General features: G+C 73.4%; 57 protein-coding genes and 1 pseudogene (2 of these 58 running past the window's edge). 39 read left to right on the top strand and 19 right to left on the bottom strand.

The window, feature by feature from the left end:
* The 15 genes from ACFWZ2_RS01975 to ACFWZ2_RS01905 form a co-directional block, all read left to right on the top strand.
* Positions 1-282, top strand: partial view of an agmatine/peptidylarginine deiminase gene (locus ACFWZ2_RS01975; protein ID WP_384540316.1) — the final stretch only. 732 nt of this gene lie to the left of the window's left edge; the window shows 282 of its 1,014 coding nt (coding positions 733-1,014); the start codon falls outside the window, past its left edge; the stop codon is at positions 280-282.
* 19 nt (positions 283-301) lie between these two features.
* Positions 302-1,954, top strand: a complete 1,653-nt coding sequence (locus ACFWZ2_RS01970) for an ABC transporter substrate-binding protein (protein ID WP_384540313.1) — start codon at positions 302-304, stop codon at positions 1,952-1,954.
* Positions 1,951-2,910, top strand: coding sequence for an ABC transporter permease (locus ACFWZ2_RS01965; RefSeq protein WP_384540310.1), 960 nt, complete (start codon positions 1,951-1,953; stop codon positions 2,908-2,910). The genes ACFWZ2_RS01970 and ACFWZ2_RS01965 overlap by 4 nt, the downstream gene beginning before the upstream one ends.
* Positions 2,907-3,761 (top strand): ABC transporter permease, encoded by an 855-nt coding sequence (locus tag ACFWZ2_RS01960; protein ID WP_384540308.1) that lies wholly within the window; start codon positions 2,907-2,909, stop codon positions 3,759-3,761. Before ACFWZ2_RS01965 ends, ACFWZ2_RS01960 begins: the two co-directional genes overlap by 4 nt.
* The gene (locus ACFWZ2_RS01955) at positions 3,758-4,756 is read left to right on the top strand and encodes an ABC transporter ATP-binding protein (protein ID WP_384540305.1); all 999 of its coding nucleotides are present in this window, start codon (positions 3,758-3,760) and stop codon (positions 4,754-4,756) included. Before ACFWZ2_RS01960 ends, ACFWZ2_RS01955 begins: the two co-directional genes overlap by 4 nt.
* Positions 4,749-5,564: an ABC transporter ATP-binding protein gene (locus ACFWZ2_RS01950; RefSeq protein ID WP_384540302.1), complete on the top strand. Its 816-nt coding sequence runs from the start codon at positions 4,749-4,751 to the stop codon at positions 5,562-5,564. Before ACFWZ2_RS01955 ends, ACFWZ2_RS01950 begins: the two co-directional genes overlap by 8 nt.
* Before the next feature lie 36 nt (positions 5,565-5,600).
* Complete coding sequence (locus ACFWZ2_RS01945; RefSeq protein WP_384540299.1) at positions 5,601-6,761, top strand: agmatine/peptidylarginine deiminase; 1,161 nt, start codon at positions 5,601-5,603, stop codon at positions 6,759-6,761.
* 66 nt (positions 6,762-6,827) lie between these two features.
* A complete protein-coding gene (locus ACFWZ2_RS01940) occupies positions 6,828-7,661 on the top strand; it encodes a M55 family metallopeptidase (protein WP_384540297.1) in 834 nt (277 codons plus the stop codon).
* Positions 7,654-9,024 (top strand): M20/M25/M40 family metallo-hydrolase, encoded by a 1,371-nt coding sequence (locus tag ACFWZ2_RS01935; RefSeq protein WP_384540294.1) that lies wholly within the window; start codon positions 7,654-7,656, stop codon positions 9,022-9,024. Before ACFWZ2_RS01940 ends, ACFWZ2_RS01935 begins: the two co-directional genes overlap by 8 nt.
* A 26-nt stretch (positions 9,025-9,050) precedes the next feature.
* Positions 9,051-11,036 carry a prolyl oligopeptidase family serine peptidase gene (locus ACFWZ2_RS01930; protein ID WP_384540372.1) on the top strand — a complete coding sequence of 662 codons (1,986 nt, stop codon included), beginning with the start codon at positions 9,051-9,053 and terminating at the stop codon, positions 11,034-11,036.
* Complete coding sequence (locus tag ACFWZ2_RS01925) at positions 11,033-11,977, top strand: LD-carboxypeptidase (RefSeq protein ID WP_384540291.1); 945 nt, start codon at positions 11,033-11,035, stop codon at positions 11,975-11,977. The genes ACFWZ2_RS01930 and ACFWZ2_RS01925 overlap by 4 nt, the downstream gene beginning before the upstream one ends.
* Positions 11,978-12,176: 199 nt before the next feature.
* Positions 12,177-13,940: a CocE/NonD family hydrolase gene (locus tag ACFWZ2_RS01920; protein WP_384540289.1), complete on the top strand. Its 1,764-nt coding sequence runs from the start codon at positions 12,177-12,179 to the stop codon at positions 13,938-13,940.
* A gap of 121 nt (positions 13,941-14,061) precedes the next feature.
* Complete coding sequence (locus tag ACFWZ2_RS01915) at positions 14,062-14,307, top strand: DUF1049 domain-containing protein (protein WP_384540286.1); 246 nt, start codon at positions 14,062-14,064, stop codon at positions 14,305-14,307.
* The gene (locus ACFWZ2_RS01910) at positions 14,304-14,630 is read left to right on the top strand and encodes a hypothetical protein (RefSeq protein WP_384540283.1); all 327 of its coding nucleotides are present in this window, start codon (positions 14,304-14,306) and stop codon (positions 14,628-14,630) included. Before ACFWZ2_RS01915 ends, ACFWZ2_RS01910 begins: the two co-directional genes overlap by 4 nt.
* 50 nt (positions 14,631-14,680) lie before the next feature.
* The gene (locus ACFWZ2_RS01905) at positions 14,681-15,247 is read left to right on the top strand and encodes a GNAT family N-acetyltransferase (protein WP_384540281.1); all 567 of its coding nucleotides are present in this window, start codon (positions 14,681-14,683) and stop codon (positions 15,245-15,247) included.
* Here ACFWZ2_RS01905 and ACFWZ2_RS01900 read toward each other — a convergent pair.
* Entirely contained in the window at positions 15,222-15,563 is a 342-nt protein-coding gene (locus ACFWZ2_RS01900; protein WP_384540279.1) for a DUF6204 family protein, read from the bottom strand. The two genes, ACFWZ2_RS01905 and ACFWZ2_RS01900, sit on opposite strands and share 26 nt — an antisense overlap.
* A gap of 157 nt (positions 15,564-15,720) precedes the next feature.
* Between ACFWZ2_RS01900 and ACFWZ2_RS01895 the strand changes: the two genes are divergently transcribed.
* Positions 15,721-17,703, top strand: coding sequence for a DUF5107 domain-containing protein (locus tag ACFWZ2_RS01895; protein ID WP_384540277.1), 1,983 nt, complete (start codon positions 15,721-15,723; stop codon positions 17,701-17,703).
* An 80-nt stretch (positions 17,704-17,783) separates the two neighbouring features.
* On the opposite strand, the gene ACFWZ2_RS01890 is transcribed toward ACFWZ2_RS01895, so the two are convergent.
* The 7 genes from ACFWZ2_RS01890 to ACFWZ2_RS01860 all read right to left on the bottom strand — a co-directional run bounded on the left by ACFWZ2_RS01890 (position 17,784) and on the right by ACFWZ2_RS01860 (position 24,052).
* Positions 17,784-19,085: an amidohydrolase family protein gene (locus tag ACFWZ2_RS01890; protein ID WP_384540275.1), complete on the bottom strand. Its 1,302-nt coding sequence runs from the start codon at positions 19,083-19,085 to the stop codon at positions 17,784-17,786.
* 56 nt (positions 19,086-19,141) lie between these two features.
* Positions 19,142-20,419 carry an amidohydrolase family protein gene (locus tag ACFWZ2_RS01885; protein ID WP_384540272.1) on the bottom strand — a complete coding sequence of 426 codons (1,278 nt, stop codon included), beginning with the start codon at positions 20,417-20,419 and terminating at the stop codon, positions 19,142-19,144.
* A gap of 445 nt (positions 20,420-20,864) precedes the next feature.
* Entirely contained in the window at positions 20,865-21,566 is a 702-nt protein-coding gene (locus ACFWZ2_RS01880; RefSeq protein WP_384540269.1) for a GntR family transcriptional regulator, read from the bottom strand.
* Between the two features lie 49 nt (positions 21,567-21,615).
* Positions 21,616-21,972, bottom strand: coding sequence for a VOC family protein (locus ACFWZ2_RS01875; protein WP_384540266.1), 357 nt, complete (start codon positions 21,970-21,972; stop codon positions 21,616-21,618).
* 173 nt (positions 21,973-22,145) lie between these two features.
* Entirely contained in the window at positions 22,146-22,223 is a 78-nt protein-coding gene (locus ACFWZ2_RS01870) for a 50S ribosomal protein bL37 (protein ID WP_370443954.1), read from the bottom strand.
* Between the two features lie 134 nt (positions 22,224-22,357).
* Positions 22,358-22,897, bottom strand: a complete 540-nt coding sequence (locus ACFWZ2_RS01865; RefSeq protein ID WP_384540263.1) for a hypothetical protein — start codon at positions 22,895-22,897, stop codon at positions 22,358-22,360.
* Positions 22,898-22,954: 57 nt separating this feature from the next.
* Complete coding sequence (locus ACFWZ2_RS01860) at positions 22,955-24,052, bottom strand: enolase C-terminal domain-like protein (RefSeq protein WP_384540260.1); 1,098 nt, start codon at positions 24,050-24,052, stop codon at positions 22,955-22,957.
* 240 nt (positions 24,053-24,292) lie between these two features.
* Here ACFWZ2_RS01860 and ACFWZ2_RS01855 point away from each other — a divergent pair, with 240 nt between their 5' ends.
* On the top strand, positions 24,293-25,675 hold the full coding sequence (locus ACFWZ2_RS01855; RefSeq protein ID WP_384540257.1) for an NAD(P)/FAD-dependent oxidoreductase: 1,383 nt from the start codon (positions 24,293-24,295) through the stop codon (positions 25,673-25,675).
* Positions 25,659-27,509 carry a transketolase gene (locus ACFWZ2_RS01850; RefSeq protein WP_384540254.1) on the top strand — a complete coding sequence of 617 codons (1,851 nt, stop codon included), beginning with the start codon at positions 25,659-25,661 and terminating at the stop codon, positions 27,507-27,509. Before ACFWZ2_RS01855 ends, ACFWZ2_RS01850 begins: the two co-directional genes overlap by 17 nt.
* 84 nt (positions 27,510-27,593) lie before the next feature.
* Here the strand turns inward: ACFWZ2_RS01850 and ACFWZ2_RS01845 are convergent, their stop codons facing one another.
* Positions 27,594-28,217 carry a hypothetical protein gene (locus ACFWZ2_RS01845; protein WP_384540251.1) on the bottom strand — a complete coding sequence of 208 codons (624 nt, stop codon included), beginning with the start codon at positions 28,215-28,217 and terminating at the stop codon, positions 27,594-27,596.
* 243 nt (positions 28,218-28,460) lie between these two features.
* On the opposite strand from ACFWZ2_RS01845, the gene ligD reads away from it, so the two are divergent.
* The 11 genes from ligD to ACFWZ2_RS01790 all read left to right on the top strand — a co-directional run bounded on the left by ligD (position 28,461) and on the right by ACFWZ2_RS01790 (position 34,696).
* Entirely contained in the window at positions 28,461-29,441 is a 981-nt protein-coding gene (gene ligD, locus ACFWZ2_RS01840) for a non-homologous end-joining DNA ligase (RefSeq protein WP_384540248.1), read from the top strand.
* 50 nt (positions 29,442-29,491) lie between these two features.
* A complete protein-coding gene (locus ACFWZ2_RS01835; protein WP_384540245.1) occupies positions 29,492-29,857 on the top strand; it encodes a gas vesicle protein in 366 nt (121 codons plus the stop codon).
* Positions 29,858-29,951: 94 nt separating this feature from the next.
* Positions 29,952-30,383 (top strand): gas vesicle structural protein GvpA, encoded by a 432-nt coding sequence (locus tag ACFWZ2_RS01830; protein WP_384540242.1) that lies wholly within the window; start codon positions 29,952-29,954, stop codon positions 30,381-30,383.
* Positions 30,380-31,120 (top strand): GvpL/GvpF family gas vesicle protein, encoded by a 741-nt coding sequence (locus ACFWZ2_RS01825; protein ID WP_384540239.1) that lies wholly within the window; start codon positions 30,380-30,382, stop codon positions 31,118-31,120. The genes ACFWZ2_RS01830 and ACFWZ2_RS01825 overlap by 4 nt, the downstream gene beginning before the upstream one ends.
* 4 nt (positions 31,121-31,124) lie before the next feature.
* Positions 31,125-31,364, top strand: a complete 240-nt coding sequence (locus ACFWZ2_RS01820) for a gas vesicle protein GvpG (RefSeq protein WP_384540236.1) — start codon at positions 31,125-31,127, stop codon at positions 31,362-31,364.
* A gap of 3 nt (positions 31,365-31,367) precedes the next feature.
* Positions 31,368-31,952: a DNA primase gene (locus ACFWZ2_RS01815; RefSeq protein WP_384540233.1), complete on the top strand. Its 585-nt coding sequence runs from the start codon at positions 31,368-31,370 to the stop codon at positions 31,950-31,952.
* Positions 31,945-33,018 (top strand): SRPBCC family protein, encoded by a 1,074-nt coding sequence (locus ACFWZ2_RS01810; RefSeq protein WP_384540230.1) that lies wholly within the window; start codon positions 31,945-31,947, stop codon positions 33,016-33,018. The genes ACFWZ2_RS01815 and ACFWZ2_RS01810 overlap by 8 nt, the downstream gene beginning before the upstream one ends.
* Entirely contained in the window at positions 33,015-33,371 is a 357-nt protein-coding gene (locus ACFWZ2_RS01805) for a gas vesicle protein (RefSeq protein ID WP_384540227.1), read from the top strand. Before ACFWZ2_RS01810 ends, ACFWZ2_RS01805 begins: the two co-directional genes overlap by 4 nt.
* The gene (locus ACFWZ2_RS01800) at positions 33,355-34,215 is read left to right on the top strand and encodes a GvpL/GvpF family gas vesicle protein (RefSeq protein WP_384540224.1); all 861 of its coding nucleotides are present in this window, start codon (positions 33,355-33,357) and stop codon (positions 34,213-34,215) included. Before ACFWZ2_RS01805 ends, ACFWZ2_RS01800 begins: the two co-directional genes overlap by 17 nt.
* Positions 34,212-34,400, top strand: coding sequence for a gas vesicle protein (locus ACFWZ2_RS01795; protein ID WP_384540221.1), 189 nt, complete (start codon positions 34,212-34,214; stop codon positions 34,398-34,400). Before ACFWZ2_RS01800 ends, ACFWZ2_RS01795 begins: the two co-directional genes overlap by 4 nt.
* An 8-nt stretch (positions 34,401-34,408) precedes the next feature.
* Positions 34,409-34,696, top strand: coding sequence for a gas vesicle protein K (locus ACFWZ2_RS01790; protein ID WP_384540370.1), 288 nt, complete (start codon positions 34,409-34,411; stop codon positions 34,694-34,696).
* A 27-nt stretch (positions 34,697-34,723) separates the two neighbouring features.
* On the opposite strand, the gene ACFWZ2_RS01785 is transcribed toward ACFWZ2_RS01790, so the two are convergent.
* The 3 genes from ACFWZ2_RS01785 to ACFWZ2_RS01775 form a co-directional block, all read right to left on the bottom strand.
* Positions 34,724-34,894: a hydrophobic protein gene (locus tag ACFWZ2_RS01785; RefSeq protein WP_384540218.1), complete on the bottom strand. Its 171-nt coding sequence runs from the start codon at positions 34,892-34,894 to the stop codon at positions 34,724-34,726.
* A gap of 70 nt (positions 34,895-34,964) precedes the next feature.
* Positions 34,965-35,774 (bottom strand): class I SAM-dependent methyltransferase, encoded by an 810-nt coding sequence (locus tag ACFWZ2_RS01780; RefSeq protein WP_384540215.1) that lies wholly within the window; start codon positions 35,772-35,774, stop codon positions 34,965-34,967.
* A 93-nt stretch (positions 35,775-35,867) separates the two neighbouring features.
* Positions 35,868-37,370: a bifunctional phosphatase PAP2/diacylglycerol kinase family protein gene (locus tag ACFWZ2_RS01775; RefSeq protein WP_384540212.1), complete on the bottom strand. Its 1,503-nt coding sequence runs from the start codon at positions 37,368-37,370 to the stop codon at positions 35,868-35,870.
* Between the two features lie 166 nt (positions 37,371-37,536).
* Between ACFWZ2_RS01775 and ACFWZ2_RS01770 the strand changes: the two genes are divergently transcribed.
* The 3 genes from ACFWZ2_RS01770 (at position 37,537) to ACFWZ2_RS01760 (ending at position 40,096) form a co-directional block, all read left to right on the top strand.
* Positions 37,537-39,165, top strand: a complete 1,629-nt coding sequence (locus ACFWZ2_RS01770; protein WP_384540209.1) for an ABC-F family ATP-binding cassette domain-containing protein — start codon at positions 37,537-37,539, stop codon at positions 39,163-39,165.
* A gap of 101 nt (positions 39,166-39,266) precedes the next feature.
* Entirely contained in the window at positions 39,267-39,500 is a 234-nt protein-coding gene (locus ACFWZ2_RS01765) for a DUF6158 family protein (protein ID WP_384540206.1), read from the top strand.
* Positions 39,497-40,096 (top strand): TIGR03086 family metal-binding protein, encoded by a 600-nt coding sequence (locus ACFWZ2_RS01760; RefSeq protein WP_384540203.1) that lies wholly within the window; start codon positions 39,497-39,499, stop codon positions 40,094-40,096. The genes ACFWZ2_RS01765 and ACFWZ2_RS01760 overlap by 4 nt, the downstream gene beginning before the upstream one ends.
* A gap of 9 nt (positions 40,097-40,105) precedes the next feature.
* Here the strand turns inward: ACFWZ2_RS01760 and ACFWZ2_RS01755 are convergent, their stop codons facing one another.
* Positions 40,106-41,392, bottom strand: a complete 1,287-nt coding sequence (locus ACFWZ2_RS01755; RefSeq protein WP_384540200.1) for a diacylglycerol/lipid kinase family protein — start codon at positions 41,390-41,392, stop codon at positions 40,106-40,108.
* Between the two features lie 119 nt (positions 41,393-41,511).
* Positions 41,512-41,952: a CBS domain-containing protein gene (locus ACFWZ2_RS01750; RefSeq protein WP_384540196.1), complete on the bottom strand. Its 441-nt coding sequence runs from the start codon at positions 41,950-41,952 to the stop codon at positions 41,512-41,514.
* 187 nt (positions 41,953-42,139) lie between these two features.
* On the opposite strand from ACFWZ2_RS01750, the gene ACFWZ2_RS01745 reads away from it, so the two are divergent.
* The gene (locus ACFWZ2_RS01745) at positions 42,140-42,271 is read left to right on the top strand and encodes a hypothetical protein (protein WP_384540193.1); all 132 of its coding nucleotides are present in this window, start codon (positions 42,140-42,142) and stop codon (positions 42,269-42,271) included.
* Between the two features lie 137 nt (positions 42,272-42,408).
* On the opposite strand, the pseudogene ACFWZ2_RS01740 reads toward ACFWZ2_RS01745, so the two are convergent.
* Positions 42,409-44,255: pseudogene (locus ACFWZ2_RS01740) on the bottom strand (thiamine pyrophosphate-requiring protein).
* Positions 44,256-44,505: 250 nt separating this feature from the next.
* Between ACFWZ2_RS01740 and ACFWZ2_RS01735 the strand changes: the two are divergent.
* Entirely contained in the window at positions 44,506-45,309 is an 804-nt protein-coding gene (locus ACFWZ2_RS01735) for an RNA polymerase sigma factor SigF (RefSeq protein ID WP_384540190.1), read from the top strand.
* Between the two features lie 23 nt (positions 45,310-45,332).
* Here ACFWZ2_RS01735 and ACFWZ2_RS01730 read toward each other — a convergent pair whose 3' ends face one another.
* Positions 45,333-46,490, bottom strand: a complete 1,158-nt coding sequence (locus ACFWZ2_RS01730) for a PAS domain-containing protein (RefSeq protein ID WP_384540187.1) — start codon at positions 46,488-46,490, stop codon at positions 45,333-45,335.
* A gap of 74 nt (positions 46,491-46,564) precedes the next feature.
* Here ACFWZ2_RS01730 and ACFWZ2_RS01725 point away from each other — a divergent pair, with 74 nt between their 5' ends.
* Positions 46,565-47,272 carry an ANTAR domain-containing response regulator gene (locus ACFWZ2_RS01725; protein ID WP_384540184.1) on the top strand — a complete coding sequence of 236 codons (708 nt, stop codon included), beginning with the start codon at positions 46,565-46,567 and terminating at the stop codon, positions 47,270-47,272.
* 39 nt (positions 47,273-47,311) lie between these two features.
* Here ACFWZ2_RS01725 and ACFWZ2_RS01720 read toward each other — a convergent pair whose 3' ends face one another.
* Positions 47,312-47,968, bottom strand: a complete 657-nt coding sequence (locus ACFWZ2_RS01720; protein ID WP_384540181.1) for a DedA family protein — start codon at positions 47,966-47,968, stop codon at positions 47,312-47,314.
* 244 nt (positions 47,969-48,212) lie between these two features.
* Between ACFWZ2_RS01720 and ACFWZ2_RS01715 the strand changes: the two genes are divergently transcribed.
* The gene (locus tag ACFWZ2_RS01715) at positions 48,213-49,460 is read left to right on the top strand and encodes an aminotransferase class I/II-fold pyridoxal phosphate-dependent enzyme (RefSeq protein ID WP_384540178.1); all 1,248 of its coding nucleotides are present in this window, start codon (positions 48,213-48,215) and stop codon (positions 49,458-49,460) included.
* Positions 49,457-50,596, top strand: a complete 1,140-nt coding sequence (locus tag ACFWZ2_RS01710) for an MBL fold metallo-hydrolase (protein ID WP_384540175.1) — start codon at positions 49,457-49,459, stop codon at positions 50,594-50,596. Before ACFWZ2_RS01715 ends, ACFWZ2_RS01710 begins: the two co-directional genes overlap by 4 nt.
* On the opposite strand, the gene ACFWZ2_RS01705 is transcribed toward ACFWZ2_RS01710, so the two are convergent.
* Positions 50,577-51,191 (bottom strand): DedA family protein, encoded by a 615-nt coding sequence (locus ACFWZ2_RS01705; protein WP_384540172.1) that lies wholly within the window; start codon positions 51,189-51,191, stop codon positions 50,577-50,579. The genes ACFWZ2_RS01710 and ACFWZ2_RS01705 overlap by 20 nt on opposite strands.
* Positions 51,191-51,967 (bottom strand): MBL fold metallo-hydrolase, encoded by a 777-nt coding sequence (locus tag ACFWZ2_RS01700; protein WP_384540169.1) that lies wholly within the window; start codon positions 51,965-51,967, stop codon positions 51,191-51,193. Before ACFWZ2_RS01700 ends, ACFWZ2_RS01705 begins: the two co-directional genes overlap by 1 nt.
* Before the next feature lie 92 nt (positions 51,968-52,059).
* On the opposite strand from ACFWZ2_RS01700, the gene ACFWZ2_RS01695 reads away from it, so the two are divergent.
* Complete coding sequence (locus ACFWZ2_RS01695) at positions 52,060-52,524, top strand: hypothetical protein (protein ID WP_384540368.1); 465 nt, start codon at positions 52,060-52,062, stop codon at positions 52,522-52,524.
* A gap of 161 nt (positions 52,525-52,685) precedes the next feature.
* On the top strand, positions 52,686-54,530 hold the 5' portion of the coding sequence (locus tag ACFWZ2_RS01690) for a phage holin family protein (protein ID WP_384540166.1). Its footprint extends 357 nt past the window's final position; 1,845 of the gene's 2,202 nt are visible here — the first part of the coding sequence; it begins with the start codon at positions 52,686-52,688; its stop codon lies beyond the right edge, outside the window.

Genomic DNA, 54,530 nt, shown 5'->3' with positions numbered 1-54,530 from the left:
GCCAAGGGCAGGCCCCTGGAGATCGTCGACGTCCCGCAGACCGTGTGCGTCGACGTGGCGGGCGGCGAGGTCGAGGTGTCGTACCTCAACTACTACGTGGCGAACGGCGGCGTGGTCGTCCCGGTGGCCGGGCTGCCCGTCGACGAGGAGGCCCTCGCGGTGATCGCGTCGGCGTACCCGGGCCGCAAGGTCGTCGGCGTGCGGGCGGCCGCCGTCGCGTACGGCGGCGGGGGAGTGCACTGCATCACCCAGCAGGTGCCCGCCGCCCGCCCCGGCGCGTGACGTCCGGATGAGCGCCGTCATGACCACTCCGTCCCCGTACCGTGCCGCGAGACGCGGCAGGCGCCGGAGGTTCGCCGCCGCGGCCGCCGCCCTGACGTCGCTCGCCGCGCTCGCGGCCTGCGCGGGCCCGCCGCGGAACGCCTCCGGCATCGACTTCCACCTGTCGGCGACCACCCCGCGGGCCAAGGGCGACATCGACTCGTTCACCTGGGCCCTCTATGCCGAACCGCCCACGCTCGACTACACGGTGGCGTTCGACTACCCGCAGAACATGGTCCTCTCCAACGTGTGCGAGAGCCTCATGCGCTGGACGCCGCGGCTCACCACCGAGCCGGGCCTGGCCCGCGGGGCCTCGCACCCCGACCCCACCACCTGGGTCTACGACCTGCGCGAGGGAGTGCGCTTCCACAACGGCGGGACGATGACCGCCGACGACGTGGTGTTCAGCCTCGACCGGCAGCGCGACCCGGACAACGCCGCCGCCTGGGCGCAGATCTTCCAGAACGTCACCTCCGTCAAGAAGACGGGACCGCTCCAGGTCACCGTGCGGCTCAAGAAGCCCGACTCCCAGTTCCCGCAGTACATGGCGACCGCCGCCGGAGCGGTGGCCTCCAAGGACGGCGTCGAGGCGGCCGGCAAGGACTACGGAACCTCGGGCGGCCTCGCCTGCACAGGCCCCTTCGAACTCGGCGCCTGGCACAAGGGCCAGTCCATCGAACTCGACCGCTTCGACGGCTACTGGGGGCGGCGGGCCAAGTCGGGCAAGGTGGTCTTCCGCTTCCTGCCCGACGCGTCGGCACGGACCAACGCCCTGCTGAGCGGCGAGGCCGACGGCAGCTATCTGATCCCGACCGAGAGCTATGCCCGGCTGCGCGGCAGCGGCGTCGGCAGGCTCTCCTTCGGCGAGGGCCTGAGCACCGTCAACGTCGCCATCACGAACATGCGGGGCGCGCTCGGCGACCTGCGTGTACGGCGCGCCCTTTCGCTGGCCCTCGACCGCTCCGGCTTCGTCCAGGTCGGGCTCGGCGGCGCGGGCACCCCCACCGGCGCGTTCACCACCCGGGCCGCCTGGGCGGACGCATCGGAGGGCACCAAGAAGCGGGCCTTCGCGGGGCTTCGGCCCGGCGCACCCGACATCGCCCGGGCCAAGGCGCTGGTCAAGAAGGCCGGGGCCACCGGCAAGTCCCTGACCATCGCGACGAGTTCCGTCGGCCAGGACGTCTCGCTCCTCGCCACCGCCGTCCAGGCCGCGGGAACCCGGATCGGCCTGGACATCCGGCTCAAGTCCATCGCGCCGAACGCCTTCACCGCGCTGTTCACCGACCCGGGCGCGCGCAAGGGCATCGACATGTTCCCGCTGACGTACTACGACTCGATCACCGATCCGCTGGACCTCTTGATGAACTTCAAGACCGGCTCCTATCTGAACTTCGCCGGGCACAGCGACAAGAAGTACGACGCGCTCGTCGACCGGGCCAGTGCGCTCGACGACCCGCGGCGGCGCCTCGCCATCGAGGCGGGCCTCCACCGGCGGGCCGCGCGGGACCTGCCGTGGATCCCCGTGGCCGAGTGGCCCACCGCCGTCTTCCTCAACAAGAGGATCACCGGGGCGCCCACGACGATCTCGTACATGTACCAGCCGTGGGCCGCCGGAGTGGGGGCCGCGGGATGACCTTCGTCGGATTCGCGGTGCGGCGGGTGGGCGAGATGGCCGCCACGCTGTTCGCGGCGTCGTTCGTGGTCTTCGGCGCGATGTATCTGGCGCCGGGCAGCCCGGCGAGCTTCCTGCTCTCCGGCCGCTCGGCGTCGCCGGAGGCCGTCGCGGCGGTCAACTCCCAGTACCACCTGGACGATCCGTTCGCCGTACGGTACTTCGCCTGGCTCGGCAACGTCCTGCGGGGCGACTTCGGGCGGTCCATCACCTACCGCACCGACGTGTCCCGTCTCCTTGCCGACCGGCTCCCCACCACGCTGCTGCTCATCGCGATGGCGCTGACCGTGGTCGTGCTCGCCGGTCTGTTCCTGGGCAGGCTGGCCGCCGTGCGCGGCGGGCCCACCGACTCCGCCGTCCTGGTCGCCACGACGTTCGCCGTCGGCACGCCCTCCTTCGTCGCCGCCGTGCTGCTGCAGGGCCTGTTCGCCGTGCGCCTCGGCTGGTTCCCCAGCGGCGGCTCGGGCGACGGGTTCGCCGACATGGTCCTGCATCTGACGCTGCCCGCCGTCGCGCTCGCCCTCTATCTGATCGGCATGCTCGCCCGGGTCACCCGCTCGGCGATGCTCGACGCGCTCGACAGCGAACACGTCACCGTGGCCCGCAGCAGGGGCGTGCCCGAACGGCAGGTGATCCGCCGCCATGTGTTCCGCAACGCGCTCGGCACCGTCCTGACCACCGGAGGACTCGTCGTCTCCACGCTCCTGGTCTGCACGATCCTCGTCGAGACCGCGTTCAGCGTCGGCGGCATCGGCCAGCTCCTCGAACTCTCCACCACCACCAAGGACTTCCCGACCGTCCAGGCCATCGCGCTGATCATCGTGGCCCTGTTCATGGCCGTGAACCTTGTCGTCGACCTGCTCCTGCCGCTGGTCGACCCGCGGCTCACGCTCGGCTCCAGGGGGTCCGCCGCATGACCGCCGTCCTCACCCGCCGCCCCGGCCTTGCCAGGATCCGCGCCGCGGGCTCACCGCTCCATCTGATCTGCCTGGCCCTCGTGCTGCTCGTCGTCACCGCCGCGCTGCTCGCCCCCTGGGTGGCGCCGCACGACCCCAACGCCGTCGACCTGGGCAGCGCGCTGGCGGGCACCTCCGCCGACCATCCGCTCGGCGTGGACGCCGCGGGCCGCGACACCCTCTCCCGGCTGCTGCTCGGCGCACGGACCTCGCTGCTCGGACCGCTCGGGGTGGTCGTCTTCGCCACCCTGGCCGGGGTCGCCGTCGGCACCGCCGCCGCGTGGCGGGGCGGCTGGCTGGACTCCGTGCTCTCCCGCAGCACCGAACTGGTCTTCGCCTTCCCGGGCATGCTGCTCGCGATCCTCATCATCTCGGTGTACGGAGAAGGCCTGCTCGCCCCGGTGATCGCCCTCGCCGTCGCCTATCTGCCCTACGTCAGCCGCCTCACCCGCTCCCTGGTCCTCGCCGAACGGGCCCGCCCCTACGTCAGCGCCTATCAAGTCCAAGGCCACTCGGCGGCACAGATCTGCCTGCGCCACGTCCTGCCCAACATCGCCCCCGTCGTCCTCGCCCAGGCCACCATCAACTTCGGCTACGCGCTGATGGATCTCGCCGGACTCTCCTTCCTCGGCCTCGGCGTGCCCCCGCTCACCCCCGACTGGGGCCGCATGGTCTTCGACGGCCAGACCGCGATCCAGCACGGCTATCCGCTGTCCGCGATCCTGCCCTGCGTCCTCATCGTGCTGACCGTGGTCGCGTTCAACGTGGTCGGCGAACGCTGGGCCGACCGCGTCGCAGGGAGAGACCGATGAACCCACACTCCACCCCGGGCGGCACGCCCGCCGCACTCGACATCCAAGGCCTGCGCATCACCCTGCCGGGCACGGCACGCCCCGTACTCGACGGCGTCGACCTCACCGTCGCCGCGGGCGAGACCGTCTCCCTCGTCGGCGAGTCCGGCTCGGGCAAGACCCTCACCTCACGCAGCGCGCTGCGCCTGCTGCCGGCCGGCGCCACCACCGAGGGGACCGTACGCGTCGACGGCACCGACGTGCTCACCGCCGACGCCGACCGGCTGCGCGCCCTGCGCACCGGCACGGTCGCCATGGTCTTCCAGGACCCGCGCGCCGCCCTCAACCCCCTGCGCCGCATCGGCGACTTCCTCACCGAGAGCGTCCGTACGACATCCCGCGCGGACACGAGGGCCCGCGCCGCCGAACTCCTGGGCGCGGTCGGCCTGGACGCGGCCGTCCTGCGCAAGTACCCCGGCCACGTCTCCGGCGGCATGCTGCAACGCGTCATGATCGCCGCGGCCCTCATGGGCGATCCCGCCCTGCTGCTCGCCGACGAACCCACCACCGCCCTGGACGTCACCACGCAGGCCGAGGTCGTCGCCCTCATCGGCCGTCTGCGCGAACGCTTCGGCACCGCCCTGCTGTTCGTCACCCACGACCTCGACCTGGCCGCGGCCATCAGCGACCGCGTGTACGTCATGTACGCGGGCCGGATCGCCGAACACGGCCCCGCGAAGGCCCTCTTCGACCGCCCGAGGCACCCCTACACGGCGGCCCTGCTGGCCTCCACGCCCCGGCTCGACACGGCGGGGGAGCGGCTCAAGGCCATCGAGGGCCGACCGCCCGACCTGCGCACGGCCCTGACCGGCTGCGCCTTCGCCGCCCGCTGCCCGATCGCCACCGAGGTGTGCGACGAACGGGCGCCACGGCAACGGCCCGCACCGGGACGGCCGGACCACCACGCCGCCTGCCACCACAGCGACCGGCTCGAAGGGAGCACCGCCGATGGCTGAGCCCACGGACCCCGGCGTCCTTGAAGTGCGCGGCCTGCGGCGCGGCTTCGGCGCGGTCCAGGCCGTGGACGACGTGTCCTTCACGGTGCCCGAGGGCGGCTCCCTCGGCATCGTCGGGGAATCCGGCTCCGGCAAGACCACGACGGCCCGGATCATCGTCGGCCTGGAACGCGCCGACGCGGGCGACATCCGCGTACGCGGCAGGCTCCGCGCCCCCCGCGTCCGCGGCCGCGCCCAACGCCTGGCCAGGGCCCGCGAGGTGCAGATGGTCTTCCAGGACCCCTACCTCTCCCTCGACCCGCGCACGAGCGTCGGGACGGTGCTGCGCGAAACGCTGCGCCTGCACTTCCCGCGCACCGACCACACCCGGCGGGTGCGGGAACTCCTCGACCAGGTCGGCCTCGGCACCCGCGCCGCCGACGCGCTGCCCCGCCAGCTCTCCGGCGGACAGCGCCAGCGCGTGGCCATCGCGCGGGCGCTCGCCGTGCAGCCCGCGGTGCTCGTCCTGGACGAGGCGGTCGCCGCGCTCGACGTGTCGGTGCAGGCGCAGATCCTCAACCTGCTGGCCGACATCCGCGAACGCACGCCCATCGGCTACCTCTTCATCACCCACGACCTCGGCGTCGTCCGGCACGTCACGGACGACGTGATCGTGATGCGCCACGGCGCCGTCGTCGAGGCGGGCGGCACGGCGGCCGTCCTCTCCGCCCCCCGACACCCGTACACCCGGCTGCTCCTGGACTCCGTCCCGCACCCGGGCTGGGACCCCGAGCACATCGCCGCGGCCCGCAGGGCCCTGACCGACTGAAGTCCGACCGGACACCCGGCACCCAAGGAGGCACACGTGAACGACCAACCCGTACGCAGGCACAAGAGGCCGTCCCCGAGCAGGCGCACGTTCCTGACGGCGGCCGCGGTCGCCGCGACCGGCGCGGCCCTGGGGGCCGCCGAAGGCTGGGCCGGTCCCTTGCGGGGGCGGCGCGGGGCCGGCCGCGCGGGCTCCTTCGCGGTCCCCGCCGAGGACGTCCGCCACACCAGGACCTGGATGACCTGGCCGGACAGCTCCACGATCTGGGGCGGTCAACTGGGCGGCGTCCAGGCGGACATCGCCCTCATCGCACGGACGGTCGCCCGGTACGAGCCCGTCGTCCTGTGCGCCAACCCGGCGAGCGCCGCCAAGGCGCGCTCGATGTGCGGGAGTTCCGTCGAGGTCGTCACGGACATCCCGGTGGACGACTGCTGGACGCGCGACACGGGACCGGTGTTCCGCACCGACGGCGCGGGCGGCCTCGACGCGGTCGGGCTGCACTTCAACGGCTGGGGCGGCAAGCAGACCCACGCCAGGGACGCCCGCGTCGCCGAGCGGATCGCCGCCCGCGCCGGGGTGCCGTTCACCGGCGCGGACCTGGTCGGTGAGGGCGGCGCGATCGAACAGGACGGCGCGGGCACGCTGATGGCCACGCGGAGCAGCATCGTCAACGGCAACCGCAACCCCGGCAGGTCCGAGGCCCAGTTGACCGACGCGATGTGCGCGGCGTACGGCGCCGACAAGGTCATCTGGTTCGACGGCGTGTACGGCCAGGACATCACCGACGACCACGTCGACGCCACGTCCCGCTTCCTCGCGCCGGGCCGGGCGCTCGTCCAGTGGCCCCTGGAGACGGACGACGACGCGTACGCCAAGGACGCCCGCCAGCAGTACCGGGTCCTCTCCGACGCCACGACCGCCGCGGGCGACCCGATCGAGGCGGCCAAGCTGCAGGGCCCCGACTACGACAAGATCCGCTCCCGCGACCCGCAGTTCCTCGCCTCCTACGCCAACTACTACCTGTGCAACGGCGCGGTGATCTGCGCGCACTTCGGCGACACCGCGGCCGACAGGGCGGCGAAGGCGGCGCTGGCCGGGCTGTATCCGGGCCGTTCCGTCGAACAGCTCGACATCGACCGGCTCGGTGCGGGCGGCGGCGGAATCCACTGCGTCACCCAGCAGCAGCCCGCTCCCTGACACCGTGGACATTGACAGGAGTGTGGTCTAGGCCGCGGAGTTCCTCACCGCGTAACGTGGCGCGGCATGAAGATCCTCATCAGCGCCGACATGGAGGGCGCCACGGGAGTGACCTGGCCGGCCGACGTGCTGCCGGGCACCGCTCAGTGGGAGCGGTGCCGGTCGATGTTCACCTCGGACGTCAACGCCGCCGTGCTCGGTTTCTTCGACGGCGGCGCCGACGAGGTGCTCATCAATGAGGCGCACTGGACCATGCGCAATCTGCTCCTCGAAGAACTGGACGGGCGGGCCGAGATGCTCACCGGACGGCACAAGTCGCTCTCCATGGTCGAGGGCGTGCAGCACGGCGACGTGGACGGCATCGCGTTCATCGGCTACCACGCGGGCGCCGGGATGGAAGGCGTCCTCGCGCACACCTATCTCGCCAACCAGATCACCGGCGTCTGGCTCGACGGGGTGCGCGCGAGCGAGGGCCTCCTGAACGCGCATGTCGTCGCCGAGTACGGCGTCCCCGTGGTGCTCGTCACCGGCGACGACCTGGCCTGCGAGGACGCGCTCGGCTATGCGCCCGGCGCGCTGAAGGTCGCCGTCAAGGACCACGTCTCGCGGTACGCGGCCATCTGCCGCACCCCGGCCCGCACCGCCGCCGACATCAGGGCCGCGGCGAAGGAGGCCGCGGCGCTCGCCGGGCGCACGGCCCCGGTGGCCGAGGGCCCGTTCACCGTGGAGGTCGAGTTCGACGCCGAGCATCTGTCGATGGCGGCCACCGTGGTGCCCGGCGTGCGCCGTACGGGGGAGCGCAGGGTCGCGTACGACAGCGAGACGATGTACGAGGGGATCCGTACCTTCAAGGCGGTTACGACGATCGCCTCTGCCGCCGTGGAGGAACAGTATGGCTGACCGGGGTCAGGAGCAGGGCAACGAGCAGGACCAGGAGCACGACCGCCCGGTGGACGCCCGGGCCCTCGACGAGGTCGTGACCTTCACCTCCGAGCTCATCCGCATCGACACCACCAACCGCGGCGGCGGCGACTGCCGCGAACGGCCCGCCGCCGAGTACGCCGCGGAGCGGCTCGCCGACGCGGGCCTCGAACCCACCCTCCTGGAGCGCTCCCCGGGACGGACCAACGTCGTCGCCCGCATCGAGGGCACCGACCCGTCGGCCGACGCGCTGCTCGTCCACGGCCACCTGGACGTGGTGCCCGCCGAGGCCGCCGACTGGAGCGTGGACCCCTTCTCCGGGGAGGTCCGCGACGGCGTCGTCTGGGGCCGCGGCGCGATCGACATGAAGAACATGGACGCGATGATCCTGTCCGTCGTGCGCGGCTGGGCGCGCGCCGGGGTGCGGCCGCGCCGGGACATCGTGATCGCCTTCACCGCCGACGAGGAGGCCAGCGCCGTCGACGGCTCCGGATTCCTCGCCGACCGGCACGCCTCGCTCTTCGAGGGCTGCACGGAAGGCATCAGCGAGTCGGGGGCGTTCACCTTCCACGACGGCAGGGGCAACCAGATCTACCCGATCGCGGCGGGCGAGCGCGGCACGGGCTGGCTCAAACTCACCGCACGCGGCAGGGCGGGCCACGGCTCCAAGGTCAACCGCGCCAACGCGGTGAGCAGGCTGGCCGCCGCCGTCACCCGCATCGGGGAGCACCACTGGCCGGTGCGGCTCACCCCGACCGTGCGGGCCGCGCTCGTCGAACTCGCCACGCTGTACGGCCTGGAGACCGACCCCGAGGCGCCCGGGTTCGACGTCGACGCGCTGCTGGAGAAGCTCGGCCCGACCGCCGACCTGGTCGAGCCGACCGTCCGCAACAGCGCCAACCCGACGATGCTGCAGTCGGGTTACAAGGTGAATGTGGTTCCCGGGGAAGCCGTGGCCTACGTCGACGGCCGCTTTCTGCCCGGCGGCGAGGAAGAGTTCCGCCGCACGCTTGACCGGCTCACGGGCCCTGACGTCGACTGGGAGTTCCACCACCTCGAGGTGGCGCTGCAGGCGCCGGTCGACTCGCCGACGTACGCGAAACTGCGCGCGGCCGTCGAGGAGTTCGCGCCCGAGGGCCATGTCGTGCCGTACTGCATGTCGGGCGGCACGGACGCCAAGCAGTTCTCGCGGCTCGGCATCACCGGCTACGGCTTCTCGCCGCTGAGGACACCGGAGGGCTTCGACTACCAGGCGCTCTTCCACGGAGTCGACGAATGCGTGCCCGTCGACGCACTGCACTTCGGTGTCCGTGTCCTCGACCGCTATCTGCGCACGGCCTAGGAAAAATGGGGGAAGTAAAGGACATGATGCAGACCCGGGCGTACGGATCATGGCCGTCACCGATCGACGCCGAGCTCGCCGCCACCCACGACGGCGCCCCGGGCTTCGCGGGCTTCGTCGGTGCCGAGGCGTGGTGGACCGAGCCGCGGCCCGTCGAGGCGGGACGGCGCGCGCTGGTGCGGCGGCTGACCGACGGGACGGAGCAGTCGGTGCTGCCCGCCCCGTGGAACGTGCGCAGCAGGGTCGTCGAGTACGGCGGCAGGCCCTGGACCGGCATCGAGCGCCCCGAGGGTCCGCTCGTGGTCTTCGTGAACTTCGCCGACCAGCGCCTGTACGCGTACGAGCCCGACACCCCGGGCGCCGGGCCGCGCCCCCTGACCCCGCTCTCCGCCGTGGGCGGCGGGCTGCGCTGGGCCGACCCGGTGCTGCGGCCCGAGCGGGGCGAAGTGTGGTGCGTCCTTGAGGAGTTCACCGGTGAAGCGCCCACCGATGTGCGCCGCGTCATCGCGGCCGTACCGCTCGACGGCTCGGCCGCCGACGACCGGGGCGCGGTGCGTGAACTCTCCGACGGGCGGCACCGGTTCGTCACCGGGCCGCGGGTCTCGCCCGACGGCACCCGGGTGGCCTGGCTCGCCTGGGACCACCCCCGGATGCCGTGGGACGGCACGGAGCTGATGCTCGCCGACGTGCGGGCGGACGGCGCCTTCGGCGCGGCGCGGGCGTTCGCGGGCGGCCCGGACGAGTCCGTCGCGCAGGTGGAGTGGGCGGCGGACGGGCGCCTGCTGTTCTCCAGCGACCGCACCGGCTGGTGGAACCTGTACCGGGCCGCCCCGGACGGCAGCACGCGCGCGGAGGCGCTCTGTCCGCGCCAGGAGGAGTTCGCGGGGCCGCTCTGGCAGGTCGGCCTCAGCTGGTTCGCACCGCTGGACAGCGGCCTGATCGCCGTCGTGCACGGCAAGGGCGCCACCGCGCTCGGCATACTCGACCCCGAGACGGGCGAGGTCGTCGACGCGGCGGGCCCCTGGACGGAGTGGGCGGCGGCCGTCGCCTCGCACGGATCCCGCGTGGTCGGCATCGCGGCGAGCCCGCGCAGCGCGTACGAAGTGGTGGAACTGGACACCTGCACCGGCCACGCCCGCGTGATCGGCGCCGCCCACGACGACCCGGTGGACCCCACGTACTACCCGGAACCGCAGATCCGCACCTTCGTGGGCCCCGCGGGACGCGAGATCCACGCGCACGTCTACCCGCCGCACCACCCCGGCCATGTCGCACCCGACGACGAGCTGCCGCCGTACGTGGTGTGGGCGCACGGCGGCCCCACCAGCCGCTCACCGCTCGTACTCGACCTGTCCATCGCCTACTTCACCTCGCGCGGCATCGGCGTCGCCGAGGTCAACTACGGCGGCTCGACCGGGTACGGGCGCGCCTACCGCAACCGGCTGCGCGAACAGTGGGGCATCGTCGACGTCGACGACTGCGCGGCCGTCGCGCTCGCCCTCGCCGACGAGGGCACCGCGGACCGCGGCAGGCTCGCGATCCGCGGCGGCAGTGCGGGCGGCTGGACCGCGGCGGCCTCGCTGACCAGCACCGACATCTACGCCTGCGGCACGATCAGCTACCCCGTGATCGACCTCACCGCGTTCGCGTCCGGCGAGACCCACGACTTCGAGTCGCGGTATCTGCACTCCATCGTCGGCCCGCTCGACGAGGTGCCCGGGCGGTACGCGGAGCGCTCGCCGACGGCGCAGGCCGACCGGATCACCACGCCGTTCCTGCTGCTTCAGGGCCTCGACGACGTGATCTGCCCGCCCGCGCAGTCCGAGCGGTTCCTCGCCAGGATCGAGGGGCGCGGCATCCCGCACGCCTACATCGCTTTCGATGGGGAGGGCCACGGCTTCCGCCGCGCCGACACCATGATCCGCGCCCTGGAGGCCGAACTCTCCCTCTACGCCCAGGTGTTCAGGATCGAGCTCGCGGGCCGCGTGCCGACCCTGGAGCTCGCCAAGTGAGAGAGCTCGTCCGGCCCGCGCGCCTCGTCCCCGGCGCGCGGGTCGCCGTCGTCGCACCCAGCGGTCCCGTCCCCGACGACGGCCTCCAGGCGGGCCTCGACATCCTGCGCGGCTGGGACCTCGACCCGGTCGTCATGCCCCATGTCCTGGACCGCCACCCGGAGTTCGACTACCTCGCGGGCACGGACGCCGGCCGGGCGCGGGACCTGGAGCGGGCCTGGTGCGACCCGTCGGTGTCCGCCGTGTTCTGCGCCCGGGGCGGGTACGGCGTGCAGCGGATGGTGGATCTCGTCGACTGGGCCGCGCTGCGCGAGGCGACACGGGCCACCGGGCCCAAGGTGTTCCTCGGCTACAGCGACATCACCTCGCTGCACGAGGCGTTCGCCACCCGGCTCGGCGTCGCCACGCTGCACGGTCCGATGACGAGCGTGCTCGACTTCCTCAAGAACGCCCGGGCGCAGGAGCACTTGCGGACGACGCTGTTCGCGCCGGAGGAGACCCGGGTGATCCGCGCCGCGTCGCCGCGCGCGACGACACTGGTCGGCGGCCGGGCGCGGGGCGTCACGCTCGGCGGCTGCGTCTCGCTGCTGGCCGCCGAACTCGGCACGCCGGGGGCCCGGGTGTCCGCGCGCGGGGGACTGCTGTGCCTGGAGGACATCGGCGAGGAGGCGTACCGGCTCGACCGGATCCTCACCCAACTCCTGCGCGCCCGCTGGCTGGACGGCGTCGCGGGGATAGCGCTCGGCTCGTGGCAGGAGTGCGGGCCGTACGACGAGGTGCGGGCGCTCTTCGCGGACCGGCTCGGCGGGCTCGGGGTGCCGGTGGTCGAGGAGTTCGGGTTCGGGCACTGCGAGGGGGCGCTGACGGTGCCCTTCGGGGTGGCGGGCGAACTCGACGCGGACGCGGGGACGTTGACGCTGGACGTGCCCGCGCTCGCCTGACGTGCTGCCCCGCGCGGGGGGCCGTCCCCAGGCCGTCCCCGTGCACGGCGCAGAAGCCTCCCGGCTTCACGGAATCTCCCGACAGAAACCGCTGTCACGGCCGTTGACCTCCGTATGACACGTGTCACAACATGACCTCGGCCGGCACTTACCGGCCAGTAGTCGCGATCCTTCGGCCGTCCTCAGCGTGGAGGTCCCCTTGTTCCGTCGCCGTGCCCTGTCCTTCGCCATCGGTGCGGCGCTCGCCGCACCGCTCGCTGTCGCCGCGCCCGCACCCGCGACGGGTCAATACACCGTCACCGCCCTGAAGTTCACCGTCCATACGGGCGGCAGGAGCTGCACGGTCGACGCCGATCTGTACCGGCCCGCGGGCGTCGACGCCGCGCACCCCGCGCCCGCCGTGCTCGCCACCAACGGATTCGGCGGCAGCAAGTCCGACGGCTCGACCGCCGCGATCGGCAAGGCCTTCGCCGAACGCGGCTACGTCGGGCTCGTCTACTCCGGCCTCGGCTTCGGCAAGTCGGGCTGTCTGATCACCCTCGACGACCCGGAGATCGACGGGAAGGCGGCCTCCGGGCTCCTCGACTTCCTCGGCGGCAAGCGCGCCGCCGAGGACGGCACCACGGCCGACTACGTCACCGCCGACGACGCGGGCGACCCCCGCGTCGGCATGATCGGCGGCTCGTACGGCGGGGCGATCCAGCTGGCGACCGCCGCCGTGGACCACCGGGTCGACGCCCTCGTACCGATGATCACCTGGCACGACCTCGCGTACTCGCTCGACCCGAACAACACCGCCGACCACGACGTGCCCGGTGCCGCCAAGTGGCAGTGGATGAACGGTTTCTACCTCATCGGCGAGGGCCAGCCGCTGCTCGTCCCGAGCCTCGACCCCTCCCGCATCAACCGCCTCGACTGCCTGCACTTCGCGACCCCCGCCTGCGAGACGGTCCGCACGCTCAACTCGGGCCGCTATCCGGCCGACAGGACGGAGGCCCTCCAGAAGTATGCGCGCGGCGTCTCCCCGGTCTCGTACCTGAGCAGGGTGAAGGCCCCCACCCTGCTCGTGCAGGGGCAGGCCGACACCCTCTTCAACCTCAACGAGGCCACGGCGACGTACAGGACGCTCACGGCGCAGGGCACCACGGCCAAGATGATCTGGCAGTCCTGGGGCCACAGCGGCGGCATGAACGACCCGGCGTCCGGCGAACTCAACCTCGGCGCGGGGAACTTGGAGACCTCCTACGTCGGCAAGCGCATCCTCGCCTGGTTCGACCGCTACCTCCAGGGCAACGAGGGCGTCGACACCGGGCCCGCCTTCGCCTACTACCGCGACTGGATCGACGACCCGGACGGCACCTACGCGACCGCGTCCAAGGTCCCCGCGCCCCGCCGCACGCTGTACCTCTCCGGCGACGGCAAGCTCGTCGACAACCGGAAGAAGGTGACGCGCGGCAGCCGCGAGTACCGCAACTGGCTGATCCCCACGAGCCATTCGGAGTCCTCGATCGCGGGCCTGATCGGCCTGCCCGACCCCGCGCCGCACGACACCAGGGGCACCTACCTCGACTGGACGACCGAGCCGCTCACCGACGCCATGGACGTGGTGGGCGCAGCGACGGCCCGGCTCAGGGTGGTCTCGCCGAAGACCGAGCGGGTGCAGCACTCCGGCGACGGCGCCGACAAGCTGGTCCTCTTCGCCAAGCTCTACGACGTCGCGCCCGACGGCGGGAAGACCCTGGTGCACCGGCTCGTCTCGCCGGTGCGGGTGCCGGACGTGACGAAGCCGTTCACCGTCACGCTGCCGGGCATCGTGCACCGCTACGAAAAGGGGCACAGGCTGCAGTTCGTGGTGGCGGCGAGCGACGGGGCGTACGGCGGGAACAGGGGCGTCAAGCCGGTCACGGTGACCAGCGCGCCCGAGGACACCGGCGTCCTGAAGCTGCCCGTCGTCGCCGACTGACGTCACCCGGACGGCCCACGGCCCCACCCCGGAGGCACACCCACCGTGCGCGAACCCGGCCCAGCTGCCCATGCTGGAGCCGGGGGAGGCCGGACGTACCTCCGACGGAAGGGTCCACATCATGAGCCCCAACACCTCCACGGGCGGCTCCAAGAGTGGCGGCTCCGGCAGCGGCCTTGTGACGCCCAGCAGGGTGGCCGTCGCCGCGATCGTCGTCCTCACCCTGGTCTTCATCTTCGAGAACACCCGCAGCACCAAGATCCGACTGCTGATCCCCGAAGTGACCCTGCCCCTGTGGATGGCTCTGCTCGGCACGGCTGTGATCGGTGCCCTGTGCGGGGCCTACTTCGTCAGGAGGCGCAAGTGAAGGTGTCAGTGAAGCCGCAGCTCAGACGCGCGGGTGTGGTCCTGGGCGGCGCGGCGGCCGCGACCTTGATGGCGGTCACCACGGCCGCCGCCGCGGGCCCGCCGATGCCGGACCTCAGAGGGCGGGGCCTGATGCACGTCTTCTCGACCGTGGACTACCGCACCCGCGTCGACGTGCACGACGCCAGCGGCTTCCACCGGCACGTCCTGTGGCCGCCGAGCTGGAAGGTGTGCACGCAGAGCCCGGCCGCGGGCAAGCAGCTCGACGGCGGGACGGTGACCGTCGGGGTCGTGAAGAACGGCGAGAAGTGCCCCAAGCAGTAGCCGCGCACACCCGGCGGGTGACCCCGGCGCCGAGCGGATAGCGTGGCCCGATGTCCGATCGCGCCCCTTATCTCGCCACCGGCCCCCACGTGGGCATACGCCACTTCACCCACGCGGACTCCGCCGAGTTCACCGCCCGTACGCGAGAGAGCCGGGACCTGCACAGGCCCTGGCTCTTTCCGCCGTCCGGGGACGACGCGTTCCGCGCGTACGCCTCGGTGCTCATCGAGGACCCGACCAAGGCCGGGTTCCTCGTGTGCGAGCGCGACAGCGGTGCCATCGGCGGATTCATCAACATCAACAACATCGTCCGGGGCGGCTTCCGCTGCGGGGCCCTGGGATACGGCGCGTTCGCGCACGCGGCGGGGCGCGGCCTGATGACCGAGGGGCTCGGTCTCGTCATGGAGTACGCCTTCGGGGCCCTGGACCTGCACCGCCTGGAGGCCAACATCCAGCCGGGCAACGCCGCGTCGATCGCGCTGGCCCGGCGCAGCGGCTTCCGCCTGGAGGGCTTCTCGCCGGACTTCCTCTTCATCGACGGGGCCTGGCGCGACCACGAACGGTGGGCGGTCACCGCGGACACGGCGAGGCTCAGCGGCGCGACGGCTTCCGGTTGATCTTCATGGTGTCCATGTCCGTCACCGTGGAGCGCAGGTCGCGGTAGCCGTGGCCGAGTCCGTCCAGGAGCTTCTCCGCCTGCTCCTCGGCGAGCGCGCCCGCCATCTCCTCGCCGTCCTCGGCGTCCGAGAGCACCACGAAGCGGTACGAGAAGTGCTTGAGCACACGGTCGTAGGTGAGGGAGCCCTCGGGCGTGAACCTCATCTGCGCCAGGCCGTGTTCCTCGACCTCGGCGAGCAGCGCGGCGCGCGACGCGTCCGTCAGACCGTCGAAGGTGCCCCGGACGATCACCCGGTAGGTGTGCTGCGTACCCATGTTCTCTGCTGCTCTTTCCCGCGCGGCGACGTGTCGAAGGCGCCAGCCTACGTCGCCGGGGACGCACCGCACCTGGAATATCGCCGCCGGTCCGCGGCGGCCTTTGCGCAATCCTGACCGGGAGAACCCCTGGTCGCCGCCCCGTCGAACGTGTTCCATGGTGATCGTGAAGACCACCGTGCGCCGTGACGTACTGACCCTGCCCGCCGCCCCGTTGGGTCCGGAGAACCCCCTGCCCGCGCTGCGGCCGCTCGACGAAGTGCAGACCCTGGACAGGCGCGACGGGCGCGCCAAGGAGGGGCTGCCGCGCGACATGGCGCGCCAGCTCGGGTACGAACCGCTGCGCGGCATCCTGCCCGTCAGGATCCTCGACGGGTACGGCCGCGAACGGACGAAGACGCGGATCGACACGCTCGTCATCGAGAACGACCGGCTGCGCGCCACCGTCCTGCCCGGCCACGGCGGCCGCGTGCACTCCCTCTTCCACAAGCCCACCGGACGCGAACTCCTCTACCGCAACCCGGTGTTGCAGCCCGCCGCCTTCGCGCTCAACGGTGCCTGGTTCTCCGGCGGCATCGAGTGGAACATCGGTGCCACCGGCCACACCACGCTGTCCTGCGCACCCCTGCACGCCGCCCGCGTGGCCGCGCCCGACGGCGGCGAGATGCTGCGCCTGTGGGAGTGGGAGCGGCTGCGCGACGTGCCCTTCCAGGTGGACCTGTGGCTGCCCGAAGGCTCCGACTTCCTGCACGTCGGCGTGCGGATCCGCAATCCGCACGAGAAGCCGGTGCCCGTGTACTGGTGGTCGAACATCGCCGTGCCCGAGGAGCGCAGGGTGCTCGCCCCCGCCGACGAGGCCTGGCGGTTCGCGTACACGGGCGGGCTGCGCAGGGTGCCGGTGCCCGAGTGCGACGGCGCGGACCGGACGTACCCGAAGCGCAGTGAATACCCCGCCGACTACTTCTACGACGTGCCCGACGCCGCCCGGCGCTGGATCGCCGCGCTCGACGCCGAAGGGCACGGCCTCGTGCAGACCTCGACGGACCTCCTGCGCGGCCGCAAGCTCTTCGTCTGGGGCTCGGGCACCGGCGGCCGGCGCTGGCAGGAGTGGCTCACCGAGCCCGGCACCGAAGGCTACGCCGAGATACAGGCGGGCCTCGCCCGCACCCAGCTCGAACACGTGCGCCTGGACGCCGGGAGCGAGTTCAGCTGGCTGGAGTCGTACGGCCCGCTGTCCGCGCGCGCCGACCTCGTGCACGGCGACTGGGCGGCCGCCCGCGGCGAGGCCGAGGCGCGGCTCGCCGAAGCCCTGCCGATGCAGGCCGTCGACGCCGCGTACGCACAGTGGCTGGCCTGCGCCGACACCGAACCGGGCGAGTCGCTCGCCACCGGCTCCGGCTGGGGCGCCCTCGAAGTCCTGCGCGCCGAGTACAAGGTGCCGGGCACGCCCTTCCCCGAGTCGACGCTGGGCCCCGAACAGGCGCCGTGGCTCGAACTGCTGCACAGCGGCGCGGTCCCCGAACCGCGCCGCGTCGCACCGCCCGGGCCGACGCTCGTCTCGCCGCACTGGCGGGACATGCTGGAGACCGCCCCCGCGCGCCCGCACGCCGAGTACCACCTCGGCATCGCGCAGTGGCACGCGGGCGACCGGGCGCAGGCCGTCCGCAGCTGGGAGCGCGGGCTCGAACTGGCCCCGTCCCGCTGGCCGTTGCTGCGCTGCCTCGCCGTCGCCGACCAGTCGGAGGGCAATGCCGAACGGGCCGCCGACCGCTATGCCGCCGCCTTCGACGACCTCTGCGAGGAGCGCAGGGACGACGGACCGCTGTGGACGTCGGCGACCGCGGCGCTCGGCAGGGAGGCGATCGCCGCGCTGCTCGCCGTACGACGGACGGAAGCGGCCCGCGCGGTCTGGGAGCGGCTGCACGACCGGACCCGGGCCGAAGGGAGGTTCCGCCTCACCGAGGCCCAACTGCTCTTCGCCGAGGGCGACATGGACGGTGTGCGGGCGGTCTTCGAGGCGGGCTTCGAGGCGGCCGACCTGCGGGAGGGCGCGGAGACCGTGGGCGAGCTGTGGGCCGCGGCGACCGGCGAGGAGATCCCGGCCAGGTACGACTTCCGGATGCGGCCGCCGGGGGAGTGAGAAACGCGGGCCCCGACGGCGGGTCGTGGTGCGACGCGCCGTCGGGGCCCACTCCGCAACCCCCGGTCATCGGGCTTGGCTCACACCAGCTTCCCGTTCCTGGCCACGACGCGGCCGCCGTGCACCACCATGTCCCGCTGCGGCATGTCCACCACCACCTGGGGCAGGCATTCCGCGCGGACGAGAAGGAAGTCGGCGGGGGCGCCCGGCTCCAGGTCGGCGCGGTCCAGGCCCATGACGTCGGAGCCGCCGTGCGCGCCGACGCGGTAGCAGTCCGCGAGCTCGTCGTCGAGACGCACGTCGGTCACCCAGCCGAGGATGTGCGTGCGGTGCAGCATGTCCGCGTTGCCGAACGGGCTCCACGCGTCACGCACCCCGTCCGAGCCGAGGCCGACCCGCACCCCGTGCGCGCGCAGCTTCGCGATCGGCAGGACCAGCGACTCGTTCGGCGCCACCGTCGTCAGGGAGATGTCCAGGTCCCCCAAGTCGGCGGCCATCCGGTCGAGTTCGCCGTCCGACAGGTGCGGCAGGCAGAAGACATGGCTGACCGTGACCTTGCCGCGCAGGGACAGCGCGCGGGTGCGGTCGATGATGGCACGCAGGACCTTCGTGCCCTTCTCGTCGCGGTCGTGCAGATGGATGTCCACCCCGACGCCGTGCCGGTCCGCGAGGCCGAAGACCAGGTCGAGCTGCTCGTCCATGGCGTGGTCGAAGCTGATCGGGTCGATGCCGCCGACCAGGTCGATCCGCCCCGAGCGGGCCGCCTCCTCCAGGAGCTCCGCCGTGCCCGGGGTCCGGATGACGCCGTGCTGCGGGAACGCCACGATCTGTACGTCGAGCGCGTGACGGAGCCGTTCGCGGGCCGCGTCGACGCCCTCGACGCCGGCCAGGTCGTAGGCGGGCGCCACGTCCACGTGGGCGCGCATCGCGCGGGTGCCGCGGGTCACGGCGTGCGCCATCAGGCCGTACGCGCGCTCGCCGACCGGACGGGACTGGCTCTTGAACAGCTCCACGTCCTGGGCGACGTAGTCGGCGATGCCGCTCGCGGGCTTCCGCGTCACCCAGTCCCCGCCCCAGGTGGTCTTGTCCGGGTGGATGTGCGCGTCCACGAGCGAGGGCAGCGCGATACGGCCGTCGCAGTCGATCACCTCGGCGTCCTCGGGCGCCCGGCCGCCGGTGATCCGGCCGTCGACCACGGTGAGGTCCACGGGGGTGCGCGCGCCGAACGGGCGCACGTCACGGAAGACCACGGTCTTGCGGCGCCGGGCATCGCGCGCGCCGGAGGAGGCCGCGGCGGGGGCGGCGGACGACAGGGCGGCGGCTCCGGTACCGGCCAGGGCGGCGGCCGAGGTGAGCACGCCGCGGCGGGACAGGGGCGTCATGAGGGGCTCCTTGGGGGTGCGGTCGGGGCGGGGTGGCTTCGGGGCGGGCGGGTGGCTCAGAGGGCCGTGCCCGCGCGGATCACGCGTACGGGCTTCTTGAGGACCGTCACATCGGCCAGCGGATCGCCGTCCAGGAGGATCGCGTCCCCGGCGAAGCCGCGTGCCAGACGGCCCGCCGTCCGCTCAAGTCCAAGGAGGCGCGCGGCACTTGTGGTGGCCGTGCGGATCGCGTCGAGCGCGGGCAGACCCGCCTCGCGCATCAGCGCCACCTCGCCGCCGATCGGGTCGACCGCGCCGCCGGAGGAGTCCGTGCCCGCCGCGAGCGGTACGCCCAGCTCGTGGGCGGCGAGCACCGCGCGCCTGAGCACCGGCAGATAGCTGCGGCCGCGCTCGGCGAGCACCGGGTCGGACGACTCGGCGAGTCCGGCGATGGCGGTGAGCGTCGGCGTGAAGTACGTGCCCCTGCGCCGCATCTCGTGCAGGGTGTGCTCGCCGACGAACGCCCCGTGCTCCAGCGAGCGGACGCCCGCCATGACCGCGTCGTGGCAGCCCTGCTCGCTGTAGCTGTGGCAGAGCACGCCCTTGCCGCCGCGCCGCGCGGCCGCGACCACGGCGGACAGCTGCTCGCGGTCGTACACCTGGGCCAGCGGGTCCTGCTCGGGCAGCCCGGCACGTTCGTTGACGCGGGTCTTGATGACGTCGGCGCCCCGGGCGAGATTGACCTCGACGACGCGGCGCAGCGCCTCGGGCGAGCGCACGCCGTCGCGGAGCCGCGCGAGCGGGGTCAGGTCCGGGTCGGCGAGGACGGTGTCGCCGAGGTCGGGCGTGACGAAGACACCGGCGGCGCGCAGCCGGGGCGCGAGGTGCGGGACCTGGCGGGCCAACTCCCGTACGGCGATGTCCTGGTAGAACGTGGTCGAGCCGCTGCGGGCGGAGGTCGCGCCCTTGAGCACGGCGTCCCGCGCCTCGGCCGCGGTGTTCAGATGGATGTGTGCCTCCACCAGGCCGGGCAGGATCCACTTGCCGTGCGCGTCGAGCACCTCGGTGCCGCCGGGGATCCGGGTCCTGCCGCGGGCGCCCGCCGCGCGGACGACCCCACCGGCGATGACGACCACCGCGTCCTCGGTGACCTCGCCGGTCGCGGGGTCGAGCAGGGTGCCGCCCTCGATGACCAGGTCGCCGCCGGGTGCGCCGGGGCCGGTCGCGCCCCTGGCCTCGGCCCGGGGCGCCGTGACGGAGAGCGCCGCCGTGGTGCCCGCGAGCGCCGCCGCACCCGCGAGGACGCCGCGCCGGGTGAGCCGGGAGGAGGGCGGCGGGGTGTTCTCAACGCACATCGGGGTGACTCCAGGGGAGGGGCGGGGGCGGAGGGGCGGAGGGGACGCGTCCGCCAGTTTGTATACCAAGTGGGGGGTGCCTGCAAGGGTGGGTGGGGAGATGCAGGGGGGAATGCGCCGGAATTACCGGAAAGGGGGTGAGGTGCGGGCTCCCTGGTATACAACGCGTGTCCGCCGGACCGACCGCCGACCGCCGGACCGACCACCCGCCCGGCCGCCTAGCCGACCACCCGCCTAGCCGACCACCCGCCCGGCCGCCTGGCCGCCTGGCCACCTGGCCGACCATCCGCCTGGCTGCCTGGCTGCCTGGCTGCCTGGCCGCCTGGCCGACCATCCGCCCGGCCGCCTGGCCGACCATCCGCCCGGCCGCCCGGCCGACCATCCGCCCGGCCGACCATCCGCCCGGCCGCCCGGCCGACCACCCGCCCGACCGACCGCTCGCCGCTCAGGCCCCGCCGCTCTCCGTCTCCTCGAAGAGCGACCGCAGCGCCACCGCCTGGCTGTCCCGCACGTGCAGCAGCGTGCTCGCCGCCGCCGTGTCCTCGTCGCCCGCCGCGATCCGCCGGTAGATGAGCCGGTGCTGGGCCCGCATGTGGTCCGGCTCGGCGCGCATCCCGAACAGGAGCTGGAGCTGCCAGCTCAGCTGCTCCATGGTGCGGGCGAGCAGCGGGTTGCCGGAGAGGGCGACGATGCCTTCGTGGAACGCGGTGTGGGCGGCGACCTCGCGCGCCCCGTCATCCGCGTCCGAGGCCTGTTCGGCGTGGCCGAGGGTGGCCCGCAGCGCGGCGAGACCCGGCGGTTCCTCCGGCGCGCAGCGCGCCACCCGGCGTGCCGAGAGCCGGGACGCCTGGACGGCGAGGGGCTCCCACACCTCGTACAGATGCCGTACGTCGGCGGGCTCCAGGCGCCGCACCCTGACGCCGCTGTGCGGAAGGAGTTCCAGCAGGCCCTCGGCGACCAGGGCCCGCAGCGCCTCGCGGACCGGGACGCGGGACATCCGCAGCTCCTCGGCGACCTCCCGCTCCACCAGACGGGCGCCGAGGGCGTAGCGGCGGTCGACGATGCGCTGCCTGACGGCTTCTCGCGCCTGGGCGCTCAGCGACGTCCGTTCCGTACCGCCGCCCGTCGTACTGCCCGCCACGTGCACCGTCCTCCGTTCGGTCGGGGGCAGCCTGCCCCGCCGTGGAGGATACGGGTCAGTCCGTGCCGCCGCGGCGGTCCACGTACTCGAAGACGGAACCGTCCGGGTGCATCGCGATGAGGTTGCGGCCGACGGGGGTGGGGACCGGGCCCGCGATGACCCGGGCGCCGGAGGCGTTCAGGACGGTGTACGCCTCGTCCACGTCCTGCACCGCGATGGTCGCGGCGACCTTGCGGAGCACTTCCAGCTCCTGCTCGGGGCCGCTCATCAGCAGGAAGCAGCCGACCGCGGCGACGGACACGCCGCCGCGCTCGAAGCGCATGGCCTTGCCGCCCGCGAGCCGCTCGTAGAACGCGACCGAGGACTCCAGGTCCTCGACGCAGATCCGCAACGTGGTCCCCAGGATCTCCATGATTGGAACGCCCTCACCTCTTCGACCTGCCCCACCGGCCCCGCAACGATTTCATGATTGCCCGTGCCGCCGCCACCGCCATAGGTGAGTGCGTGCCCCAACTTCCCGGCGCCGCAAGCCCGTCGGGGGGCGGCACCGTGCGATGCCGCCCCCCTGGACTTGCGGGCCCGCCCTCAGGACTGGGGGCGGCTGCCGTGGTTCGCGCCGTTCTTGCGGCGGGCCTTCTTCTTGCGACGTCGCTTCGAGGACATGGATACCTCCGTGGTTCCGATGGTGCTTCCCGGGTGCGACCCGGGCGATCACGCGCCGCCTACCCAACGGGACACCCGCTCATGGTGTGGCCCACGTCACGTGCGGGGCCGGCGGGGCCGGTCCGCGCCGTCCCTCACCGCTCCCGCCACCCCGTGACCGCCACCACCTCCGCGGCGATGTCCCGCACGTCCCGGCCGTCCGTGGCGACGCGCTGCGCGTCGGGGGCCGTGTGCCGGTCCAGGTGGCGGGCCATGAACGCGCTGCGCCGCAGCTGCTGTTCGAGTTCGGAGCCACGTTCGCGTGCCGTGAGGCGGTCCTCGACCGTGGCGTCGGACGCGGTCAGCAGGACGCGGATGACGCGCGGCCCGTCCAGCGCGTCGACGAACAGGCCCTCCTCGCTGCCGAGCACGCTCGCCGTGTTCGTATAGATGAGCCGACGGCAGCCGAGGTCGCGGTAAGTGGCCCAGATCGCCGCGAGGTTGCGCCGGGTGATCCCGGAACGGTCCGGGTCGTCCGGCGGCGCCGGGTGGACCGCGTCGAGCGCGTCGCCCTCGACCAGCGCGTGGCCGACGTCGGCGGCCCGCAGCTGCGCCGCCACCTCCCAGCCGACCGACGACTTGCCGACGCCGGAGCGGCCCCCGATGAGCAGTACTTCACATGGTGCGGATTCCATCGGCCGAGCATCGCAGCGGGGGCGGGGCCCTCGCGACGGAATTGTGACCCGCGCGTCTTACGCGACGCGGAACTCCGCCACCTCCTCCGTGCGCAGTTCGAGCCCGTGCCCGATGCCCGCCTCCGGGCGGACGAAGCCGCCGGTCGGGTCGAGGGCACCGGCGAAGAACATCGACTCGATCCGTACGTGGTCGTGGAACCACTCGATGTGCCGCAGGTTCGGCACGCACGCGGCGACGGCGGCGTGCGCGTGCGGCGCGCAGTTCGCCGAGACCTCCAGGCCGTGCGCCTGCGCGAGGGCCGCGGCGCGCAGCCACTCGGTGAGGCCCCCGCAGCGCGTCGCGTCGATCTGCAGACAGTCCACGGAGGGGATCATGCGCGCGAGGCAGGGCAGGTCGTAGCCGTACTCGCCCGCCGCCACGTCGCACACCAGCGCGTCCCTGACCAGGGCGAGCCCCCGCAGGTCGTCCGACGACACCGGCTCCTCGAACCAGCCCACGCCGTGCTCGGCGAGCACCCGGCCCACCCGCACCGCCTGCTTGCGCGTGTAGCCGCCGTTCGCGTCGACGTACAACTCGGCCTGCGGTCCGATGACGTCGCGTGCGGTGCGGACCCGGGACACGTCGCGGGCCGCCGCCCTGCCCCAGCCCTCGCCGACCTTGATCTTGACGCGCGGGATGTGCTGGCCGTGCACCCAGCCGTTCAACTGCGCCGCCAGATGCGTGTCGTGGTACGTGGTGAAGCCGCCGCTGCCGTAGACGGGCACCTCCTCGCGGGCCGCGCCGAGGAGACGTACGAGAGGAATCTCCAGCAGGCGTGCCTTCAGGTCCCACAGGGCGATGTCGACCGCCGAGATCGCGCAACCGGCGGCGCCCGGGCGGCCGGTGTTGCGGACGGCCTTCGTCATCGCGTCGTGCGCGGCGGGGATGTCGAGTGCGTCGAGGCCCGTCACCGCGGGCGTGAGCTGCTCGTCCACCAGGGCGGCCGCGGCGGCGGGCGCATAGGTCCAGCCGGTGCCCGTCGCGTCGCCCGCGGTGATCTCGACCACGACGATCGTGGTGGTGTCCCAGGCGAAGGTGCCGTCCGATTCGGGGGCGTCCGCGGGCACCGTGTAGGCGGATACGGCGGGGCGTTCGATGCTCACTGCGTCCTTCATGGGATGCGTTCCAGGGTCACGGTGCGGGTGGGGGACGAGGGCCCGGTGCGGTGGGCGGGGCCCGGGCGCGGAACGGACGGGGCAGGCACGGGGTCGGGTATCCCCGACCCGGGGCGGCAAACGGCTCCCGCACCGATGGGAAGGGCCGGACGGCACGGCGGCCGGGCGGCCGGGGGCCACCGAGTTTGACCACCGTCGAGCAGGGGCACGCGGGAGGTTCCGACCTGCCGGAGGCGCACCGTGACCCGATCCCGCATCGTGATCGTCGGAGCCGGATTCGCCGGCTACCGGACCGCCCGCACCCTGTCCCGGCTGACCCGGCGCAGGGCCGACATCGACATCACCCTGCTCAACCCGACCGACTACTTCCTCTATCTGCCGCTGCTCCCGCACGTCGCCGCGGGCGTCCTGGAGCCCCGCCGCGTCACCGTCTCCCTCTCCGGCACGCTGCCGCGGGTACGCCTCGCGCTCGGTGCGGCCGACGACGTCGACCTGGCGCGGCGCGAGGTGACGTACACCGACCCGGAGGGCGGGCGGGGCGTGCTGTCGTACGACCGGCTCGTGCTCGCGGTGGGCAGCGTGCACAAACTGCTGCCCGTGCCCGGTGTCGCCGAGCACGCGCACGGCTTCCGCGGCATGCCGGAGGCGCTGTACCTGCGCGACCACATCACCCGCCAGATGGAACTGGCCGCCGCCGCCCCCGACCCCGCGACCTGCCGGGCGCGCTGCACCTTCGTGGTCGCGGGCGCGGGCTACACCGGCGTCGAACTCGCCGCGCAGGGTGAGCTGTTCACCGACGCCCTTGTGCACGGGCAGCCGCTGTGGCAGGGCATGCGGCCCCGCTGGCTGCTGCTCGACATCGCCGACCGCGTCCTGCCCGAACTCGACCCGCGCCTGTCGTCGACCGCGGGCCGCGTCCTGCGGCGGCGCGGCGTCGACGTGCGCACCGGCACCTCCGTGAAGGAGGCCACCAAGGACGGAGTGCTCCTGGACGACGGGGAGTTCATCGAGACGCGGACGTTGATGTGGTGCGTCGGCGTACGGCCCGACCCGCTCGTCGCCGCCCTCGGCAGGCCCCTGGAGCGGGGCCGTCTGAAGGTCGACAGGAACCTCAACCTGCCGGACCACCCGGAGGTGTTCGCCTGCGGCGACGCCGCCGCGGTGCCCGACGTGCACCACCCGGGCCGGTACACGCCCATGACCGCACAGCACGCCTGGCGGCAGGGCGCCGCGGCGGGACGCAACGTCGCCGCCTCCCTCGGCCTCACCTCCCGACGCCCCTACGCGCACCGCGACCTGGGCTTCACCGTCGACCTGGGCGGCGTCCAGGCCGCCGCCAACCCGCTCGGCGTGCCGCTGTCGGGGCCGCTCGCGGGCGCCGTCACCCGCGGCTACCACCTGGCGGCGATGCCGGGCAACCGCGTGCGGGTCGCCGCCGACTGGCTCCTGGACGCCGTACTGCCGCGCCAGGCCGTGCAGTTGGGCCTCGTCCGCTCGTGGTCGGTGCCGCTGGACACGGCGTCGCCCGAGGTGGCCCGGGTGCCGGGGCCCCGGTCCGACGCGGACCCGAACCGTCAGGAGACCCGAACCGCCAAGGAGGATCCGCATGACAAGCAGCAGTGAACTCGTCGCTCTCGCCCGGCAGTTGCGGGTCGACTCGGTGCGGGCCGCGGCCGCCGCCGGGTCCGGGCACCCCACCTCGTCGATGTCCGCGGCCGACCTGATGGCGGTGCTCCTCGACCGGCACCTGCACTACGACTTCGACCGCCCTGAGCACCCCGGCAACGACCGCTTCATCCTCTCCAAGGGGCACGCGTCGCCCCTCCTCTACGCCGCGTACAAGGCCGCGGGGGCCCTCACCGACGAGGAACTCCTCACCTTCCGCGCGGAGGGCAGCCGGCTCGAAGGGCATCCGACGCCCCGCGGGCTGCCGTGGGTCGAGGTCGCCACCGGATCGCTCGGCCAGGGACTGCCCGTCGGCGTCGGCATGGCCCTGTCCGGCAAGCGCCTCGAACGGATCCCCTACCGGGTGTGGGTGCTGTGCGGCGACAGTGAGCTGGCCGAGGGCGCGGTGTGGGAGGCCGCCGAGCACGCCGGGTACGAACACCTCGACAACCTCACCGCGATCGTCGACGTCAACCGCCTCGGCCAGCGCGGCCCCACCCGCCACGAGTGGCACCTGGACGCCTACGCCCGCCGCTTCACCGCCTTCGGCTGGCACGTCGTCGAGGTCGACGGGCACGACCCCGACGCGATCGACCTCGCCTGCCAGGAGGCCCGCTCCACCGCGGGGCAGCCCACCGCGATCCTCGCCCGCACCGTCAAGGGCAAGGGCGTCGCGGCCGCCGAGAACCGCGAGGGCCTGCACGGCAAACCGCTGGCGGACGCCGAAGCGGCGATCGAGGAACTGGGCGGCAGCCAGGATGTGCGCGTGCGCGTACGCAAGCCCGCCGCCGCCCGCACGATGCACGCGGTGCGCAGCGGACACCTGGAACTGCCGCGCCACGACAGAGGAGCGGCCGTCGCCACCCGCACCGCCTTCGGCCAGGCGCTCGCCGCGCTCGGCACCGCGCGCGGCGACGTCGTGGCCCTGGACGGGGAGGTCGGCGACTCCACGCGCGCCGAGTACTTCGCCAAGGAACACCCCGACCGGTACTTCGAGTGCTACATCGCCGAACAGCAACTCGTCGCCGCCGCCGTGGGGTTGGCGGCCCGCGGCTGGGTGCCGTACGCGTCGACGTTCGCGGCGTTCCTGACCCGCGCCCACGACTTCGTCCGGATGGCGGCGGTGAGCGGCGCGGGCATCAACCTCGTCGGCTCGCACGCGGGCGTCGCGATCGGCCAGGACGGGCCGTCCCAGATGGGCCTCGAAGACCTCGCGCTGTTCCGCGCGGTGCACGGCTCGACCGTCCTCTACCCGTGCGACGCGCATCAGACGGGGCGGCTCGTCGCCGCGATGGCGGACCTCGAAGGCGTCCGCTACCTGCGGACGTCACGCGGGGACACCCCCGTCATCTACGGGCCCGGCGACGAGTTCCCGGTCGGCGGCTCCAAGGTGCTCCGCTCCTCCGACACCGACCGGCTCACCGTGGTCGCGGCGGGCGTGACGGTGCACGAGGCGCTGGCCGCCGCCGATCTGCTCGACGGGCACGGCATCCAGGTGCGCGTCGTCGACCTGTACTGCGTCAAGCCCGTCGACCGGCGCACCCTGCGCGAGGCCGCCGAGCGCACCGGCTGTCTGCTCACCGTCGAGGACCACCGCGAGGAGGGCGGCATCGGCGACGCGGTCCTCGACGCCTTCACCGACGGCAGGCCCGTGCCGCGCCTGGTGCGCCTCGCCGTACGGTCGATGCCGGGCTCGGCGTCCCCCGCCCAGCAGTCGCGCGCGGCGGGCATCGACGCGGACTCGATCGCGGCGGCGGTGCGGCTGCTGGTGGAGCAGGGAGTGGTGGGGTGAGGCGGGCCGTCGGCGCGGAGGTGACCCCGGGTGGCAACGCGCCGATGTGCCCCCGGGCCTCAACGCGCCGACCTGGACCAGGAGTCAACGCGCCGACCTGAACCACGCGTTGGCCGCCGGGCGGAACATCAGCACCACCGCGGCGAGCGCGGCCGCCAGATGCAGGACGCGGCTGCCGCCGAACAGCACGTCCACGACGCCCACGTCCTGGAAGGCGGCACCGATGCCGTGCCCGTCGGCGAACCACCGCACCGGCCCGGTCAGCAGGGACAGCGTGCCGAACACGCCGAACGCACCGGCCAGGGCCAGCCGCGCCCCGTTCCCGCCGCGGCGCATCCGCACCGCGACGAGGACCGCCGCGGAGAACACCGCCATGCGCAGCGGCAGACCGCCGCCCAGCTCCCCGGCCGACGCGTCCCCGTCGGCCGTCATGCGGACGAGGGCGAGCACCGTCTCGAAGACGCCCGCGGCGACCGCGACGAGCCAGAGCGCGAACGCGGCTCTGACGGCGGGTGGCGCGGGTGGCTCGTCGGTGCCGGGCAGCATGCGGGCCAGCGGGCCCGGTGCGTGGGGGAGCGGTCGGGGGCGGGCGATGCGTGCCGTGCGTGCGGTGTGTGCGGTGTGTGCGGTGCGGGCCGGGTCGTGGCCGGGGTGCTGCCGCGTGCTGTGCCGGGTGTCCGAGGTGTGCGTGTCCGAGGTGTGCGTCATGGCGGGCCTCACTCGTGCGGGACGGCTGGTCGGTACTCCGATCCTTCCGGTCCCGCGCGCCGGGGGCACGCCCGTCGTCCCCCGGGTTCTGGGTGGTGCCAGCACCCCTCTGACCAGGGTGATCACCACCGTCGCGGGGTGGGGTACGTCGAGGTGCGCACCGCGCGGGCCGGTACGGCGATGCGTGGCCGCCGCGCCCACGGGTACTCGCGGGGACCGTACGAACCGGCGGAAAGGAACCCCATGACCAGCGCACGGACGGTACGGACCGGCCGCCGCACCGTGGCACTGCACAGGCCGGAGAAGATCCTCTTCCCGGCCGCCGACGAGCCGGACACCGGCGGATCACCGGACCGTGACGCCTCACCGGCCGGAGCCCCCGACGACGGCGGCGGCTACTCGAAGGCCGACCTCTTCGACTACCACCGCGCCGTCGCCCCCTTCATGCTGCCCCATCTGCGCGGCCGCCCCCTGATGCTGGACCGCAGGCCGGACGGGGTGGCGGGCCCGAGGTTCCTGCAGCAGGACACCCCGGACCACTACCCGGACTGGATCACCCGCGCCGAGGTGCCGAAGAAGGAGGGCGGCACCGTCACGCACACCGTGTGCGACGACACCGCGACGCTCCTCTTCCTCGCCGACCAGGCCTGTCTGACGCTGCACCGCTGGCTCTCCCGCATCGGCAGGCTCGACCACCCCGACCGGATGGTCCTCGACCTCGACCCCGCGGGCGACGACTTCCCCGCCGTGCGCGCCGCGGCCCGGCTCGCCGGCGAACTCCTCGACCAACTGGGCCTGCCGTCCGCCCTCATGACCACGGGATCGCGCGGCCTGCACGTCATCGTGCCGCTCAACGGCCACCACGACTTCGACGACGTACGCGACTTCGCCAAGGACGTCGCGGACACCCTCGCCGCCGCCCACCCGGACCGGCTCACCACGGCCGCCCGCAAGAAGGACCGAGGCTCCCGGCTCTACCTCGACGTACAGCGCAACGCGTACGCGCAGACCGCGGTCGCGCCCTTCTCGGTGCGGGCCGCGCCGGGTGCCCCGGTGGCCGTGCCGCTCGCGTGGGAGCAGCTGGACGATCCCGCGGTGCACGCCCGCCGGTGGACCATCGCCGACGCGGTGGAGCAGGCCCGCACCGATCCGTGGGCGGGCGTCCTGCGGTCGGGGCGCGCGCTCGGTCCGGCCCGGCGCAAGCTGCGGGCGCTGCGCGGCTGACGGCGAGGTTTGGCCAAGGGCCTTCAGGTCACTCGGGCCAGGAGGTGGCCATGGCGAACCCGTCACGCAAGACCACGCGGACAGAGCGGAACAGCACGCAGGACAGCGCGGACCACGGCGCGCGGAGCGGCGAGGCGAACGACACGCCGGGCCCCATGGCCGTGCTCCGATACGCCCGCGAACAGCTCTCCGACCTCACCGGCATGCACGCCGAATCCGTGTCGTCCTTCGAACGCACCGAGGAGGGCTGGCTGTTGGAGGTCGAGGTGCTCGAACTGGCCAGGGTCCCGGACACGATGAGCCTCCTCGCCAGCTACGAGGTGCGGCTCAACCCCCGGGGCGAACTCACCGGCTACCGGCGGATCCGCCGCTACGAGCGGGGACGCTCGGACGCGCAGCGGCCCGGGGGCCGGTAGATCAGGCACATCACGCACATCACATGGCACACACACATCACGTAGATCACGAAGACATGGCAAGGGACTTCAACGACAAGGAGGGACGGTCGGCATGACCGTTGTCCCGGCACAACACTCCGGCGGTGGAGGCGGCACCAGTGGCCTGTACGACGTCGTGGAGCTGATCCTCGACCGAGGACTGGTCATCGACGCGTTCATCCGCGTCTCGCTCGTCGGCATCGAGATCCTGAAGGTCGACGTCAGGGTCGTCGTCGCCAGCGTCGACACCTATCTGCGGTTCGCCGAGGCGTGCAACCGCCTGGACCTGGAGTCCGGGCCGCACAAGAGCCCCGGCCTGCCCGACATGGTCGGCGAACTCACCGAGTCCGGCGCCCGCGGCAAGTCCAAGGGCGCGCTCTCCGGCGCCGCCGAGACCATCTCGGACGCCTTCAAGCAGGCCCGTGAGGAAGGCCAGGGCCGGCAGGAGGAACGCCCGCGGACCCGGCGCTCCACCACCTCCCGCAAGAAGGAGGAGGAACGGTGAGCACCTACATCTACGGCATCGCGAGCAGCTCCCACCCGGGTCTGCCCGAGGGCATGGAGGGCATCGGGGAACCGGCGCGCGCCGTGCGCGTCCTGAAGCAGGGGGAGCTCGCCGCGATCGTCGGCGACGCCCCCGACGACCTCAAGCCCAGGCGCCGCGATCTGCTCGCGCACCAGAACGTGCTGTCCGAGGCGGGCGCGGCGGGCGCCGTGCTCCCGATGCGCTTCGGCAGCCTCGCACCGGACGACGAGAGTGTCGTCACGGTCCTCGCGGACCGGGCGGAACACTACGAGGAGCGCCTTCGCACCCTCGACGGGAAGGTCGAGTACAACGTGAAGGCCACCCACGACGAACAGGCTGTACTGCACCAGGTGCTCGCCGAGAACCCGGAGCTGCGCGCCCTGGCCGTGGCGGGCCAGCGCCAGGGCGGCGGCAGCTACGAACAGAAGCTGCAGCTCGGCGAGATGGTCACGAACGCGGTGCGGGCCCGCGAGGCGAGCGACGCCATCGAGGTGCGCAGGGCGCTCGAACCGGCGGCGGAGGCGGTCGGCGTGGGCCCCGAGGGCACCGGCTGGCTGGCCAACATCTCGTTCCTGGTGAACCGCAAGTCGGCGGACGGCTTCCTCGCGGCGGTGGACGAACTCCGCCTCACCCAGCCCCACTTGGAGCTGAGGGTGCACGGACCGCTGCCCCCGTACAGCTTCGTCGACCCGGGGCCCGCCGAACCCGCGGGGTGAGGGCATGGGGCTGATCGGCGAACTGCTCCTGCTGCCGTTCGCCCCGGCCCGCGGCTCCCTCTGGGTGCTGAGACAAGTGGTCGCCGAGGCGGAACGGCAGTACTACGACCCCTCGGCCGTACGCCGTGAACTCGCGCTCCTGGAAGAGCGCTTGGAAGCGGGCGAGATCGACGAGGCCGAGTTCGAGCGGTGCGAGGAAGAGCTCCTCGACCGGCTGCAGGACAGCACAGGACAGGACTTCTGAGACATGAACCGACTGGCAGTGGGCCTCGCCGTGGGGGCGGGGTACGTCCTGGGACGGACGAAGAAGGCGAAGTTCGCGTTCGCCGTGGGCACGATGGTGGCGGGCAAGCGGCTGCATCTGAGCCCGAAGGCGCTGGGCGCGCTCGTGACCCGGCAGCTGGAGAACAACCCGCAGTTCAAGGAGATCGGCGACCAGCTGCGTGACGACCTGCGCGGCGTGGGCAAGGCGGCGACGGGCTCGCTCGCGAACCGGCAGCTCGACGGCCTCGCGGACCGTCTCCACGACCGCACCCAGGGCATCCAGGACCGCATCTCCGGGGTGGTGCCCGACGACGTCGAGGACGCGGCCCCGAAGAAGCCCTCCGCGCCCAGGGCGGCTTCGCGGAAGACGGAGAAGGCGGCGACGAAGACCGCGCCGAAGACCGCGATGAAGGCCGCGCAGAAGTCGGCGCAGCAGTCGGCCAGGAAACCCGCGCGCAAGGCCCCCCAGAGGGCCCCGCAGAAGTCCGCACGCAAGCCCGCCCAGAAGAAGTCCACCGCGGCGGCCCGGACGGGCGGCGGGACGAAGGGAGGCGGCGACCATGGCTGAGTCGGCCCTGAGCGACATCGCGCGCGGCCCCGCCGCCGACCGCGTGAAGGAAGAGGCGCGGGCCTTCCTCATGGCCCAGGTGGAGCGCGCGCTGATCGGCGTGGGCCACCGGCTCGGCGACGCGACGGTCAGGCTCAACGACATCGCGGAGGGCCGCAGCCCCGGCTTCGGCAGGCTCGCCCTGGAGGCGGGCCGGAAGGTCGCACAGGGCAAGGGCCCGGTGCGCGGCGCGCTGGAACTGGGCGGCAGCCACCTCAAGGACTCCGTGCGGAACGCCGTCAAGAACATCGGCGGCGGGCGCAGGAAGGGCGGCGCGGGTCAGAAACCCACGGTCATCCTGGAGTACGTCGACGTGGGCGTCCCGATCCGTGAGGCGTACGACCAGTGGACCCAGTACCAGGAGTTCTCCACCTTCGCCAAGGGCGTCAAGGGCGCCACCGCGGCGAGCGACACGGACTCCGACTGGAAGCTCAAGGTCTTCTGCTCCCAGCGCAGTTGGAAGGCGCACGTCACCGAGCAGGTGCCGGACCGGCGCATCACCTGGACGTCGGAGGGCGGCAAGGGCACGACCAAGGGCGTCGTCACCTTCCACCCGCTCGTCGAGAACCTCACCCGGGTGCTGCTCGTCGTCGAGTACTACCCGAAGGGCCTGTTCGAGAAGACCGGCAACATCTGGCGCGCCCAGGGCCGCAGGACCCGCCTCGACCTCAAGCACTTCGCCCGCCACATCTCCCTGCGCGGCGAGGCGAGCGACGGGTGGCGCGGCGAGATCCGCGACGGCGAGGTCGTCCGCAGCCACGAGGACGCGGTGGCGGAGGAGGACGAGACCGGGCAGGAAGCGGAGTCGGAGTACGAGGAAGAGGGAGAGGACGAGTACGGGGAAGAGGAAGAGAACGGGTACGAGGAAGAGAACGGGTACGAGGAAGACGAACCCGACGCCGAGGCCGATGAAGTCGACGAAGTCGATGAAGCCGATGACGTAGACGAAGCCGATGAAGTAGACGAAGCCGACGAGGAGAAGCGGCGCGCCTACGCCGGATCCGGCGGCGGGCGGGGCCGCCGGTGACGGCGGCGCAGGGCCGGCTGCCCGATCCCTACGCCCGCGACGGCGGCGGCGCGAACCTCGCCGACATCCTCGAACGCGTCCTGGACAAGGGCATCGTCATCGCCGGGGACATCCGGATCAATCTGCTCGACATCGAACTCCTCACTATCAAGCTCCGGCTGATCGTCGCCTCGGTGGACAAGGCCAAGGAGATGGGCATCGACTGGTGGGAGGACGACCCGGCGCTGTCTTCGGGCGCGCGCCGGACCGAACTCGACCGGGAGAACGCCGAGTTGAGGCGCCGGCTCGCGGAGTTCGAGGAGCGCGGGGAGCTGGCGCCCGCAGAGGAGGACGCACGTGAGCGCAAGCGCTGAACCGTCCCTTGTCTACGTCTACGCGGTGTGCCGTCCCCTCGGCGCACCGCTCGCCGCCGATCTGACCGGGATCGGCGGCGTTCCTCCGCGGCAGTTGCGGCACGAGGGGCTGACCGCGGTGGTCGGCGCCGTGCCGCGGGGGGAGTTCGCCGAGGAACCGCTGCGCGCGCACCTGGAGGACCTCGACTGGCTCGCCGCCACGGCCCGCGCCCATCAGCGGGTGATCGGCGCGCTCACCACCGTCACCTGCCCGCTGCCGCTGCGGCTCGCGACCGTCTTCCGGGACGACAGCGGTGTCCGCGCCATGCTGGAGGACTCCGCCGACCGCTTCCGGGCCGTACTGGAACGGATCGACGGGTGTGTCGAGTGGGGCGTGAAGGTCCACATGGGCGGTGAGGGGTCCGCGGGGGCGACGGGGACGACGGGGATGACGGGGGCGACGAGGTCGGCGGGGTCCGGGCCGTCGCAGGAGGGCAGGCCCCGCACCGGGCGCGACTATCTGCGCCGGCGGCGCGGGCAGCGTACGGCCCAGGAGGAGAACTGGGAGCGGGCCGAGTCGTTCGCGCGACGGCTGCACGAGGAGCTTTCGCTGCGGGCCGACGACTCCCGGCTGCACGCCCCGCAGAACTCCGCGCTGTCCCGCACGCCGGGCAGGAACATCCTCAACGCCGCCTATCTGGTGCCCCGTTCGCGCTCCGAGGAGTTCGTCGAGCTCGTGGACCGCACCAAGGACGCAGGGCAGGCGGGCGCCGGGCTCCGGGTGGAGCTGACGGGGCCGTGGGCGGCCTACTCCTTCGCGGGCTCCTTCTCGGGTCCGGCCGCCGACGGGGGCGAGGCGTCATGACGGTCGTCGAGCGCCGCGAGATCGCCCTGGTCGATCTGCTCGACCGGCTGCTCGCGGGCGGTGTCGTCATCACGGGCGACATCACGCTGCGGATCGCGGACGTCGATCTCGTACGCATCGATCTCAATGCCCTGATCAGCTCGGTGAACGCACAAGTGCCTTCGCCGTGGCGGGAGATGGAGTGAACCGAACCATGGCCGCCGAGCGCCGCAACCGCATGGATCTCGACCCCGACACCGTGGAACGCGATCTGGTCAAGCTCGTCCTGACCGTCGTCGAGCTGCTGCGGCAGCTCATGGAGCGGCAGGCCGTGCGCCGCTTCGACACCGGGGAGCTGACCGAGGACCAGGAGGAGCGGATCGGTCTCACGCTGATGCTCCTGGAGGACCGGATGGCCGAACTCCGGGAGCGGTACGGGCTGCGGCCCGAGGACCTGAATCTGGACCTCGGGCCGCTGGGTCCCCTGCTTCCCAGGGAGTGACTGCGGGGGTGGCTGCGGGAGCGGCCGCTACCACCTGTACCAGCGGGACCTCGTGCCTGTGGCGGTCGTGCTGCGCATCATGAAGCCGAGCAGCCAGATGACGAGCACGGCGACGGCGATCCACCAGAGAACCTTCACGGCGAATCCCGCTCCGAAGAGGAGAAGGGCCAGCAGAAGGACCAGCAGAATGGGAACCATAGTGTCTACCTCCTGCTGACCGGGTGTCCCCAAGAGGCCGTTCTACGCAGGGAGTCGGCGAAAGCCTCGGCTACTTCCTGCAGAGGATCTCGCCGTGCAGCACCGCGAACCAGCCGTCCTCCTGGCGCCCCCACTCCCGCCACGCGTCGGCGATGACCCGCAGCCGCGCCGGGTCCGCGTGGCCGCCCCGCACCGCGTTGTCGGCGTACGAGGAGGCGACCGTGCGGTCCGCCCACAGGCCGCTCCACCAGGCGCGCTCCTCGTCCGTCGTGTAGCACCAGGTGTCCGCGCTCCCGGTGACGTCCGTGCAACCGGCCTCCAGGGCCCAGGACTTGAGACGGCTGCCCGCGTCGGGCTCGCCGCCGTTGGCGCGGGCCACCCGCCGGTAGAGGTCCAGCCAGTCGTCCATGGCGGGCGGCCTCGGGTACCAGGACATCGCCGAGTAGTCCGCGTCGCGGGCCGCGATGATGCCGCCCGGCTTGCACACCCGCCGCATCTCGCGCAGCGCCCGGACCGGGTCGCCGACGTGCTGGAGCACCTGGTGGGCGTGGACGACGCAGAAGGTGTCGTCCGGGTAGTCGAGCGCGTGCACGTCGGCGACGGCGAAGTCGACGTTCTCCAGGCCTCGTTCGGCCGCGGTCGCACGGGCCGTGTCGAGGATGCCCGGCGCGTGGTCCACGCCCGTGACGTGGCCGTCGGGGACGAGCGCGGCCAGGTCGGCGGTGATGGTGCCGGGGCCGCAGCCGATGTCCAGGACCTTCATGTGCGGCTTCAGCGAACCGACGAGGTAGGCGGCCGAGTTGGCGGCGGTGCGCCAGGTGTGGGAACGCAGGACGGACTCGTGGTGCCCGTGCGTGTAGACGGCGGTCTCCTTCGGCATGGCGGAACTCCTTCGTGTGCGCCTCCGCTGGCTGCGGCACGTCGAACCGTACGCCGCCATGCCGAATGGTGAGACCCCCGTATCAGTATGTGGTCAACGGGTGGGTGTCAGCGGCCGGTACACGGTGAGCCCCTCCGGCAGCTTGTCGATGCGCAACTCGCCCTGAACCAGGGCCGATGCGCCGTCGTACGTCAGCGGTGTGCCGGGCGCGATGCCGCTCACCCGCAGGCCGCGCGGCCGGTCGCGGCCGCCGCCCGCCGTGCGCACGTCGAGCAGCCCGTCCGCCAGATCGGTCCTGCGGCCCGGGGTGAGCCCGGGCGAGCGGTAGGCGCAGTTGCCCACGAAGAGCATCCGCAACGGCCGGGTGCGGCCGCCGATCTCGACGTTCATCGGCGGCCGTTCGGCATCCGCCGTCCGCAGGGCGGCAAGGACGGTGGCGGGCCGGTCGCCGATCCGCTGGGCCCAGCGGTCGCGGCCGCGCACCAGCTCCGGACGGACGCCGAGACTGAGGGTGTTGAGGAAGATCCCTTCGAGACGGCCCGCACCGTTTCCCGCACCGGCCGACGCGTCCGAGTCCGCCGTCGCGCTGAAACGCCCGACGTCGACCGCGGCCGCCCCGCCCTCCGCCACGGCCCTGCAGAGGTCGCGGGTCTCCTCGACCCCGATGTCGTACGCGAAGTGGTTCGGCGCGCCGCACGGCAGCACCGCGAGCGGGCGGCCGTGCCGCAGGGCGACGGCGGCCGCGGCGTTGACGCTGCCGTCGTCGCCGCATACCCCGAGGGCCCTCGCGCGACCGGCGGCCTTCGCCAACTCGTCGGCGAAAGAAGCCGGTTCACAGGTGATGACCTCGGCGAGCGGCAGCGCGTGGCGCAGCTCGTCGGCACGGTGCCCGGCGCGCGGCCCCGGGCCCGTGACCAGGACGAGCCCGGCGCCCCCGGGCAGCGCGGGGGCGTCGGTGCGCGGCGCGGGCGGCGGCAGCTGGGCGCGGGTCGGCACGAGACCGCGCACCGCGAAGGCGGCGCCCGCACCGAGCGCCGCGCCCGCCAGGATGTCGCTCGGGAAGTGCGCACCGGTGTAGACGCGGGACAGCGCGACGGCCCCGGCGACCGGCGCGACGCCCGCACCCCAGGCCCGGGACTCCAGCGCGACGCCCGTGGCGAAGGCGGCGGCGGACGCGGAGTGCCCCGAGGGGAACGACGTGGTGATCGGCTGCCGCTTCAGCTGCCGGATCAGCGGCACGGTGTGGAGCAGCGGGCGGGCCCTGCGCACCGAACGCTTGCCGACCGTGTTGATGGTGGCGGAGGCCAGGGCGAGCGAGGCGATCCCGCGGACGGCGGCGCGCCTGCCCCGCGGGGTGCGGCTCGCGGCGATCCCGGCGGCCGCGCCGAGCCACAGCACCCCGTGGTTGGCGGCGTGACTCAGCCGGGGGAGCAGCCGGTCGGCGCCGGGCCAGTGCCGCGAGGCGACCGCGTCGAACATCCGCCGGTCCAACGCCACGAGCCGGGCCCGCACGGAATCACCGGCGGCCCCGGGCCAGGCCGCGGGGAGGTGCGGGGGCAGGTCGATGTCGGAGAGGTGTGCGCGTTCTGCAGCCATGCGCCTCGGGTACCCGCCCAAGGCCCACCGCCCACGTACCCGCCCAAGGCCCACCGCCCACGTACCCGCCCAAGGCCCACCGCCCACGTACCCGCCCCACCCGGCCCGCCCCCGCCCGCGGAAACCGGTTTGCCCCGGCGCCCGCCCGGCACGGAGAATCCAGCGCATGGGACATCTGGAAGCCGCGCACCTCGAGTACTACTTGCCGGACGGGCGGGCACTGCTCGGTGATGTGTCCTTCCGGGTCGGCGAGGGTGCCGTCGTCGCGCTGGTCGGGGCGAACGGCGCGGGCAAGACGACGCTGCTCCGGCTGATCTCCGGCGAGCTCCAGCCGCACGGCGGCAGCGTCACCGTGAGCGGTGGGCTCGGCGTGATGCCGCAGTTCGTCGGCTCCGTGCGCGACGAGACGACGGTGCGCGACCTGCTCGTCTCCGTCTCCACCCCGCGCATCCGCGAGGCCGCGAAGGCCGTGGACGTCGCCGAGCACGCGATCATGACGGTCGACGACGAGGCCGCCCAGCTCCAGTACGCCCAGGCGCTCTCCGACTGGGCGGAGGTCCAGGGCTACGAGGCCGAGACGCTGTGGGACATCTGCACCACGGCCGCGCTCGGCGTCCCCTACGACAAGGCCCAGTTCCGCGAGGTCCGCACGCTCTCCGGGGGCGAGCAGAAGCGCCTCGTCCTGGAATCGCTGCTGCGCGGCACCGACGAGGTCCTGCTCCTGGACGAGCCGGACAACTACCTCGACGTACCCGGCAAGCGCTGGCTGGAGGAGCGGCTCAAGGAGACCCGCAAGACCGTCCTGTTCGTCTCCCACGACCGGGAGCTGCTCGCCCGCGCCGCCGAGAAGATCGTCAGCGTCGAGCAGAGCCCCGGCGGCGCCGACGCCTGGGTGCACGGCGGCGGCTTCTCGACGTACCACGAGGCCCGCAAGGAGCGCTTCGCGCGCTTCGAGGAGCTGCGCCGCCGCTGGGACGAGAAGCACGAGCAGCTGAAGAAGCTGGTGCGCAATCTCCGCCAGGCCGCCGAGATCAGCCACGAGCTGGCATCGCGCTACCAGGCGGCGCAGACCAGGCTCCGCAAGTTCGAGGAGGCGGGGCCGCCGCCCGAGCCGCCGCGCGAGCAGGACATCACCATGCGCCTGCACGGCGGCCGTACCGGCGTACGGGCCGTGACCTGCGAGGCACTCGAACTCACCGGCCTGATGAAACCCTTCGACCTGGAGGTCTTCTACGGCGAGCGGGTCGCCGTCCTCGGCTCGAACGGCTCGGGCAAGTCGCACTTCCTGCGGCTGCTCGCCGGAGACACGGACAACCCGGTGGCGCACACCGGCCTCTGGAAGCTCGGCGCGCGCGTCGTCCCCGGCCACTTCGCGCAGACCCACGCCCACCCCGAGCTGATGGGCCGCCCGCTGCTCGACATCCTGTGGCGCGAGCACGCGCAGGACCGCGGCGCGGCCATGTCACGCCTGCGACGGTACGAGCTGACCGCCCAGGCCGAGCAGAACTTCGAGCGGCTCTCCGGCGGCCAGCAGGCCCGCTTCCAGATCCTGCTCCTGGAACTGGCGGGCTGCACGGCGCTGCTCCTGGACGAGCCGACCGACAACCTCGACCTGGAGTCGGCCGAGGCGCTGCAGGAGGGCCTCGAAGCGTTCCAGGGCACGGTCCTCGCCGTCACCCACGACCGCTGGTTCGCCCGCTCCTTCGACCGCTATCTGGTCTTCGGCAGCGACGGCCGGGTCCGCGAGACGCAGGGGCCGGTGTGGGACGAGCGGCGGGTGGAGCGCGCGCGGTAGCCCGCGGGCGCGCGGACCGTGCCCGGTGCATCCTGGGTAGGACGGGCCGAGTGGGGTACCCGGGGGCGGGGAGCGGCGCGACGGAGCGATCGGAGCGATGGATGAACGGAGTCGACCCGGGCCGGCTGGACGACCAGCAGCTCATCAAGGAGCTGGAGACGATCCACCGCACCCGCCACACGACCCTGCTGCACGGCTCGGACGGTGCCCTGCGGGCGCACGGCGACCGCATGGCACAACTGGAGGGCGAGTATCTGCGCCGCCATCCGCGCAGGTCCGTCGCCGCGGCACGGACCCGCGCGGGCGCGCGGGAGAGGGGACACGCGAGCCCATGACAGAGCAGGCGGACAGGCCGGACACCGAAGTACTGGACCGGCACGCGGCGGCGCTCGACCTCTTCACCGACCGGGTGCACGCCGTCCGCGCCGACCAGTGGGACGCCCCGACGCCCTGCACTCAGTGGAGTGTGCGGGACCTCGTCGGGCACCTCACCGCCGAACAGCTGTGGGTGCCCCCGCTCGTCCGCGACGGCGCGACCACCGCATCGGTGGGGGACGCCTTCGACGGCGATGTGCTCGGGCCCGACCCCGTCACCTCCTGGGACACCGCGGCCACCGCGTCGCGCGCCGCATTCCGCGAACCGGGCGCGCTCGACCGCACCGTCCACCTCTCCTTCGGACCCACCTCCGCCGCGTTCTACTGCGGGCAGATGACCACCGACCTGCTGGTGCACGCCTGGGACCTGTCCCGGGCGATCGGCGCCGACGAGACGCTGCCCGCGGAGCTCGTCGACTTCGCCGTGCGGGAAGTCACCCCGTACGCGGGGGAGTTGGCGAAGAGCGGGCTCTTCGCGGCGGCGGTCGAACCGCCGCCGGACGCCGACGCGCAGACGAGGCTGCTGGCCCTGCTCGGCCGCGACGTGCGTGCGTGAGACGACGGTTCACGAGGGCGCGGGCAGATAGACCGTCACCGCGCACGGCCGCTTGTCGACGACGAGCGTGCCGTCGCCGGGGCTGACCTCCCCGTCGCGGGAGTAGTCCTCGCCCGCGCCCATCCCCTCGATGCGCACCCGGGCCGCGGTGCGCGCCTCGTACACCCGGGACGTGGCGAGGGTCCCGGTGAGGAAGGCGGCGACGAGCCGGGTGCGGGCGAAGGGGTGGCCGCCGTCGACGGTACGGATGTCGAGCAGTCCGTCGTCGAGACTGCGGCGGTACGTGGGGGCGAAACCGGGCGGATCGTAACGGCTGTTGCCCGCGAAGAGCAGCCACAGCCGACGGCGCCGCCCGTCGACGGTCACCTCGGTGGGGGTGGCGCCGGTGAGCACCCGGACCAGGCCGACGCCGAGCGCGGGCCATTTGCCCAGGCGCGCCTCGCGGGCCTCGCGGGCCCGGACCAGTTCGGGGTAGACGCCGATGCTGAAGGTGTTCAGGAAGTACGTGACCGGGGTGCGCCCCGAGGTGCCGTCGGCGGTGACGCGGCCCAGGTCGATGGCGCCGCCGTGGCCCGCCTCGACCGCGGCCGCGGTGTCCTGCAGCGTGCGGAGCCCCAGGTCGGCGGCGAAGTGGTTGAGGGTGCCGCCGGGGAACACGGCGAGCGGGACGCCCACGTCGGCGGCGATCACCGCCGCGGTGTTCACCGTGCCGTCGCCGCCCACGGTGCCGAGCGCACCGCCGCCCGCGAGCGCGTCCCCCGCCGCGCGGCGCAGCACGGCGCGCAGGTCGTCGTCGCTGTCGCAGAGCCGCAGCTCCGCCTCGGGCAGCAGGTCGCGCAGCTCGGCGTCGGCGGGCGCGTCGCCGCCCGCGTCGCAGTTGACGACGGCGATGAGCCCCTTGCCCGCCCGCAGCGTGGGCACCGGGACGTTCGGCCGCGCGGTGTCGGCGGGCTCGTCCCTGCGCAGCGGCCACCAACGGCAGGTCACCGCCGCGAGCCCGATGCCCCCCACGGCCGCGGCGAGCGCGTCGCCGGGCGCCGTCCGTCCGGACCGCACCCGGCACACCAGAAGACCCCCGGCGGCCGGGGCGAGCACGGCGCCGAGCGGCGGCGACTCCAGCGCGGCGCCCGTCGCGAAGGCGGCCCAGGCGGCGCCGTCGACCGGCGGCACCCCCGCACCCGGCCGCAGCCCGCGCACCGCCGAACCGACGGCGCGGGCGGCCCCGGCGGCCAGCACCAGCGCCCCCGCACCCCGCAGAGCGGCACGACGGGCGCCGCGGACACGAAGCTCTCCCATGCCCGGCGATTACCCCGGCAGCCGGGGGTCACGCCCGCAGGGGAAGCGCCGTGGCCCGCACCGGGTCCGGCCCCCGCACCGGGCCCGGCCCCCTCTGCCGCTCCTGCCCGCAGGTCCCGTCATGTCCGGGCCGTGCCGGGCCAGTTGTCCGGATCGGCGCGGCTGATGTCGGCGAGTGCGGAGGTCGGGTCCTGGCTCAGGGCGAGATCGCCGAGGCTCACCATGCCGACCGGGTGGCCGTCCTCGACGACGGGAAGCCTGCGTACGGCGTGGTCGCGCATCAGGCCCACCGCGGAGGACACCGCGTCGTCGGGCGCCACGACCACGGGGTTGGGCGTGCAGACGGCCTGTGCGCTGACGGTCAGCGGGTCGGCGCCGTCGGCCACGGCCCGCAGCGTGATGTCCCGGTCCGTGAGCACACCGAGGACCTGACCGTCCGTGGCGACGAGCACGTCGCCGATGTCCTGGGCGCGCATGAGCTGTGCGGCTTCGACGAGCGAGGCGTCGGGGCGTACCACCACGACACCCGGCGTCATGACGTCCCTTACGAAATCAGCCATGGCTGGTGCCCTTTCTGCGTCCGTTCACGCGTCGGCGTGACCATGCCCGCAGTACCCCTGAGCCCCAGGGCTATTCCTCCTCGCGCGCCCGGTGCGGGCCCGGTACCGCCGGGCGTGGTTTGCGCCGCCCGGGCGGGGAGACCCGGGGTGCGACACCCCCCACGACGCATCCGGGAGGGATGAGGTCATGGCGGTTCTCGCTGTGTTGATCCCGGTGGTGATGCTGGGCGTGATCCTGGCACTGGGCCGGTACGAGGAGTTGGTGCTTCCGCCCGTGAACGATCCGGACGAGGCGGACGCCTTCCACCGTGCGGCATGACGCCGCGCACGACGCCGGGGCGTGAGCCGCGGCAGGCGCGCCCGGTCCGACCGGACGGACCGGGCGCTTCGCGTGCGCAGGGTGTGCCGGGTGCGCCGGGTGCGCCGGGTGCGCCGGGTGCGCCGGGCGGCGCCTCCTCAGCCGTCCTTGTGACCGTGCCCCACCCCGGGCAGGAACTCCTGCATCTTCGCCCTGATCCCCTGCCGCACCATCGCGCCCCGGTCGGCGTCCCCCTTGAGGACCGAGGCGGCCGTCGCCTCCATCTGCTCCCAGGTGGCGTGCGGCGGGATCGGCGGCACCGCGGGGTCGGTGAGGAACTCGACGACGGCGGGTCCGTCCGCGGCGAGCCCGGCGCGCCAGCCCGCCGCGACGTCCTCGGGACGCTCCACGCGCACCCCGGTCAGGCCGATCGAGCGCGCGAACTCCGCGTACGGCACATCGGGCAGGGCCTGCGAGGGCAGGAAGGACGGCGCGCCCTCCATGGCCCGCATCCCCCACGTCACCTGGTTCAGGTCGCGGTTGTTCCACACGCCGACGACCAGGCGCGGATCGTCCCACTGGTGCCGGTACTTGGCGGCCGTGACCAGCTCGGCCAGACCGTTCATCTGCATCGCGCCGTCGCCGACGAGCGCGACGACGGGCCGGTTCGGATGCGCGAACTTCGCCCCGATCGCGTACGGGACACCGCAGCCCATCGTGGCGAGGGTGCCCGACAGCGAGGCCCGCATGTCGCCGCGCACCGTGAGATGGCGCGCGAACCAGTTCGCCACCGAACCCGAGTCGGCCGTGACGATCACGTCGTCGGGCAGCAGCGGGTCGAGGGCCCGCGCCACGAACTCCGGGTTGACCGGATGGGCGGAGAGCGCGGCCCTGCGCTCCATCACGCCGTGCCACCGCGCGACCTGGGCGCGGATCTCGTCGTGCCACTCGCGGCCGACGTCGCGGCGCTCCTCGTCGATCAGCGGCAGCAGCTCGCGCAGCGTCGCCCGCGCGTCGCCGACGAGATTCACCTCGTACGGGAACCACATCCCGACCATGTGCGCGTCGATGTCGATCTGCACGCCCCTGGCGCTGCCGGGCTCCGGCAGGAACTGGGCGTAGGGGAAGCTGGAGCCGATGGTCAGGAGGGTGTCGCAGTCGCGCATCAGCTCGTACGAGGGCCGGGTGCCCAGGAGGCCGATCGCGCCGGTGACGTAGGGGAGTTCGTCGCTCAGCGCGTCCTTGCCGAGCAGCGCCTTCGCGACGCCCGCACCGAGCAGTTCGGCGATCTCCTGGACCTCGGCGCGGGCCCCCGCCGCGCCCTGGCCGATCAGGATCGCCGCCCGGTGACCGGAGTTGAGCACCTCGGCGGCCCGCCGCAGGGCGGTCGGCGAGGGCAGTGCCGTCCAGCCGCTGCGGTCCAGGCTGGCGGGGACCATCTTGAACGCGTGGGGCGGCGGGGAGTACGTGAGTTCCTGGACGTCGCCGGGGACGATCACCGCGGTCGGGCAGCGGCGCGCGTACGCGGTGCGGATGGCCCGGTCCAGGACGTTCGGCAGCTGCTCGGGCACCGTCACCGTCTCCACGAAATCGGACGCGACGTCCTTGAACAGCGTGTGCAGGTCCACCTCTTGCTGGTACGAGCCGCCCTTCCCCAAGCTCTTAAAGAGCAGGGGAGACCCCATTCACTGCGATGTGTCTGTCCGACGACGGCGAGGACCGGCACATGGTCGAGCTTCGCGTCGTACAGGCCGTTGAGCAGATGGATCGCGCCGGGACCCGACGTCGCCACGCATACGCCGATGCGCCTGCCGAACTTGGCGTACCCGACGGCCTCGAACGCGGACATCTCCTCGTGCCGCGACTGCACGAATCGGGGCCGGTCCTCGGCCCTGCCCCACGCGGCGAGCAGTCCGTTGATGCCGTCTCCCGGACAGCCGAACACCTGCTCAACGCCCCAGGCACGCAACCGCTCCAGGATGTGGTCGGCGACCTTCACGCTCATGACGGAGTCCTCCGCACGGATCGGGAAAGGGCGGTCCCGTCCGGGTGTCCGGCCGGGGCGGGGGAAAACCTCCCGGTGTTTGGCGCCGGGGCGCGGGGGCAGGCGAAAGGGAGTGCTTCGGACCGGAGGCACGTCCGTGGGAGTGACCACGTCACTCGCACCGGGTGTGCCCCGTCGTGACCGACGCCCGCGCACTCCCACGGTGACCGTCCACCCCCAAGGCACCACCACAAGGGAGTTGCGACGCACCATGCGATCCCACAGCACCGCTCCAGCGACCAAGCGCCACCCCCACGACGACGCCCCCGACACCTCGGCGGACTTCGCCCGGCTCGTCGCGCTGCCGCGCGGGCCCGAACGGGACGCCCTGCGGCAGGAGATCGTCGGGGCCTGGCTCCCGATGGCCGACCGCCTCGCGGGCCGGTTCCGCAACCGCGGAGAGTCCCTCGACGACCTGCGCCAGGTCGCGGCCCTCGGTCTGGTCAAGGCCGTGGACCGGTACGACCCGCGGCGCGGCACCGCCTTCGAGAGTTACGCCGTGCCGACCGTCACCGGCGAGATCAAACGCCACTTCCGCGACCACATGTGGACCCTGCACGTGCCGCGCCGCGTCCAGGACCTGCGCAACCGGGTACGGTTCGCGCGCCAGGACCTCGCACAGACGATCTCGGGGCGCGCCCCGACCACCGCCGAGATCGCCGAGCACGCGCAGATGAGCGAGGAGGACGCGGCGGCCGGCCTGGAGGCGCTCGACAGCTTCACCGCGCTCTCGCTCGACGCCGAACTCCCCGGCAGCGAGGACGGCTACGCGCTGCGCGACGCGCTGGGCGGCCCCGACCCGGCGCTCGACGTCGTCATCGACCGCGAGGCCGTCAAGCCGCGCATCGCCCAACTGCCCGAGCGGGAAAGGACGATCCTGTACATGCGGTTCTTCGGCGACATGACGCAGAGCCGCATCGCCGAGCAGCTGGGCATCTCGCAGATGCACGTCTCACGTCTGATCAGCCGCTGCTGCGACCGGCTGCGCGACCAGGTGATGCGGGACGCCGCGTGACACCCGCCGCGGCGCCCCCGGCCTCAGCGGGCGCCGCCGCGCCGCATCGCGAGTGCGATGTGCCGTGACATCACGTCGACCGCCCGCGCCTCGGCCATCGAGAAGGCGAGCCGCGCCCCGCACCGGAAGAGCGTGAGCACGCCGTCCACCGGGCCGTGCGCGTGGCGGGACAGAGGCACGCACAGCAGGGACGTGACCTCCGCGCGGACCAGGACGTGCGCGCCGGAGGCGTCCCTGCCGAAGCCGTCCGGGTCCTCCGGGCGCACCTGCAGCGCGGCCGCCCCGCCGCGGGCCGCCTCGACCACGAGGGGGCACGCGGCGGGTTCCTGCGCGAGGACGTCGGCGACGGGCGCCCCGGCGGGCCCGAGCACCTTCGTGCGCCGGGGCCGCGCGGCCCCCTCGTCGGCGATCACCCAGTCCGCGAACCGCCCGTGCAGCACCTCCGCCGCCCGGTCGAGCACGGCCGTGCGGTCCCCGGCGGGGGCCTTGAGGAGCGCCGACGTCATGGCGTCCGCGAGGTCGAGCTGGGCCGCGTGCCGGGTCGCCTCGCCGAGGTCGGGCGCGGGGCCCGCGAGCCCGGCGGGCTGCTGCCCGGACCGCTGCGAGGGCTGCAGGACGACCAGGACCGCCGTGCGCGGCTCGGCACCGGTGCGCAGCGCCGTGAGCGTCGCGCGGACCGGCACCGCCGGACTGTGCTGGAGGTGGACGGTCAGGCTCCGGTCGCCCTCGCCGCGGGCGACCGCCGCGGTCTGCGAACGGAACGCGACCCGGTCCGCGTGCAGCAGGAACCCGGTCAGGGGCCGCCCCGTCGCATAGCCCGCGCGGACCCCGGTGAACCCGGTGGCCGCGAAGTTCATCCGCCGCACCACCGCCTCCCTGTCGACCAGCGCGACCGGCAGCGGCATCCGCTGGAAGATGGCCCGCAGCAGCCGCTGCTCGTCCTTGTCGCGGTCCCTGTTCGGGTCCCTCTCCTTCTCCTGGGTGGCGGCGCCGGGGCGGGCGTCGCCGGTCAGCCTGGCGTATTCGGGCCACAACTGGTCGGCCACATGGTCGAGTTCGAAGATCGCCGCGTCGAGGACGGTGCCGAGGTCGTCCGAAGGGACGGATCGGGCGTGCTTCAACTCGGCCACGCGGCGCACGAAGTCGGCGAGATCCTCACCGAACTCCCCGGTCTGTGTCATGCCTTGAACGTATCCGCTGGGACAGTTTTCCGAAGGGCCCGCAGGGAAGTCGAAGAGGAGAGGAGGAACTTCCCATGGCTGCCTTGCCGGACCCGGAACTGCTTCGACCGGAATCGGCCCTGCCGGGACGAAGGCTCTCGGAACTCGCCGAACAGGCCGTGCGCTGCACCACCGCGTGCTGCGGTGCGAGCACCACGGTCTCCGACGACGGGGAAGGACAGTCCACCGCCGTCACCCACCCCGATCTGGCCGGACTGGTCTCCGTACAGCTGCGCTCGGGCGAAGGACCGATCCCCGCGGCCGAGGAGGAGGGCGCACCGGTCGACGCGGAGGACCTGCTGCGCGACGACCGCTGGCCGGAGTACCGCGCGATGGCCCTCGACTCGGGCGTCCGCTCCAGCGTGACGCTGCCCTTCCGGCGCGCGGGACTCACGGTCACGCTGAGCCTGTTCAGCTTCCATCCCGGCGCGCTCGACGACGCACCGCACGGCCCCGCCCAGGCGCTCGGCGACCTCGCCACGGCGAGCCTGGTCCGCGACCGGCACTACCGCGCGGCCCTGACCGAACTGGACCAGCTGGGCGCCGCCATGCGCACCCGGCCCGTGGTGGACCAGGCGTGCGGGATCGTCATGCACGTCCTGGCCTGCGACGCGGAGGCGGCGTTCGGGGTGCTGCGGCGGATATCCCAGACGACGAACCGGAAACTGGCGGACGTCGCGGCCGCGCTGGTCGAGACGAAGGGGCGCGGCCTGGAACGCGAACTGGTGTCGCTGGCCCGCTGACCGCGAGGCCGTGTCCGCCCGGCACCCGGCACGAGCCGGTCAGCTCTCGGCGACGGCCTTCTGCGTCTCCTGCGGCGCGGGGGCCTCCTGCTGCGGCGCGCGACGGTGCCGCAGCCAGCGGACGCCCTCGTGAAGCAGCGTGATCGAGAAGGCGATGCCGAGGCCGAGTGCGACACCGAGCAGCGGGTTGTCCTCGAAGGCGGCGCCGCCGACATAGCCGAGGCAGGCCGAGTAGATCGCCCAGGACGACGCGGCGATCGCGTCGAAGAAGGTGAAGGAGCGACGCGGGAAGCCGGTGGCGCCGGTGGTCAGCGTCGCCGCGGTGCGGCCCCCGGGGATGTACCGGGCGACGACCAGGACGAGGCCCCCGCGCTCCGCCAGCATCTTGCCCACCCGGTCGTACGCCTTGCGGCTCCGGCTGTCGGGCTTGAGTTTGGCGAAGATCTTGTTCCCGGACGCGCGCCCGATCCAATAGGAGATGTGGTCACCGGTGAAGGCGCCGATGGCGGCCACGACGATCACGAGCACGAGCTGGGGATCGCCGGTCGAGGCGGCGAACACTCCCAGGGTGATCACCAGCGTCTCGCTGGGCACCACCGGGAAGAAGCCGTCCAGTGCGGCGATGCCGAAGAGCACCGCGTACACCCACGGAGAGGTGACGAAGCCTTCGACTGCATGGATGATCGCGTCGTTCATGACGACCAGCGTAGGAATCGGGACCGGCCCGGCGCTGCGCACGATCGGCACGACTTACCCCTGACTTTCGTCAAGTCCCCGAAGGCCCGTGACACCCCCTGGGGAGGAGCCGGGGCTCACCCGGGCGGGGGGCAAGCGCGCGCGGGAGGGTCCGGGGCGCGCTCTGATGGGCTCATACGGCCAGGTCCTGGGTACGCACTGTCGCGACGGGACAGCACAGTCACGTGAGCGCACGGAGGTACCCATGCGGCGGACGGACTCCGAGGGCCGTGGACCCGTCCGGTACGGGCCGCCCCCACCGGAGCCGGGCCTTCCGGTCCTGCCCGAGCTGTCCGCCGCTGCCGCCGCGGCAGCGGGCAGATCCCACGGCGAACCCCCGGGCGGCAGCCCCGCACTCCTCGACGCCGCCTGCGGCTACTGGGCCAGACGCGGCCTCGCCACCGAACGCGGCCATGTCGTCGCCGCCCCCGGCGCCCCCACCCTGCTGCTCGCCCTGACCGCGGCCCTCGGCGGCGACGTCCTGCTGCCCCGCCCCTGCCCGGCCTGGTGGGCGCCGCAGGCACGGCTCATCGGCCGCGCGGTCTACCACGTGCCGACGCCCGCCGAATGCGGCGGAGTCCCCGACCCGTACGCCCTCCTGGAGACCGTCCGCCGGGTCCGCGCCGAAGGCGGCAGGCCCCGCGTGCTCGTGCTCTCCGTCGCCGACGACCCGACCGCCACCGTGCCGCCACCGGAAGTGCTGCACGCGGCCGTCGAGGCGGCCGCCGACGAGGGCCTGCACGTGATCGGCGACGAGACCTGGCGCGACACCCTGCACCAGCCGCGCGACACCGTCCTGATCGGCCCCGCGGAGATGGACCACGCGCGCGTGACGGTCCTCGCCGACCTCTCCGGGGCCTTCCTGCCCCCGGCGCTGCCCGTCGCCGTGGCCCGCTTCCCGGCCACCACCGCGGGCGGCGCGCTGCGGGCCCGCACCCTGGACGTCCTCACCGCGCTCGGCGCGGCGCCCGCGGCCCCGGCCGCGGCAGCGGCGGCGTACGCGCTCGGGGAACCGGACGAGATCACCGAGCGCCTCACCGCGGCCGTCCGCCTGCACGCGCGCGTGGCCGCCGCCGCGCAGCGCGCCGTGCTCGCCGGGGGCGCCCTCGCCAGGCCCCCGCAGGCGGGCCGTCACCTCTACGCGGACCTGGGCCCGCTGCGCGGCGCGCTCGCCGCCCGCGGCGTCGGCGACGCGCAGGACCTGGAGGACTTCCTCGGCGAACGGCTCGGCATGCCCGCCCCGGGCGGCCACCGCTTCGGCGACGACATCGACGCCCTGCGCGTACGCCTGTCCACCGGGCCCTTCCTCGGCTCGACCCGGGAAGAACGCATGGCGTCCCTCACCGCACCGGACCCACTGGAATTGCCGCATGTGGAACGGGCGTTGAGCATGTTCGGATCGGCCTTCGACGATCTCCGCGCAGAAGCCCAGCGAATGGAGCCTCCTCGGTGACCCAGCAGGCGCAACAGACGCACAAGGCGCAGCAGACGCAGCAGCAGCCGTACACCGACCCGTACGCCGACCGCGTCGAGGACCGGCAGGCCGGACAGCAGGCCGCCCCCGGAGCGCTCGCGCCGCCGCGCGCACCCGGCGGGCCGGACGGGACGGGCGGGCCGCGCCGGTGGCCGAAGTCGTTCGCCGACCGGCTGACCGCGCCGCTGCCCGGACTGCGCGCCTTCGCGCGCTTCGCCCGCGAGGGCGCCCTGCGGCCGCGCCCCGACGGGCTCGCCGACATCCAGCGGCTGCCCTTCGAACCGGGCCCGCTGCCGCGCGTCGACGCGCGCACCGTCGCCGTCACCTGGGCGGGACACGCCAGTTGGGTCGTCCGCATCGGCGGCCTCACCGTCCTCACCGACCCCGTCTGGTCCCGCAAGATCCTCGGCACCCCGGCCCGCGTCACCCCCGTCGGCGTCGCCTGGAGCGCCCTGCCGCGCGTCGACGCGGTCGTCATCAGCCACAACCACTACGACCACCTCGACGCCCCGACCCTGCGCAGGCTCCCCAGGGACACCCCCGTCTTCGTGCCCGCGGGACTCGGCCGCTGGTTCACCCGGCGCCGCTTCAGCCGGGTCACCGAACTCGACTGGTGGGAGGGCGCCGAACTGGGCGGAGTGCGCTTCGACTTCGTGCCCGCGCACCACTGGTCCAAGCGGAGCCTCATCGACACCTGCCGTACGTTGTGGGGCGGCTGGGTGCTCACGGACGCGCACGGACAGCGGGTCTACTTCGCGGGCGACACCGGATACGGCCACTGGTTCGAACGGATCGGCGCCCGCTACCCCGGCATCGACCTGGCGCTCCTGCCGATCGGCGCGTACGACCCGCGCTGGTGGCTCAGCGACGTGCACTGCGACCCGGAAGAAGCGGTCAGGGCCGCCGCCGATCTCGGGGCGCGGCGGATGGCGCCCATGCACTGGGGCACCTTCCTGCTCTCCGCCGAACCGGTCCTCGAACCCCTCACCAGGGTGCGGACGGCGTGGGAGAAGGAGGGCAGGCCCCGCGAGGACCTGTGGGACCTGCCGGTGGGGGCGTCGCGGGTGCTCGCGGCCCGAGGGGCGGGCGCCCGTCCTAGGAGGCCGTCCGCCTGACCCTGCGCCACACCGCCGGTGCCACGCTGATCAGCACGGTCAGGCCCACCGCCACCGCCACGCCCTGCCACGGCTCCTTGAACAGGGAGCCGCCCAGGATGCCGATCAGCTGGTACGTCACCGCCCACGCCAGGCACGCGGGCGCGTTGCCGCGGGCGAAGCGGCGCAGCGGCATCTTCGCCATCAGGCACGCCAGCATCACCGGGATCCGGCCCGCGGGGACGAGCCGGGACAGCACGAGGACCATCACGCCGTGGTCCTCCAGCTTGTCCTGCGCCTGCGCCAGACGCTCCTCCGGCGCCCGGTCCCGGATCGCCGCGAGCCAGCGCGAACCGTTCTTCGACCGCATGCCGCGCTGTCCGAGCCAGTACAGGCCCATGTCACCGATGAACGCCGCGAGCGCCGCGACACCGAAGACGATCAGCAGCGAGAACGGCGCCGTCTGATGGAAGGCGACCACCGCGGCCGAACTCACCAGGGCTCCCGTCGGCACCACCGGCACCAGCGCACCGAAGACCACGAGCAGGAACAGCGAGGGATAGCCCACCGCCTGCTGCGTGCTCTCCGGCGGCACCTGGGTCGCCGCGGCCCACATCACTTGGCGACCTCCGGCCGCACGCTCTCGCCGTGCGCGAGCCGGTGCACCGCCACCTCCGGCGCGCGACGGGCCGCCTGGCGCACGAACTCCTGGCCCGGCGCGTGGAATTCATGGGGGCGCACCGCGTCCATCCCGATCGGCCAGTACGTCCCGTAGTGCACCGGGACCGCACTGCGCGGCGCGATGCGCGCGAGCGCCTCCGCCGCGCGGGACGGATTCAGATGGCCGTGCCCCAGATAGGGTCCCCAGCCGCCGACCGGCAGCAGCGCCACGTCGACCTCGCCCACCTCGGCGGCCATCCCGTCGAAGAGCCCCGTGTCCCCCGCGAAGTACGTACGGGCCTCACCGCTCACCACGAAACCCAGGGCCGGGGACAGCTGCGGGCCCACCGGGAGGCGCCGCCCGTCGTGCAGCGCCGAGACCACGCGTACGACCAGCTCACCGACCCGCACCTCGTCGCCCGGCACGACCTCCGTGAACCGGAGCTGGGGGAGCCTGCGGGCCAGGCCCGGCACCGAACGCGCCGCCCCGCGCGGGACCAGCGCACGCGTGCCCGGCGTGAGCCGGGCGAGCGACGGGACATGCAGATGGTCGGCGTGCAGATGCGAAAGGAGCACGACGTCGGCCACGGCGGCACCCGGCGGCGGCGGTGCGCCCCTGCGGCGCCGCAGATGCGCCAGGCGGCGGGCGAACAGGGGGTCGGTCAGTACGCGGACGCCCGAGTCCTCGACCGTACAAGTGGCGTGGCCCCACCATGTGACCTCGACGGGCACCCGGTTCCTCCTTCGTGCGACTGTCTCCGAGCCTACGGCCAGGAGTAGTGTCCATGGCTGACGCAGAGGTGAGCAGAGGTGAGGGGGACACCATGGACGACGCGATCGGCACCGGCACGGGGGTCGGCACCGGCATCGGTACCGGTACCGGCGTCGCCGTGGTGCGGGTCGCGGCGATCGCCAGCCTCACCCCCCTCGAAGAACTCGAGGCCGACCCCTTCCTCGTCGACTCCCGCAGCCAGCACGCGATGTGCGCGCGGTGGGCCGCCGACCGGGGGTACGTCGTCACGCGCGAACTCGTCGTACGAGGACTGCGCGCCGACCACGTCGTGCTCTGGGGAGACGTCGAGGCGGGCCTCGTGGACCTCTTCGTCGTGCCGAGCCGACGCGTCCTGGAACGGGCGCTCCGCTCCGCCGACGAGTTCACCGCGGAATGCGCGCGGCGCGGCGTACGGGTCGAGACGGCGGGGCTCGCGGAGCCCGCGTACGACTCCGAGATGAAGGCCCATGTGCATCGGCGGCTCTCCATGCCCACCGCGGGGTACGACGGACGCTGATCCCTGCCGCCTTCCCCTGCCCGCCTGTGGCTGACACCCCGCCGGGAAGATCCAACGCGCGGTGGGGAGTTGTCGGGGACAGGAAATGCCGAGACCGGGGCACGGCGGCGCGTGTGGGAGGCTGGTGTCCGGTTCGGGTGGAAACGTGAGGTGGGCGAGGCGTGGGGCGAGGGCGATGGCGGAAAGTCGGCAGCGCGCTGTGGCGCGTGGTGGCCGTGTGGGCCGTCAGCACGCTGACGATGCTCGTGCTCGCCGGCATCCTGCCGGACTTCAAGCTCCAGTCGGACGACGGGGACAGCGCCACCCGTATCGCGGTCACCGCGGCCCTGGGCGCGGGCGCCTTCGGTCTGCTGTCGGCGGTCGTGTGGCCGCTGCTGGTGCGCGCCCTGCTCCTCGTACCCGCCCTCGTGCTCGGGCTGCTCGCCTTCTTCCTGAACGGGTCGCTGCTCCTCATCGCCCTGAGCCTGATCCCCGAGGGGCGCGGCGAGGTCGGCGCGGAGACCGCCGTCGTGGTCGCCGCGGTGATGTCCGCCGTCGCGTCGGCGACCGGCGGTGCGCTCGCCGTCCGTGACGACGACGCCTACCGGCGGCGGCTCTACCGGCTCGCCGACCGCAGGCGCAGGCGGCGCGGCCGCGCCGACGAGACGGCCGCCGGACCCGTCACGCCCGGCACCGTCTTCATCCAGCTCGACGGCGTCGGCCACGACGTCCTGCGCGACGCGGTCGGCAAGGGCATCATGCCCACGGTCGCCCACTGGCTGGGGGAGGGGAAGGCAGATGGGGCGGCCGGGGCGGCCGGGGCCACCCACCGGCTCACCCCCTGGCGTACCGACTGGTCCAGTCAGACCGGCGCCAGTCAGCTCGGCATCCTGCACGGGTCCAACCACGACGTGCCCGCCTTCCGGTGGTACGAGAAGGACACCGGCGAGGTCATGGTCAGCAATCGGCCCGCGTCGGCGGTCGAGTTGCAGCGCCGTGCCATCGAGCGCACCGGCGACGGGGGGCTGCTCACCGTGGACGGGGCGAGCCGGGGGAATCTGTTCAGCGGGGGTGCCGAGCAGCTGGCGCTCGTGCTGTCCATGGCGGCGAGGAGGGGGAAGGAGAACCGCTCCCGGGCCGGGTACTTCGCGTACTTCTCCGACCCCGCCAACGCCGTCCGCACCGCCCTGTCCTTCGTCGCCGAGGTCTTCCGGGAGATCGGCGAATCCACCCGCGCCCGGATCAGGCGGCGCAGGCCACGGGTGGGCCGCGGGGGGCTCTATCCGTTCATCCGCGCCTTCGCGACCGTCGTCGAGCGCGACGTGGTGGTCGCCGCCGTCATAGGGGACATGCTCGCCGGGCGCAGCGCGGTCTACGCCGATCTGGTCGCGTACGACGAGGTGGCCCACCACTCCGGTCCCTCGGGGCCCGACGTGGCGAAGGTCCTCGCCCGCCTCGACCGGTCGCTCGCGCTGCTCGCGCAGGTCGCCGAGCACGCGCCGCGCGCGTACCGGATCGTGCTGCTCTCGGACCACGGGCAGAGCCCGGGGGAGACGTTCCGGGCGCGGTACGGGCTGACCCTCGGCGATCTGGTGCGGGCGGGCTGCGGGCTGCCGGTGCCGCGCAGGGCGCAGCACACGCACAGCGGTGCCGAGGCGCGTGCGACGGTGCGGGCCGCGCTGCGCCGCCCGGTCGAGGAGGGCGCCGACGAGCGGCGTCCGGCGCGCCGGGCCGAGCCGATCGTGCTGGCATCGGGCAATCTCGGCCTGGTCTCGTTCCCCGATGTGCCGCACCGCATGACCCGTGAGGAGATCGACCGCAGACATCCGGCGCTGCTGCCCACGCTCGCCAACCATCCGGGCATCGGTTTCCTGCTCGTACGCAGTGCGGAGCGCGGCCCGCTCGTGCTCGGGGCGCGCGGCGCCGAGGTGTATCTCGACGAGGACCCGGACGACCTGGGACCGCTCGGCGACTTCGGGCCCGGTGCGCTGGAGGCCGTGCGGCGGACCGACGGCTTTCCGCACACC

Source organism: Streptomyces sp. NPDC059002 (genome assembly GCF_042740435.1).
Lineage (GTDB): Bacteria > Actinomycetota > Actinomycetes > Streptomycetales > Streptomycetaceae > Streptomyces.
This window is presented reverse-complemented; position numbering and strand designations above follow the sequence as displayed.

Excerpts from the sequence above, each read along its gene's own strand:
- ACFWZ2_RS01755 (WP_384540200.1), bottom strand. The coding sequence starts at position 41,392 with ATGGGAGAGCTTCGTGTCCGCGGCGCCCGTCGTGCCGCTCTGCGGGGT.
- ACFWZ2_RS01760 (WP_384540203.1), top strand. The coding sequence starts at position 39,497 with ATGACAGAGCAGGCGGACAGGCCGGACACCGAAGTACTGGACCGGCAC.
- ACFWZ2_RS01835 (WP_384540245.1), top strand. The coding sequence starts at position 29,492 with ATGGCGAACCCGTCACGCAAGACCACGCGGACAGAGCGGAACAGCACG.
- ACFWZ2_RS01830 (WP_384540242.1), top strand. The coding sequence starts at position 29,952 with ATGACCGTTGTCCCGGCACAACACTCCGGCGGTGGAGGCGGCACCAGT.
- ACFWZ2_RS01950 (WP_384540302.1), top strand. The coding sequence starts at position 4,749 with ATGGCTGAGCCCACGGACCCCGGCGTCCTTGAAGTGCGCGGCCTGCGG.
- ACFWZ2_RS01775 (WP_384540212.1), bottom strand. The coding sequence starts at position 37,370 with ATGGCTGCAGAACGCGCACACCTCTCCGACATCGACCTGCCCCCGCAC.
- ACFWZ2_RS01705 (WP_384540172.1), bottom strand. The coding sequence starts at position 51,191 with ATGTGGGCCGCGGCGACCCAGGTGCCGCCGGAGAGCACGCAGCAGGCG.
- ACFWZ2_RS01790 (WP_384540370.1), top strand. The coding sequence starts at position 34,409 with ATGGCCGCCGAGCGCCGCAACCGCATGGATCTCGACCCCGACACCGTG.
- ACFWZ2_RS01940 (WP_384540297.1), top strand. The coding sequence starts at position 6,828 with ATGAAGATCCTCATCAGCGCCGACATGGAGGGCGCCACGGGAGTGACC.
- ACFWZ2_RS01885 (WP_384540272.1), bottom strand. The coding sequence starts at position 20,419 with ATGTGCGTTGAGAACACCCCGCCGCCCTCCTCCCGGCTCACCCGGCGC.
- ACFWZ2_RS01820 (WP_384540236.1), top strand. The coding sequence starts at position 31,125 with ATGGGGCTGATCGGCGAACTGCTCCTGCTGCCGTTCGCCCCGGCCCGC.
- ACFWZ2_RS01850 (WP_384540254.1), top strand. The coding sequence starts at position 25,659 with ATGACAAGCAGCAGTGAACTCGTCGCTCTCGCCCGGCAGTTGCGGGTC.
- ACFWZ2_RS01970 (WP_384540313.1), top strand. The coding sequence starts at position 302 with ATGACCACTCCGTCCCCGTACCGTGCCGCGAGACGCGGCAGGCGCCGG.
- ACFWZ2_RS01735 (WP_384540190.1), top strand. The coding sequence starts at position 44,506 with ATGCGATCCCACAGCACCGCTCCAGCGACCAAGCGCCACCCCCACGAC.
- ACFWZ2_RS01875 (WP_384540266.1), bottom strand. The coding sequence starts at position 21,972 with ATGGAGATCCTGGGGACCACGTTGCGGATCTGCGTCGAGGACCTGGAG.
- ACFWZ2_RS01795 (WP_384540221.1), top strand. The coding sequence starts at position 34,212 with ATGACGGTCGTCGAGCGCCGCGAGATCGCCCTGGTCGATCTGCTCGAC.
- ACFWZ2_RS01960 (WP_384540308.1), top strand. The coding sequence starts at position 2,907 with ATGACCGCCGTCCTCACCCGCCGCCCCGGCCTTGCCAGGATCCGCGCC.
- ACFWZ2_RS01845 (WP_384540251.1), bottom strand. The coding sequence starts at position 28,217 with ATGACGCACACCTCGGACACGCACACCTCGGACACCCGGCACAGCACG.
- ACFWZ2_RS01955 (WP_384540305.1), top strand. The coding sequence starts at position 3,758 with ATGAACCCACACTCCACCCCGGGCGGCACGCCCGCCGCACTCGACATC.
- ACFWZ2_RS01870 (WP_370443954.1), bottom strand. The coding sequence starts at position 22,223 with ATGTCCTCGAAGCGACGTCGCAAGAAGAAGGCCCGCCGCAAGAACGGC.
- ACFWZ2_RS01865 (WP_384540263.1), bottom strand. The coding sequence starts at position 22,897 with ATGGAATCCGCACCATGTGAAGTACTGCTCATCGGGGGCCGCTCCGGC.
- ACFWZ2_RS01770 (WP_384540209.1), top strand. The coding sequence starts at position 37,537 with ATGGGACATCTGGAAGCCGCGCACCTCGAGTACTACTTGCCGGACGGG.
- ACFWZ2_RS01965 (WP_384540310.1), top strand. The coding sequence starts at position 1,951 with ATGACCTTCGTCGGATTCGCGGTGCGGCGGGTGGGCGAGATGGCCGCC.
- ACFWZ2_RS01695 (WP_384540368.1), top strand. The coding sequence starts at position 52,060 with ATGGACGACGCGATCGGCACCGGCACGGGGGTCGGCACCGGCATCGGT.
- ACFWZ2_RS01890 (WP_384540275.1), bottom strand. The coding sequence starts at position 19,085 with ATGACGCCCCTGTCCCGCCGCGGCGTGCTCACCTCGGCCGCCGCCCTG.
- ACFWZ2_RS01935 (WP_384540294.1), top strand. The coding sequence starts at position 7,654 with ATGGCTGACCGGGGTCAGGAGCAGGGCAACGAGCAGGACCAGGAGCAC.
- ACFWZ2_RS01915 (WP_384540286.1), top strand. The coding sequence starts at position 14,062 with ATGAGCCCCAACACCTCCACGGGCGGCTCCAAGAGTGGCGGCTCCGGC.
- ACFWZ2_RS01815 (WP_384540233.1), top strand. The coding sequence starts at position 31,368 with ATGAACCGACTGGCAGTGGGCCTCGCCGTGGGGGCGGGGTACGTCCTG.
- ACFWZ2_RS01745 (WP_384540193.1), top strand. The coding sequence starts at position 42,140 with ATGGCGGTTCTCGCTGTGTTGATCCCGGTGGTGATGCTGGGCGTGATC.
- ACFWZ2_RS01780 (WP_384540215.1), bottom strand. The coding sequence starts at position 35,774 with ATGCCGAAGGAGACCGCCGTCTACACGCACGGGCACCACGAGTCCGTC.
- ACFWZ2_RS01720 (WP_384540181.1), bottom strand. The coding sequence starts at position 47,968 with ATGAACGACGCGATCATCCATGCAGTCGAAGGCTTCGTCACCTCTCCG.
- ACFWZ2_RS01930 (WP_384540372.1), top strand. The coding sequence starts at position 9,051 with ATGCAGACCCGGGCGTACGGATCATGGCCGTCACCGATCGACGCCGAG.
- ACFWZ2_RS01905 (WP_384540281.1), top strand. The coding sequence starts at position 14,681 with ATGTCCGATCGCGCCCCTTATCTCGCCACCGGCCCCCACGTGGGCATA.
- ACFWZ2_RS01810 (WP_384540230.1), top strand. The coding sequence starts at position 31,945 with ATGGCTGAGTCGGCCCTGAGCGACATCGCGCGCGGCCCCGCCGCCGAC.
- ACFWZ2_RS01785 (WP_384540218.1), bottom strand. The coding sequence starts at position 34,894 with ATGGTTCCCATTCTGCTGGTCCTTCTGCTGGCCCTTCTCCTCTTCGGA.
- ACFWZ2_RS01750 (WP_384540196.1), bottom strand. The coding sequence starts at position 41,952 with ATGGCTGATTTCGTAAGGGACGTCATGACGCCGGGTGTCGTGGTGGTA.
- ACFWZ2_RS01860 (WP_384540260.1), bottom strand. The coding sequence starts at position 24,052 with ATGAAGGACGCAGTGAGCATCGAACGCCCCGCCGTATCCGCCTACACG.
- ligD (WP_384540248.1), top strand. The coding sequence starts at position 28,461 with ATGACCAGCGCACGGACGGTACGGACCGGCCGCCGCACCGTGGCACTG.
- ACFWZ2_RS01715 (WP_384540178.1), top strand. The coding sequence starts at position 48,213 with ATGCGGCGGACGGACTCCGAGGGCCGTGGACCCGTCCGGTACGGGCCG.
- ACFWZ2_RS01725 (WP_384540184.1), top strand. The coding sequence starts at position 46,565 with ATGGCTGCCTTGCCGGACCCGGAACTGCTTCGACCGGAATCGGCCCTG.
- ACFWZ2_RS01900 (WP_384540279.1), bottom strand. The coding sequence starts at position 15,563 with ATGGGTACGCAGCACACCTACCGGGTGATCGTCCGGGGCACCTTCGAC.
- ACFWZ2_RS01765 (WP_384540206.1), top strand. The coding sequence starts at position 39,267 with ATGAACGGAGTCGACCCGGGCCGGCTGGACGACCAGCAGCTCATCAAG.
- ACFWZ2_RS01895 (WP_384540277.1), top strand. The coding sequence starts at position 15,721 with ATGGTGATCGTGAAGACCACCGTGCGCCGTGACGTACTGACCCTGCCC.
- ACFWZ2_RS01730 (WP_384540187.1), bottom strand. The coding sequence starts at position 46,490 with ATGACACAGACCGGGGAGTTCGGTGAGGATCTCGCCGACTTCGTGCGC.